At 30.1% G+C, this 57,671-nt stretch carries 57 protein-coding genes and 1 tRNA gene (1 of these 58 running past the window's edge); 38 read left to right on the top strand and 20 right to left on the bottom strand.

The window, feature by feature from the left end; genetic code table 11:
* Positions 1 to 721: 721 nt before the first annotated feature.
* The gene (locus SIB75_RS02775; RefSeq protein ID WP_413683914.1) at positions 722 to 1,012 is read left to right on the top strand and encodes a DUF2811 domain-containing protein; all 291 of its coding nucleotides are present in this window, start codon (positions 722 to 724) and stop codon (positions 1,010 to 1,012) included.
* Positions 1,009 to 1,203 carry a DUF2811 domain-containing protein gene (locus tag SIB75_RS02770; protein WP_413683913.1) on the top strand — a complete coding sequence of 65 codons (195 nt, stop codon included), beginning with the start codon at positions 1,009 to 1,011 and terminating at the stop codon, positions 1,201 to 1,203. Before SIB75_RS02775 ends, SIB75_RS02770 begins: the two co-directional genes overlap by 4 nt.
* 131 nt (positions 1,204 to 1,334) lie before the next feature.
* Here the strand turns inward: SIB75_RS02770 and SIB75_RS02765 are convergent, their stop codons facing one another.
* On the bottom strand, positions 1,335 to 1,739 hold the full coding sequence (locus SIB75_RS02765) for a hypothetical protein (RefSeq protein WP_413683912.1): 405 nt from the start codon (positions 1,737 to 1,739) through the stop codon (positions 1,335 to 1,337).
* Between the two features lie 286 nt (positions 1,740 to 2,025).
* On the opposite strand from SIB75_RS02765, the gene SIB75_RS02760 reads away from it, so the two are divergent.
* Positions 2,026 to 2,238 (top strand): hypothetical protein, encoded by a 213-nt coding sequence (locus tag SIB75_RS02760; protein ID WP_413683911.1) that lies wholly within the window; start codon positions 2,026 to 2,028, stop codon positions 2,236 to 2,238.
* Positions 2,239 to 2,278: 40 nt separating this feature from the next.
* Here SIB75_RS02760 and SIB75_RS02755 read toward each other — a convergent pair whose 3' ends face one another.
* Both SIB75_RS02755 and SIB75_RS02750 read right to left on the bottom strand, forming a co-directional pair.
* Complete coding sequence (locus SIB75_RS02755) at positions 2,279 to 2,644, bottom strand: hypothetical protein (RefSeq protein ID WP_413683910.1); 366 nt, start codon at positions 2,642 to 2,644, stop codon at positions 2,279 to 2,281.
* Positions 2,628 to 2,819, bottom strand: coding sequence for a hypothetical protein (locus tag SIB75_RS02750; RefSeq protein WP_413683908.1), 192 nt, complete (start codon positions 2,817 to 2,819; stop codon positions 2,628 to 2,630). Before SIB75_RS02750 ends, SIB75_RS02755 begins: the two co-directional genes overlap by 17 nt.
* A 751-nt stretch (positions 2,820 to 3,570) precedes the next feature.
* On the opposite strand from SIB75_RS02750, the gene SIB75_RS02745 reads away from it, so the two are divergent.
* The 6 genes from SIB75_RS02745 (at position 3,571) to SIB75_RS02720 (ending at position 11,738) form a co-directional block, all read left to right on the top strand.
* Positions 3,571 to 4,593 carry an NAD-dependent epimerase gene (locus tag SIB75_RS02745; protein ID WP_413683906.1) on the top strand — a complete coding sequence of 341 codons (1,023 nt, stop codon included), beginning with the start codon at positions 3,571 to 3,573 and terminating at the stop codon, positions 4,591 to 4,593.
* Between the two features lie 65 nt (positions 4,594 to 4,658).
* Positions 4,659 to 6,032 (top strand): nucleotide sugar dehydrogenase, encoded by a 1,374-nt coding sequence (locus SIB75_RS02740; protein ID WP_413683905.1) that lies wholly within the window; start codon positions 4,659 to 4,661, stop codon positions 6,030 to 6,032.
* 5 nt (positions 6,033 to 6,037) lie between these two features.
* Complete coding sequence (locus tag SIB75_RS02735) at positions 6,038 to 7,855, top strand: ABC transporter ATP-binding protein (protein ID WP_413683904.1); 1,818 nt, start codon at positions 6,038 to 6,040, stop codon at positions 7,853 to 7,855.
* 233 nt (positions 7,856 to 8,088) lie between these two features.
* Positions 8,089 to 9,426 (top strand): hypothetical protein, encoded by a 1,338-nt coding sequence (locus tag SIB75_RS02730; protein ID WP_413683902.1) that lies wholly within the window; start codon positions 8,089 to 8,091, stop codon positions 9,424 to 9,426.
* Between the two features lie 660 nt (positions 9,427 to 10,086).
* Positions 10,087 to 10,893: a hypothetical protein gene (locus SIB75_RS02725; protein WP_413683900.1), complete on the top strand. Its 807-nt coding sequence runs from the start codon at positions 10,087 to 10,089 to the stop codon at positions 10,891 to 10,893.
* A gap of 77 nt (positions 10,894 to 10,970) precedes the next feature.
* Positions 10,971 to 11,738: a class I SAM-dependent methyltransferase gene (locus SIB75_RS02720; protein WP_413683898.1), complete on the top strand. Its 768-nt coding sequence runs from the start codon at positions 10,971 to 10,973 to the stop codon at positions 11,736 to 11,738.
* A 20-nt stretch (positions 11,739 to 11,758) separates the two neighbouring features.
* On the opposite strand, the gene SIB75_RS02715 is transcribed toward SIB75_RS02720, so the two are convergent.
* Together SIB75_RS02715 and SIB75_RS02710 are read right to left on the bottom strand one after the other, a co-directional pair.
* Positions 11,759 to 12,847: a glycosyltransferase gene (locus tag SIB75_RS02715; RefSeq protein WP_413683897.1), complete on the bottom strand. Its 1,089-nt coding sequence runs from the start codon at positions 12,845 to 12,847 to the stop codon at positions 11,759 to 11,761.
* Positions 12,840 to 13,988, bottom strand: a complete 1,149-nt coding sequence (locus tag SIB75_RS02710) for a glycosyltransferase family 4 protein (RefSeq protein WP_413683895.1) — start codon at positions 13,986 to 13,988, stop codon at positions 12,840 to 12,842. The genes SIB75_RS02715 and SIB75_RS02710 overlap by 8 nt, the downstream gene beginning before the upstream one ends.
* A 321-nt stretch (positions 13,989 to 14,309) precedes the next feature.
* Between SIB75_RS02710 and SIB75_RS02705 the strand changes: the two genes are divergently transcribed.
* The 6 genes from SIB75_RS02705 to SIB75_RS02680 are packed head-to-tail and all read left to right on the top strand — an operon-like array spanning position 14,310 to position 20,509.
* A complete protein-coding gene (locus SIB75_RS02705; RefSeq protein ID WP_413683893.1) occupies positions 14,310 to 15,035 on the top strand; it encodes a methyltransferase domain-containing protein in 726 nt (241 codons plus the stop codon).
* Positions 15,032 to 16,177: an EpsG family protein gene (locus SIB75_RS02700; RefSeq protein ID WP_413683891.1), complete on the top strand. Its 1,146-nt coding sequence runs from the start codon at positions 15,032 to 15,034 to the stop codon at positions 16,175 to 16,177. Before SIB75_RS02705 ends, SIB75_RS02700 begins: the two co-directional genes overlap by 4 nt.
* 57 nt (positions 16,178 to 16,234) lie before the next feature.
* Positions 16,235 to 16,651 carry a hypothetical protein gene (locus SIB75_RS02695; RefSeq protein WP_413683890.1) on the top strand — a complete coding sequence of 139 codons (417 nt, stop codon included), beginning with the start codon at positions 16,235 to 16,237 and terminating at the stop codon, positions 16,649 to 16,651.
* Between the two features lie 2 nt (positions 16,652 to 16,653).
* Positions 16,654 to 17,577 (top strand): glycosyltransferase, encoded by a 924-nt coding sequence (locus SIB75_RS02690; RefSeq protein ID WP_413683888.1) that lies wholly within the window; start codon positions 16,654 to 16,656, stop codon positions 17,575 to 17,577.
* Complete coding sequence (locus tag SIB75_RS02685) at positions 17,578 to 18,558, top strand: NAD-dependent epimerase/dehydratase family protein (RefSeq protein ID WP_413683887.1); 981 nt, start codon at positions 17,578 to 17,580, stop codon at positions 18,556 to 18,558.
* Between the two features lie 55 nt (positions 18,559 to 18,613).
* The gene (locus tag SIB75_RS02680) at positions 18,614 to 20,509 is read left to right on the top strand and encodes a polysaccharide biosynthesis protein (protein ID WP_413683884.1); all 1,896 of its coding nucleotides are present in this window, start codon (positions 18,614 to 18,616) and stop codon (positions 20,507 to 20,509) included.
* Positions 20,510 to 20,567: 58 nt separating this feature from the next.
* Here SIB75_RS02680 and rfbB read toward each other — a convergent pair whose 3' ends face one another.
* From rfbB to rfbC, 3 genes are read right to left on the bottom strand one after another with little or no spacing between them, the layout of a single operon-like run.
* Positions 20,568 to 21,683: a dTDP-glucose 4,6-dehydratase gene (rfbB, locus tag SIB75_RS02675; RefSeq protein WP_413683883.1), complete on the bottom strand. Its 1,116-nt coding sequence runs from the start codon at positions 21,681 to 21,683 to the stop codon at positions 20,568 to 20,570.
* A 24-nt stretch (positions 21,684 to 21,707) separates the two neighbouring features.
* On the bottom strand, positions 21,708 to 22,625 hold the full coding sequence (rfbD, locus tag SIB75_RS02670; protein WP_413683882.1) for a dTDP-4-dehydrorhamnose reductase: 918 nt from the start codon (positions 22,623 to 22,625) through the stop codon (positions 21,708 to 21,710).
* The gene (gene rfbC, locus SIB75_RS02665) at positions 22,625 to 23,212 is read right to left on the bottom strand and encodes a dTDP-4-dehydrorhamnose 3,5-epimerase (RefSeq protein WP_413683881.1); all 588 of its coding nucleotides are present in this window, start codon (positions 23,210 to 23,212) and stop codon (positions 22,625 to 22,627) included. The genes rfbD and rfbC overlap by 1 nt, the downstream gene beginning before the upstream one ends.
* Before the next feature lie 201 nt (positions 23,213 to 23,413).
* Between rfbC and rfbA the strand changes: the two genes are divergently transcribed.
* From rfbA to SIB75_RS02650, 3 genes are all read left to right on the top strand, one after another.
* Positions 23,414 to 24,286, top strand: coding sequence for a glucose-1-phosphate thymidylyltransferase RfbA (gene rfbA / locus SIB75_RS02660; RefSeq protein WP_413683879.1), 873 nt, complete (start codon positions 23,414 to 23,416; stop codon positions 24,284 to 24,286).
* 214 nt (positions 24,287 to 24,500) lie between these two features.
* The gene (locus SIB75_RS02655) at positions 24,501 to 25,061 is read left to right on the top strand and encodes a Wzz/FepE/Etk N-terminal domain-containing protein (RefSeq protein WP_413683877.1); all 561 of its coding nucleotides are present in this window, start codon (positions 24,501 to 24,503) and stop codon (positions 25,059 to 25,061) included.
* A 64-nt stretch (positions 25,062 to 25,125) separates the two neighbouring features.
* A complete protein-coding gene (locus SIB75_RS02650; protein WP_413683876.1) occupies positions 25,126 to 26,208 on the top strand; it encodes a GNVR domain-containing protein in 1,083 nt (360 codons plus the stop codon).
* 29 nt (positions 26,209 to 26,237) lie between these two features.
* Here SIB75_RS02650 and SIB75_RS02645 read toward each other — a convergent pair whose 3' ends face one another.
* Positions 26,238 to 27,131, bottom strand: a complete 894-nt coding sequence (locus tag SIB75_RS02645) for a hypothetical protein (protein WP_413683874.1) — start codon at positions 27,129 to 27,131, stop codon at positions 26,238 to 26,240.
* A gap of 254 nt (positions 27,132 to 27,385) precedes the next feature.
* Here SIB75_RS02645 and SIB75_RS02640 point away from each other — a divergent pair, with 254 nt between their 5' ends.
* The gene (locus tag SIB75_RS02640; protein WP_413683873.1) at positions 27,386 to 29,143 is read left to right on the top strand and encodes an FAD-dependent oxidoreductase; all 1,758 of its coding nucleotides are present in this window, start codon (positions 27,386 to 27,388) and stop codon (positions 29,141 to 29,143) included.
* 139 nt (positions 29,144 to 29,282) lie between these two features.
* On the opposite strand, the gene SIB75_RS02635 is transcribed toward SIB75_RS02640, so the two are convergent.
* Positions 29,283 to 29,429, bottom strand: coding sequence for a hypothetical protein (locus SIB75_RS02635; protein WP_413683872.1), 147 nt, complete (start codon positions 29,427 to 29,429; stop codon positions 29,283 to 29,285).
* A 203-nt stretch (positions 29,430 to 29,632) separates the two neighbouring features.
* Here SIB75_RS02635 and SIB75_RS02630 point away from each other — a divergent pair, with 203 nt between their 5' ends.
* Positions 29,633 to 30,631: an MraY family glycosyltransferase gene (locus SIB75_RS02630; RefSeq protein ID WP_413683871.1), complete on the top strand. Its 999-nt coding sequence runs from the start codon at positions 29,633 to 29,635 to the stop codon at positions 30,629 to 30,631.
* On the opposite strand, the gene SIB75_RS02625 is transcribed toward SIB75_RS02630, so the two are convergent.
* The 3 genes from SIB75_RS02625 to SIB75_RS02615 all read right to left on the bottom strand — a co-directional run bounded on the left by SIB75_RS02625 (position 30,620) and on the right by SIB75_RS02615 (position 33,658).
* Positions 30,620 to 31,309, bottom strand: a complete 690-nt coding sequence (locus SIB75_RS02625; protein WP_413683870.1) for a PIG-L deacetylase family protein — start codon at positions 31,307 to 31,309, stop codon at positions 30,620 to 30,622. The two genes, SIB75_RS02630 and SIB75_RS02625, sit on opposite strands and share 12 nt — an antisense overlap.
* A gap of 69 nt (positions 31,310 to 31,378) precedes the next feature.
* Positions 31,379 to 32,398 carry a hypothetical protein gene (locus SIB75_RS02620; RefSeq protein WP_413683869.1) on the bottom strand — a complete coding sequence of 340 codons (1,020 nt, stop codon included), beginning with the start codon at positions 32,396 to 32,398 and terminating at the stop codon, positions 31,379 to 31,381.
* A 618-nt stretch (positions 32,399 to 33,016) separates the two neighbouring features.
* Positions 33,017 to 33,658: a YdcF family protein gene (locus SIB75_RS02615; RefSeq protein ID WP_413683868.1), complete on the bottom strand. Its 642-nt coding sequence runs from the start codon at positions 33,656 to 33,658 to the stop codon at positions 33,017 to 33,019.
* A gap of 688 nt (positions 33,659 to 34,346) precedes the next feature.
* On the opposite strand from SIB75_RS02615, the gene SIB75_RS02610 reads away from it, so the two are divergent.
* The gene (locus tag SIB75_RS02610) at positions 34,347 to 35,024 is read left to right on the top strand and encodes a glycosyltransferase family 2 protein (protein WP_413683867.1); all 678 of its coding nucleotides are present in this window, start codon (positions 34,347 to 34,349) and stop codon (positions 35,022 to 35,024) included.
* A gap of 1 nt (position 35,025) precedes the next feature.
* Complete coding sequence (locus SIB75_RS02605) at positions 35,026 to 35,373, top strand: DUF2304 family protein (RefSeq protein WP_413683866.1); 348 nt, start codon at positions 35,026 to 35,028, stop codon at positions 35,371 to 35,373.
* Between the two features lie 84 nt (positions 35,374 to 35,457).
* Here SIB75_RS02605 and SIB75_RS02600 read toward each other — a convergent pair whose 3' ends face one another.
* On the bottom strand, positions 35,458 to 36,558 hold the full coding sequence (locus SIB75_RS02600) for a hypothetical protein (RefSeq protein ID WP_413683865.1): 1,101 nt from the start codon (positions 36,556 to 36,558) through the stop codon (positions 35,458 to 35,460).
* Between the two features lie 394 nt (positions 36,559 to 36,952).
* Here SIB75_RS02600 and SIB75_RS02595 point away from each other — a divergent pair, with 394 nt between their 5' ends.
* The 4 genes from SIB75_RS02595 (at position 36,953) to SIB75_RS02580 (ending at position 40,539) form a co-directional block, all read left to right on the top strand.
* Positions 36,953 to 37,114 (top strand): hypothetical protein, encoded by a 162-nt coding sequence (locus tag SIB75_RS02595; protein ID WP_413683864.1) that lies wholly within the window; start codon positions 36,953 to 36,955, stop codon positions 37,112 to 37,114.
* A gap of 135 nt (positions 37,115 to 37,249) precedes the next feature.
* Positions 37,250 to 38,305, top strand: coding sequence for a class I SAM-dependent methyltransferase (locus SIB75_RS02590; RefSeq protein WP_413683863.1), 1,056 nt, complete (start codon positions 37,250 to 37,252; stop codon positions 38,303 to 38,305).
* A 144-nt stretch (positions 38,306 to 38,449) separates the two neighbouring features.
* A complete protein-coding gene (locus tag SIB75_RS02585; protein WP_413683862.1) occupies positions 38,450 to 39,598 on the top strand; it encodes a radical SAM/SPASM domain-containing protein in 1,149 nt (382 codons plus the stop codon).
* Positions 39,599 to 39,600: 2 nt separating this feature from the next.
* Complete coding sequence (locus SIB75_RS02580; RefSeq protein WP_413683861.1) at positions 39,601 to 40,539, top strand: Gfo/Idh/MocA family protein; 939 nt, start codon at positions 39,601 to 39,603, stop codon at positions 40,537 to 40,539.
* Positions 40,540 to 40,653: 114 nt separating this feature from the next.
* Here SIB75_RS02580 and SIB75_RS02575 read toward each other — a convergent pair whose 3' ends face one another.
* The 4 genes from SIB75_RS02575 to SIB75_RS02560 form a co-directional block, all read right to left on the bottom strand.
* Entirely contained in the window at positions 40,654 to 40,965 is a 312-nt protein-coding gene (locus SIB75_RS02575) for a hypothetical protein (protein WP_413683860.1), read from the bottom strand.
* A 2-nt stretch (positions 40,966 to 40,967) separates the two neighbouring features.
* On the bottom strand, positions 40,968 to 42,848 hold the full coding sequence (gene asnB / locus SIB75_RS02570) for an asparagine synthase (glutamine-hydrolyzing) (protein WP_413683859.1): 1,881 nt from the start codon (positions 42,846 to 42,848) through the stop codon (positions 40,968 to 40,970).
* A 164-nt stretch (positions 42,849 to 43,012) separates the two neighbouring features.
* Positions 43,013 to 44,659: a tyrosine-type recombinase/integrase gene (locus SIB75_RS02565; protein ID WP_413684772.1), complete on the bottom strand. Its 1,647-nt coding sequence runs from the start codon at positions 44,657 to 44,659 to the stop codon at positions 43,013 to 43,015.
* A gap of 198 nt (positions 44,660 to 44,857) precedes the next feature.
* Positions 44,858 to 44,930, bottom strand: a tRNA-Ala gene (locus SIB75_RS02560).
* Between the two features lie 97 nt (positions 44,931 to 45,027).
* Between SIB75_RS02560 and SIB75_RS02555 the strand changes: the two genes are divergently transcribed.
* The 6 genes from SIB75_RS02555 to SIB75_RS02530 all read left to right on the top strand — a co-directional run bounded on the left by SIB75_RS02555 (position 45,028) and on the right by SIB75_RS02530 (position 50,116).
* Positions 45,028 to 45,291, top strand: a complete 264-nt coding sequence (locus tag SIB75_RS02555; RefSeq protein ID WP_413683858.1) for a hypothetical protein — start codon at positions 45,028 to 45,030, stop codon at positions 45,289 to 45,291.
* Complete coding sequence (locus tag SIB75_RS02550; protein ID WP_413683857.1) at positions 45,276 to 45,425, top strand: hypothetical protein; 150 nt, start codon at positions 45,276 to 45,278, stop codon at positions 45,423 to 45,425. The genes SIB75_RS02555 and SIB75_RS02550 overlap by 16 nt, the downstream gene beginning before the upstream one ends.
* An 819-nt stretch (positions 45,426 to 46,244) precedes the next feature.
* On the top strand, positions 46,245 to 48,119 hold the full coding sequence (locus SIB75_RS02545; RefSeq protein ID WP_413683856.1) for a carbamoyltransferase: 1,875 nt from the start codon (positions 46,245 to 46,247) through the stop codon (positions 48,117 to 48,119).
* Position 48,120: 1 nt separating this feature from the next.
* Positions 48,121 to 48,513, top strand: coding sequence for an SxtJ family membrane protein (locus tag SIB75_RS02540; RefSeq protein WP_413683855.1), 393 nt, complete (start codon positions 48,121 to 48,123; stop codon positions 48,511 to 48,513).
* Positions 48,514 to 48,516: 3 nt separating this feature from the next.
* Positions 48,517 to 48,678: a DUF5989 family protein gene (locus SIB75_RS02535; RefSeq protein ID WP_413683854.1), complete on the top strand. Its 162-nt coding sequence runs from the start codon at positions 48,517 to 48,519 to the stop codon at positions 48,676 to 48,678.
* A 223-nt stretch (positions 48,679 to 48,901) separates the two neighbouring features.
* Positions 48,902 to 50,116 (top strand): SGNH/GDSL hydrolase family protein, encoded by a 1,215-nt coding sequence (locus SIB75_RS02530; RefSeq protein WP_413683853.1) that lies wholly within the window; start codon positions 48,902 to 48,904, stop codon positions 50,114 to 50,116.
* A 767-nt stretch (positions 50,117 to 50,883) separates the two neighbouring features.
* Here SIB75_RS02530 and SIB75_RS02525 read toward each other — a convergent pair.
* Together SIB75_RS02525 and SIB75_RS02520 are read right to left on the bottom strand one after the other, a co-directional pair.
* Positions 50,884 to 51,183 carry a hypothetical protein gene (locus SIB75_RS02525; RefSeq protein WP_413683852.1) on the bottom strand — a complete coding sequence of 100 codons (300 nt, stop codon included), beginning with the start codon at positions 51,181 to 51,183 and terminating at the stop codon, positions 50,884 to 50,886.
* Positions 51,167 to 51,358 (bottom strand): hypothetical protein, encoded by a 192-nt coding sequence (locus SIB75_RS02520; RefSeq protein WP_413683851.1) that lies wholly within the window; start codon positions 51,356 to 51,358, stop codon positions 51,167 to 51,169. The genes SIB75_RS02525 and SIB75_RS02520 overlap by 17 nt, the downstream gene beginning before the upstream one ends.
* A 916-nt stretch (positions 51,359 to 52,274) precedes the next feature.
* On the opposite strand from SIB75_RS02520, the gene SIB75_RS02515 reads away from it, so the two are divergent.
* The 6 genes in view from SIB75_RS02515 to SIB75_RS02490 are tightly spaced (at most 30 nt apart) and all read left to right on the top strand, a layout consistent with a single transcriptional unit that may run on beyond the window.
* A complete protein-coding gene (locus SIB75_RS02515) occupies positions 52,275 to 53,336 on the top strand; it encodes a nucleotidyltransferase family protein (protein WP_413683850.1) in 1,062 nt (353 codons plus the stop codon).
* Entirely contained in the window at positions 53,329 to 54,330 is a 1,002-nt protein-coding gene (locus SIB75_RS02510) for a Gfo/Idh/MocA family protein (protein WP_413683849.1), read from the top strand. Before SIB75_RS02515 ends, SIB75_RS02510 begins: the two co-directional genes overlap by 8 nt.
* A 6-nt stretch (positions 54,331 to 54,336) precedes the next feature.
* On the top strand, positions 54,337 to 55,029 hold the full coding sequence (locus SIB75_RS02505) for a cytidylyltransferase domain-containing protein (RefSeq protein ID WP_413683848.1): 693 nt from the start codon (positions 54,337 to 54,339) through the stop codon (positions 55,027 to 55,029).
* Between the two features lie 30 nt (positions 55,030 to 55,059).
* Positions 55,060 to 55,830: an oxidoreductase gene (locus SIB75_RS02500; protein ID WP_413683847.1), complete on the top strand. Its 771-nt coding sequence runs from the start codon at positions 55,060 to 55,062 to the stop codon at positions 55,828 to 55,830.
* Positions 55,827 to 56,837 (top strand): NAD-dependent 4,6-dehydratase LegB, encoded by a 1,011-nt coding sequence (locus tag SIB75_RS02495; RefSeq protein ID WP_413683846.1) that lies wholly within the window; start codon positions 55,827 to 55,829, stop codon positions 56,835 to 56,837. Before SIB75_RS02500 ends, SIB75_RS02495 begins: the two co-directional genes overlap by 4 nt.
* Positions 56,834 to 57,671, top strand: partial view of a LegC family aminotransferase gene (locus SIB75_RS02490; RefSeq protein ID WP_413683845.1) — the 5' portion only. Its footprint extends 362 nt past the window's final position; 838 of the gene's 1,200 nt are visible here — the first part of the coding sequence; its start codon is at positions 56,834 to 56,836; the stop codon falls past the right edge of the window. Before SIB75_RS02495 ends, SIB75_RS02490 begins: the two co-directional genes overlap by 4 nt.

Genomic DNA, 57,671 nt, shown 5'->3' with positions numbered 1-57,671 from the left:
CATTAGGCGATGGAATCATTCCTTCGACTTGGTCTGAAAGTGTTTATATTTCATTACTATTCTTTGTATAATTAAATACTTTTCCACAATTGAAGATTTATGAGATTAATTTTTAAATAAATCAAAAACAGGATAAAAGAGATTAAAAACTTGATGTATGAAAATTTGAGAGGTCAATCGCTTAAAGCCATTTGTTAGTTTTTTGATTTTAATTCGACAAGAAAAATATTTTAATTATATTAATTGCTCTGTTTCCTTGAGAATAAGTGCCTCAAACCGATTTAGAGAAAGAATATGCAACAGGAAACCCTTTGACAGGGCTTAAATGTTCCCTGAAAATGAATAAACAAATAAGCCAGCTAATGTGTATTTGTCCTTTTTAAACGCTTTGATGAGTCTTAAAAAGAATCTTATATCAGTCATAAGATAATCTAATCAATCAACTTTTAAGCCCTTTCTTAAGAGTAAATCATGCGTTTTCAACATTTTTTCCACAGAAAAAAAATATTAATGCCTTTGCTGCTGTACTTCAGTGGAAAACCCTCTAATTGATGCTTTATTTCGTAAGAAGATATACAAGATATTATTTATATTTTTTCCCCTATTGACACCCTTCCCTCCCAATGGATCTCTTGATGAGACACCTTAAGATTTTGTTTTTCATGCTCCTTGACTTACGCCTGAGAACCCTGATAAGTATGCGTCAACAAGCAAGTATTTAATGCAAAGTTCAACGGTAGAAGCGATTCAAACAAAAAAAACAGATCGGCAAAACAGTATTTCTATTAATGATCAAAATGAGTCAATAGTTAGTTTCATAGAAGATGTACCTGTCTATCTAAATGACGCAATGAGAAAATATCTAGATGACCATCCAAACTGGGATCAGCATCGATTAATGCAAGCGGCGATCTCTGGTTACCTATTGGAAAAAGGTGTCACATCACTAGATATGAGACGTCTTTACACACAAAGTATGTTGTGCAAAAAATCTATGAGAGGGAACATATGAGCTTAGAGACAGAGATCCCAGAGCTCCTTTTCACGGAGATGAAGGATTTTATTGAATCAAGTTCTGAGCTTGATAGAAAAAATTTTATAAATTCTGCTTTAACCGATTTTTTATTTCAGAATGGATGTCAAGTTAAACATCTTAGAGAAAGCTATTTGAAATATCTTCTTAATCATTCTCCTAAACTTTAATTTTCAAATTCAATCTTAGGTTTTCGTAGCTTATATCCAAACTCAATCAGTTTTTAAACCTAAGCAAATACAGAAGAAGTCACATATACCTCTTGAATCAGTAAAAAATAACTACTTAAGTAGAGACTTAATTATTTTTCTTCTTTAGTATTTTCCTCTTCAACAGGTTTTGTCTCTTCAACAGGCTTCGCCTCTTCAACAGGTTTTGCCTCTTCAACAGGCTTCGCCTCTTCAACAGGTTTTGCCTCTTCAACAGGCTTCGCCTCTTCAACAGGTTTTGCCTCTTCAACAGGCTTCGCCTCTTCAACAGGTTTTGCCTCTTCAACAGGCTTCGCCTCTTCAACAGGTTTTGCCTCTTCAACAGGCTTCGCCTCTTCAACAGGTTTTGCCTCTTCAACAGGCTTCGCCTCTTCAACAGGTTTTGCCTCTTCAACAGGCTTCGCCTCTTCAGCGGAATTAATTTCTTTTAGAAATTCAGAAAGTTTTTGAAAAATCCCCTTTAGGAATTCAATGATTTTCTGTAGGAAGTCTTTCATATGAAAATTCCCTATCGAATATCGAGGGAAATAAAGCTTCATACAAATAAAAACATTTATAAATTACTTTGTCTCTCGCAACTAATACTCAAAAATTGGAGGAAATGAATAAGCCTTTTAACTCTAGAGGAAATACCCGGGCGTTAAGACGGATTTACATCACCTATAAAGATCACTTAAAACAAACTTAAGACGAACAACTTTGAGACTAATTACTTCCAAAGTAATTAAACCTTGTATATCAGAGCGAATCACAAATCTCTCAGCAAAACTCCTAAAAAAAACAATGAAAAAACCAAATTCATCTCCAAAAGATTTTTTTACATCCAATATCACGAACAAAAGGATACTAAATCAAAACAATAAGGAAATAACTGCGACTATAGCGAGAAGAGAACATCTTCTCAGGGAATTAAAAGAAACCAATTTAATATTGCATCACTTAATGAGTCAACTTAAATTAGATGAAGAATTCAAGAAGCTCTACAAGGCTTATTAGCTACTTCTTGATTTACCACCTGCGATATTCCAAACGTACTCTATTGAAAAGTTCTCTTTCCTCTTGAGTTGTATTGAGAGTCAGCAGCTAATCCAGCCAGTGAAATTATTTGTCTAGCGCAGGCAGCAACACCACTTGATTGGTTATGAATAAGTCCTTTCTGCATCCCTTGTTCAAGATTTACGAGTAGTTTTGCCACCATTTGCGGCCGTTCAATATTGATCTCTTCAAAGTCTTGAACAATCAAGTCCATTGCCTTCGCTGTAATTCTTCGTGCTTGTCTTCTGCTTAATTCATATTCTTCGGACACTCGGGTCGTTACTACGGTGCAACTATGACCTTGAGCAAGTAAGTCAGCAGCAAAACCTGCCCTTAATTCCATCTCTTGTTTATTGGCTTTTTTCATATTCCAGCTCGATGCAATGTAGGTTGAGTTCCTTCTGAAGCATGTGAAAACACAATGCCAACTCAGGAACCAAAGAAGGCATTAGATCCCAGGCTTGATTATTTTCTATTGTTGAAAAGGCGGAAGTCATTGCTTCTGCGACAGTTAAAAAATCAGAGTGAATGACTTTAGTCATTTGAGATTTTCTAGGCGTTGCTATTTGGCGTGAACTTATAAATTTATCAATCATATAAGCAACCAAAGTAATAACAAAAGTAGCTTAAAAACATAGTTATTTCAAATAAATTATGCCTGTTACCTAGATTAGATTTTACGACGTGGGCTGCCTTTGGCGGCTCTTATATTTGTTATTTAGTAAAAGTTATTAAAGATAAAAAAGTACTATAATACCAGTAAGAGACTGAAGAGTTTAAATAAATAGCTAATATATCAATTCTGCACCTAAAAATGTCCCACTTAAATATATTTTCCTGAATTTTTCAGTGGCAGATTGTGTTTTCAAACGCAAACTAACTGCCTTCTAAGCAGTGGGCCGCAAGTTCGAATCTTGCAGGGAGCGTACTTAAACTCAACTCATACCAAGCGATTAGATTAGTCCTGAGAAAATCGACTGTTTAGTCTGCTATGGCAGGATATGGTTAATTATTGCTTTTCTGCAAACGAAAACTCCAGATATCGACTAATTGGGAGCCAAATCTGCGAACACTTATAAACAATACTGAAAAAGAGGCTGATTTCTTACCGCGTTGAAGCTCTTGGAGAGTTAATTAAATAAGAGGTAAAACTCAAGTTAATATGAGACTTCCATGGGGGTAAAGTATTATTAAAATATAACCATCTAATAAGCATTAGATGGCAATTTCTAATGTTGCTAGTGGCTCTATAAATGCCTCTAGTCGAGATTCTTTAATTGATTTTAAATATTTATGTCAGTTTTAATAACAGGAGCCGCAGGCTTTATTGGCTTTCATTTAAGTAAAAGGCTTTTAGAAAGGGGGACGTCTGTAATCGGATTTGATAATCTAAACAATTACTATGACCCTATCCTCAAAAAAGCAAGGCTATCTTTACTGGAATCAACTTCTTCAAAAACCGGAGTAAGTTTTAATTTTGTACAAAAAAATATTGAAGACATATCAGCTCTAGAAAACACTTTCAAGGTTTTCAATCCAGATAAAGTAGTTAATCTTGCAGCTCAAGCAGGTGTTAGATATTCAATAGAAAATCCATCTGCTTATATTCAATCAAATATGGTTGGGTTTGGAAATATTTTAGAATGTTGCAGAAAAAATAAAATAAAGCACCTTGTTTATGCAAGTAGTAGCTCAGTTTATGGCGGGAATAAAAAATTACCTTTTTCAGAAAAACATGGAGTTGATCACCCTGTAAGTATTTATGCAGCCAGTAAAAAAGCTAATGAATTAATGGCTCATAGCTATAGTCATTTATATGAATTACCTTCAACAGGTCTTAGGTTTTTTACAGTTTATGGTCCATGGGGAAGACCCGATATGGCACTATTTTTATTTACAAAATCTATTCTCGACGGTAAGCCTATAGAAATCTTTAATAATGGGAATATGGTCAGAGACTTTACCTATATCGACGATATTACTGAGAGTCTCATAAGAGTATTGGATAAATGCGCTCACCCGGATCAAAATTTTGATTCATCAAATCCAAATCCATCCACCAGTTGGGCTCCCCACAGAATATTTAATATTGGTAATTCACAGCCAACTCCACTTATGGAATATGTAAGTGCGATCGAAGATTCCTTGAATATAAAGGCAAACAAGAAATTCCTCCCCATGCAGGCTGGAGATGTAAAAGAAACCTCAGCTGAAACAATCGCCTTAGAATCATGGACTGGATTCAAGCCAAATACACCTATAAAAACTGGGGTTAAGAATTTTGTTGAATGGTATAAAGAGTTTTATAAATATTGATAACTCTTTGTTATGTCTCTATCTATTTGATAGATTAAAAAAAAAATTAAAAAAAGAGTCCAAAATTGAGACAAAAGAATCCATTAAACTATCCAGATATTTTTAATTGTAATATTGTTGTTGTTGGATTGGGATATGTTGGTTTACCACTAGCCGTTGAGTTTGCAAGTGTCAAAAGTTGCATTAAAAGTAAAAAAATTATCAACAGAAAGGTAATAGGTTATGACATTAATCAAAAAAGAATTTTAGATTTAAAAAAAGGTTTTGATGATACAAAAGAAATCTCATTTGATAAACTTAAATCAGCTAGTTCATTAGAATTCACAAATACAGAAGATAGGCTATCGGATGGAGATGTCTTTCTAGTTACTGTTCCGACTCCAATTAATGAAGCAAAGATACCAGATCTATCAATTGTTAAAAAAGCATCAATAGAAATTGGGAAAGCATTAAAGATAAGAAAAGAGAAAAGGGATAAAAATAATAATTATAAAATACCAATCGTTATTTTTGAAAGTACAGTCTACCCAGGAGCTACAGAAGAGTTATGTGTTCCAATTTTAGAACAAGGATCGGGTTTAAAATTTAATGAAGAATTTATGTGTGGATATAGTCCAGAAAGAATCAATCCAGGTGACTCAGAGCATACAATTTCTTCAATTATAAAAGTAACTAGTGGTTGTAACCCTGAAGCAGCAAATTGGATAGACGATTTTTATAGTTCAATTATTAAAGCTGGAACATTTTTAGCACCAAGTATAAAAGTCGCAGAAGCTGCAAAGGTTATTGAAAATACTCAAAGAGATATAAATATTGCATTAGTAAATGAATTTGCCATTATCTTCGAAAAAATGAATATTGATACATTAGATGTTCTAGAGGCAGCATCAACTAAATGGAATTTTTTAGATTTCAAACCTGGTTTGGTTGGAGGTCACTGCATAGGTGTCGACCCATATTATCTAACATATAAAGCGCAAAAGTTAAATTACCATCCTGATATGGTTCTAGCAGGTAGAAGAATTAACGACAGAATGGCGAGTTGGATAATAGAACAAATTGTCCTAGATTTAACCAAAAAAAGATTAACAGTTGGAGGGGAAACGGTTTTAATATTAGGTTTTACATTTAAGGAAAATTGCACAGACATTCGAAATACAAAAGTTATAGATTTAATTAAAACAATAAATAAATATGGGATGAAATCTCATGTTGTTGATCCATTAGCTAGTGCGAAAGAAACAGAGAATGAATATGGAATAACAATACATAAAGATCTTCCAGAAGAAAGAAAATTTATAGCTGCCATATTAGCAGTGCCTCATAAAGAGTTCTTAGCGATTGATTCTTCTAAACTATTAAATAGTATTTATGATGATGGAATATTTTTTGATCTAAAAGGAGTCTTACCAAGAAACAAAAATATCTCTAGAATATAAAAAGGATGCCTGATAGCAAATCAAATATCAAACTAAATAATTCAGGTATATTTTTTCTAATAAAATTTATTTGGAAAATAATTAGACCAAAATTAAAATTGCAATTACTCGTATTAATTCTTCTTATGTTATTGAGTGGGATTAGTGAAGCGATTACAATAGGATCAGTTATTCCTTTTATTTCTATAATTATAAATCCAGATAATCTATGGAATATAGATTTAATTCAAAAGATATCCAAAATATTCTCAATAAACTCCCCGGATGAATTAATTGTCCCAGTCACTATATTATTTCTTTCAACAATCATTTTTGCAGCAATAATAAGATTATTAAATCTATGGCTTGGATACAAATATAGTGCAAATTTAGGGACTGAAATTTGTTTTGAAGCATATAAGAGATCCCTTGGGAGAAGTTACATAACTCATATCACTACTAACAGCAGTGATATTATTAGTAATATTTCTGTTGAAATGAATCTATTAATAGCTTTAATTTCAAAGATATTACTATTAATAAGTTCAACAATTCAAGCCAGCTTCATAATAATTACATTAATAATTATAGATTATAAACTAATCATATTATTATCCACAGTTTTCCTTATTTCATACAAAATAATTGGTATGATAAGTGGTAATAGATTAAAAAGATTAAGCAAAGTAATATCAAAAAGGTTTGCTATTCAAATCAAATTACTTCAAGAAAGCTTAGGAGGCATACGTTATATAATAATGAATAGGATCCAACCTTATTATTTGAATAGTTTTATAATAAATGAAAGTGAGCTGAGGAATTCAAAAGCTAAAAGCAGTTTTTTACAAACATTCTCAAATCTTGCGATCGATCCAATTTATATTATATCTTTTATATTTTATAGTTTATTTATTCTAAAATCTGAAAAAGCCGATCCTACGTCTCTAATACAATCATTAGGTTCTCTTACATTAGGAACCCAAAGATTATTACCTTCTATGAAGCAAATATACACAGCATGGGCAAAGTTAAAGGCTGCTACTGCTTCTACAAATAAAATAGTTGAATTATTAACAGAACCTGAAAAAAATATCGACATTAACGTTAATGATGAAGATAATGTTAATACTATAAACTTCATAAAATCAATAGAGATTTCAAATCTAAATTATAGATATCCAAGTTCTTCTAGAAAGGTTCTTAATAATATTAATATCTCTATAAAGAAAGGAGACCGAATTGGGATTATTGGGAAAACAGGTAGTGGCAAAAGCACATTGATTGATCTGATAATGGGATTAATTAAGCCTAGCTCAGGAGAAATATTAATTGATAATATTAATTTATATAATAATTCAAAATTCCTAAATGGCTGGAGATATTCAATTAGTCATATACCACAAGAAATATTTCTTATAGATAGTACTATTGAGGAGAATATTGCTCTTGGAGTTGAAAAAGATTTTATTAATTATAAAAAACTAAGGAAGGCATCTCATTTAGCAAAAATAGATACCTTTATTGAAAAATTGCCTAAAAAATTCAAAACAACAGTTGGAGAAAGAGGGATAAATTTTTCAGGAGGTCAAAAACAAAGAATTGGAATAGCTAGAGCAATGTACAAAGAAAGTAAAATAATTATTCTTGACGAAGCTACCAGTTCCTTGGATTCTTCTACCGAAAAACAAATAATAGATTCTATTAACAAATTAGATCCAGAAATTACAATGATTATGATATCTCACAGACTTTCTACATTAAAGAAATGCAATAAAATATATAAACTAGACAATGGTGAACTAATAGGAAGATACAGCGTTGATGAAATAAAAAATCTTTCCTAAATATCTAAATATATATATTTTTAGATACTAATTTACACAAATTAGTATCATATTATCATCCTTTATTTTATAAAAATGATCATCGATTTGATCTTCATCCTAGATGGTCAAACAATCCAAAACTAATTTCAATCGATTCAGTTCATCGTTGTTACATAAGCCTATCTATCATTACAAACACAATTATTTAAAGATATAAATATGTTAAAATAATATTATAAATATATTAACAAATGAAAAGGATTATAATTTCTAAGTTGTTAGGTCAAATATTAGGAATAAAATTCATTCCTTTAAATCCTTTCTTAACAGCATTTATACTTTCACTTACTGCAAGACCTTATTATAAAAAATCATTTTTATTTAATAAGAGAAGAAAAAAACTATTTTTCATCCCTAAAACCCTTTTTCTTCCTGACTTAATTAATACTTTCCATGAAGATGATAAAGAATTAGAATTATGGTATATCTCAAGTGAAGCTATAAGGCAAATAGCAAACAGATATCTGCCAAAAGAACTATCTGAATATAATTACAATTCCAACTCAGATGATATAAATAAAAGAAAAATTGAGCTGAAAAATCATTGGATAAAATCTATAAAGATATTTAAATTTATCTTTAGGCCGAAAGCATTTTTAACATGTGCTTTTTACTATCGAGATCAAAGAGAATTAGGAATAGCCTCATTGGAAAACAAAATACCTTTTATAGCCTTGCATAAAGAATGCATAGCAAGTCCAATCACCAGAGAAGCTAGACTTAAAGTTTATAAAGAGAATTCAGGAAAATATACTGGAACATTAATTACCACACAGAACAAAGAAGAGAAAGATACATTGGTTAATGCAGGTTGCGCATTAGATTCACAAGTAGAAGTAGTTGGATGTCCAAGATTTGACCCCATAATTAATAATTCACTAGACCTCTCTCTCATAAATTCATATGACGTAATTTTCTTTTATTTTACAGAATTTGCCTATTTACCTTTTTACCGAGATAAACCAATTTGGCCTGAAAAAGTTGGTTCAATACCAGTAAATCCTTGGACTTGGAAAAAATTACATGAACGATTTAATAACTTTGTCTTTCAATTCACAGAAAGTAATCCATCACTTAATATTGCCCTCAAAATCAAACATGGAGAAAGTTTGGCAAAGCAATTTATAGAAAAACAAATGCCATCTAACTTAACAATTATCTCGACAGGTGAGGGAAGAGAGATGGCCGCGAAAGCGAAAGTAATCTCTGCTTTTAACACAACTACAATTTTAGAGGGATTAGCCGCTAGAACCCCTGTAATTGTTCCTGCTTTTGGGGAAGCTGCTTTAGGAAGTATTCTACAAGAAATTGGTACATTAAATTTAGGTAATGCTGTTTCCTATGCATCTTCTGAAAGTGATTTTAATAGATTAATACTAGACAAGTTAAAAATAAAAAATGATAGATACAGAGACTTTAATGAATCTGAGAAAGTGGCATTAAATAGATACGTGGGTTACAATGATGGTAAATCTGGAAGAAGAGTGAGAAATCTAGTTAATAAAACAATAAACTCTTATAGCAAATAATCTATTTAAAGAAAAGATATATAATTAAATTGAGAAAAAATAAAATAAGATTTTTATCACCTATATTCTTATAAATAATATATATCTAATTAAAACAATTAGTTGTACATAATAAATATAAAACATCTATATAAAGTAGAAAAAAAATCAGTCAATTATTTGCAAGAAGATTAATAAAATCAAAGAAGTCTATTCTTAAGTGAAGAATAAGAATAGAACACATAGTAAAATGATTGAGAGCTACTATCTGATTAAATCATAAGATCTAACATGTATTAGTAATCAATTTTATTAGATACTAATTAATATAAATCATATTAAAACCCTTAATTTTTTTTATGAAGTGAACTATATATATTTTTTAAATGACTTTTTCTAAGTAGCATTAAACCAGATATGTATATGTGAATAATAAAAATATGTTTCTATAAATCATATTCTAGTGTATTATAAATTAAATTGTTAATTAAAAATTGATTTTCGACATTAAATTACAAGAGCTTCAATTCATGCCTGATATATCAAAAGATCATTTCAAAGGCATACCAATTAATTTCTTGCGTGTTGCAAGATTCGTTATAGAGGAGAGCTAATATGAGGATATCTACATTGAGACTAGGTAGTTATTATATACGTTTTTTAGTTTCATTAATTCTTACAATGTTAAGATTAAACAAGTTTATCTATAGAAAATTATATTACTTTTTCAATCTAAAACCTAATTCAAAATATTCAATTCTAACTAATTCTTTAAAAAGGAATGGTTTTGCCATACTTAATAAGCATGATATTAATTGCAATCACGTTTTAAAAGAATGTGATTCAATAATCAAAGAAGATAATGAAGGAAATATTCGCCTAAAGAATATTACTAACAAAGATTATATAAAAACACTAATTAACAAGGATGATTTATCAAAATATCCTAACATAGTTAAATTTGCACTAAACAAAGATCTATTGTCTATTGTCTCATCGTATTTAGGGCATATTCCATGCTTATGTTATATCAATATATGGAAATCACCCGTTTCAATTAAAAGTGAATATAAAGCATCAGGAAGTCAATTATGGCATATTGATCATGAGTCTTTTAGACAAATAAAAGTATTTCTATACTTAAACGATGTAAAAGAAAAATCTGGTCCTATGGAAATATTTAATAGAAATTACACTAAAAACCAACAATTAAAACTTAAATATAGACTAGGTGAAGGTAAAAAGCATTTCAGTAAAGGTCTGGATAGTAAGTATTCAGAAAAATTGATTGGCAATAGAGGTCAAATTATTTTTGCCGATACTAGTTCCTGCTTTCATCGAGGTTCAAACAAAGTACAGAAAGCAAGGTATATTCTTGCATTACAGTTTTTACCTGTAAATGCTTTTAGTAGTAATAAATTCAACCAATATAGATTTTTACAAGAGAAAGGTTTAGTTAATAGTTTTACTCCCTTATTACACTATTAGATAAATATATTATTGATAAATTTAAAAGATTAATATCAAATGTGCTAAAATTTAAGAAACTAAATTATTAGAATCAAATGCTTAAAATAATAAACTACATAAGAAGATTTGGAATTAAAGCAACTTTTGTAAAAACATATTCCAGTTTATTTTTCATTTTTTTCTCAAATTTTATTCTTTCTGAAGATAAATCAAAAGGATTAGACACATTTAAAGATGAAGAATCTAAAAATTTAAAATCATTGGATACGGATTTAATGCCAGCTGATTACGCAAAGTATGTTAAAGGTCAAATAGATACAAGTTTACGTAGATCTATCTACATAAATCCAGCCAGGAAATTAATTCATACAAGAGATAAGCTCATACAACACTTAGTACATTATTCTAAAGATTGGCAAATAAAGACAGATGAGGTTCTTTCTATAGGATGTCGTGATGATCGTGAGCTTGATGGAATTAATTTACTTCTACCAAATTCATCCATTACTGGCTTAGACCTTTTCTCGGCTTCTGATCGGATAATTGCAGGAGATATGCACGCAATGCCATTTGATAATGAAAGATTTGATATATCAGTTTCCATACACAGTATGGAACACTCTTATGATCCTAATAAGAGCTTAAAAGAAATTCACCGTGTAACAAAAGTAGGAGGATTAATTTGTATTGAAGTTCCTATTAGATATTCAGTTACAGAAATTGATAGGCAAAACTTTGAAAGCATAGAAAAATTAATTAGCTTTTTTCCAGAGAATTCTATAGATATTATTTTTTCAGAACTTGAAAGTAGACTCAAGGTAGGTAAAAGCCCAACTCTTAGATGTATACTTAGGAGGGTCTAGTTTTAAATATTTCTTTATATTTAATTATCCTTAGATAAATATTTATCAGTAATTTCAAGTAAACTGTTAATTACATTTTCTTGCCTGAATGTATTTGGTAAAAGATTTTTTTTATAATTAATTTTTTTTGTAATTTTAGATGCTTCTATCATTAGCTGAGGTAATTCTGAGTCTTTTCGAAAAGTAAAACCATTAACACCTTCCTGAATATATTCCTTAGCAGAAGAATCATTATCTCTAATTATGCAAAATACACCTAAATAAAGTGCTTCTAGCATTGATCTTGAAATCCCCTCAGTCAAAGAAGGTAATACCAAAATATTAGATTTGGATAAGATTGGGAATGGATTAATTAAAAAGCCATGAGTAACGATCCTAGTAGAGTCTTTTAAAAAATCTTTATACTTAACTATAGTATTAAATAAAGGACCTTCTCCAACAATATCAAGTTTATATCTATAACCTTTATTTTCTAATTCAACAAAAGCCTTTACAAGAGTAATTGGAGATTTCAAGGTAGTAATACTACCTATAAATATAAATTGTGTCTCTCCGTTTTGGGCTTCATTAGAAAAATATGTTTCAATTCTCTTTTCATCTATAAAATTGGGTAATAAAAAACAAGGCCTATTTGTAAGAGAAGAAATCTTCTTAACCATTACTTTCGTTAATCCTAAACGAACATGAAATCTTCTTAAAAAATTAATATGCAAAAATGAGATTAGAGGTCCTAAATAACCAAACTCAATTTTATAAACTACCGGTAGATCTCCACGAACTGAAGTAATTGTAAATATTTTTGATCGAAAAAAAGAAGTATAAAAATCAGCAGAAAAACAAATTGAAAGGGCAAAAGAAAAAGTATTACAAGAGTTCCTGGAAAATAGGTTTCTAAGGTATAAATATTTTTGAAAAGGGTTTATATTAGAAATATCAATTAATTTACATCTTTTATCAAAAAGAAATTCAGCTTTATTTCCTTTTTTCAAAGCAATAATAGAAACATCATGTTCATCGCAAAGTTTATTAGCGAAAGCAGCAGCTCCAGCGATAGGGCTCAAATTACTAAATGAAGGTATAATTATAAAAACAGTATATTTTTTAGTCATAAAGAGAAAGTAAGTTTTCACCTCTTTTATCCCAAGAATAGTTATTAAGAAAAGAATTTCTGGCATTTATTGATAATTCTTCTCTAAGGTAGTTATTTTTAATTAAAAGGTTTAAAGCATTAGACCACGAATTAATATTATCAGGGGGAACTAATAAAGCATTCTTCCTATCAATTAAAATTTCTTTTAAGACTGAAACATCAGATGAAATTATAGGATTCTTCATTGCCATATATTCAAACATCTTAAGTGGAGACATCCAACGAGAAGTATCCCTCAATAAATTATTAATTAATACTTTATTTTGATAAGGCATCAACAAAATATCAGCACATGATGCAATCAAAAGTGATTCACGATAGTTTCTTCGACCAAGAAAAATCAAATTAGATTTAGCAATATTATCTAAATAAAATAATCTCAAATCTTCGGCTGAACCACCTACAACTAAAAAGAGAACATTTTTGTTAAGCATTGCCAATTCATTTATAATTTCTATACCTCTTCCTTTTTGAATTGCGCCACTATAAACACAAATAAAATTTGAACTATATGATTTATCTCCAATATATTTAAACAATACTTTTCTTTTCTTAAAAGCTGGTACAGGTTCAATAAAGCTTGGTGCCGCATCATGCAATATATTGATTTGACGATTATTTAAACAAAATATGTTTCTAACGTCATTAGCTAAAGATTTTGAGATGCATAATAATTTAACATTCTTATTATTTATTATGAATTTTTGGATTTGACCTCTCACACCATATAGGATTTCATGCATTTCATATATATGATTCTTGGAAGGACTTAAAGATAAAAATAATGAGGCATATAGATTCCTTGAAATTATATATTTACTTCTTGAAAATATTAGTTTAATAATTGAATCAAGAGCGATAAAAAACTCAATGGATCTGTTGGAAATGGAAAAGATTGTAGATAGTTTAATATTATTTGAAAGAGGAAAGTACTTTTCATATAAAGCATTCTCGAAAATCTTTTTTCGAAAAATATTTCGAGCAGCAAAAAGTGTAACCTTATGTCCTTTTTTAGCGATTGCTTGAACTTGATTTAAAACATGTATTGAGTTAGCGCTATCAGAAGGCAAAAAAGAAGGTGATATATAAATTATGTTCATTAGCTAAAGTAAACATTCCATAATGTATCAACTATTACTTATAATGGAATCAGGGGCTATCGCAATAGAATACTTCTAACATGGAAACAAATACAAAAGATAAATTACACTATCAGAAAAGATGGGATAGCTATTCAGGAACTAGAGACGAAGATATTTTATCCCTTGAATATCCAAAATCAAAAGTTTCATTTTTTTATTCCCATTATAATAAATTAATATTAAACCTTTGAAAAGAAAGACTTGGTGAGCTTAATAGCAATATTGATCAATCTGATTTTTGGTTTAGAGTCTTAACATATATGATTTGGAGCTCAAATAGTGACCTCAATAGGTGATGCTATAAAAGCAGAAAATACTTCTTGGTCTTTTGGTGAAGATGTCGCTAAGAATTTCAAAGATCATGTATCTAAATCAGTTCCTTTTTATCTAGAGGGACGTAAACTTATTAGGCAACTACGTGATTTCTTTTTACATCCAGATTCAAGATGCTATGAATTAGGAAGTTCAACTGGTCTCTTATCTCATAAAATTGCAAAAAGACAGGGTACTAATAAATCGTTATTTTTTGGGATCGACTCGTTAGCCGAGATGATTGAACTAGCAAATTCTAAATACGATCAAAGCAATGTGTCTTTTATAAATGCCGATGTTGTATCTTTGGACTACGAAAAATCAATTCTTTTTATAGCTTATTACTTGGTTCAATTTATTAGAACAAGTCTAAGGCAAGTATTATTAGATAAAATTTACAAATTGCCTAATTGGGCAGGTGATTTTTTCTGCTTTGAAAAAACAAGAGCCTCTGATGCAAGATTTCAAGATATAAATACTTCACTTTATACAGAGTATAAATTAGAGCAAGATTATAATCATGTTGAAATAGCAGCAAAGTCAAGAATCTTGAAAAGAGTTCCTGAACCTTTTTCTAAACAGGGGAACATAGATTTATTTAAAACAGCTGGATGTACTGATGTTATATCTATCTTTAAATATCTATTCTTTGAAGGTTTTTTTATGTATAAAGTAGAAATTAAAAATAAATGAATATAATATATATATTTTCAATATTATTGCTTTTAGTTATTTCATTCTCGAAGAAATTACAGGCAAAACTACTAAGCATTAGTATTATATCAACTTTAATAATAATCCTTTCATCTCGAACTAATCTTGATGAATACCAAAGATATTTAGATTTATTAAAAACAAATTATCCCAAGCTGACTGATTATTCGCTCTTCAACGAACCTTTATACGCACTATTAGGTAATTTTGTTAATTCATATACAACTTCACCTTTGTTTTTCTTATATTTAATTTCTTATACTATAATTTTTATTTGTCTTTATAAAAGCTCATATATAATTTCTAAAGATTGGAAAGCAACTAATTTCTCAATTTTATTTTATCTCTGTCATTTCTTTATTTCATATGCATTTTCTGGAATAAGAGGAGGTGTTGCTAATTCGTTATGTGCTCTATCTGCAGTTTTATTTTTTAAAAATAGAAACCTAATTAGTATTCCAATTTCTATCGCAGCAGCCTTGGTTCATCTCCAAACTATAGCATTTTCAATCCTAATGTTTTCAATTCCATTAATAAAAAGAATTGGAATATACACATTAACGATTCTTAGGAAAGTTAAAAAATTAATTTTAACTTTGGGATTAGCAGTTATTATATCAGTTATTATATATTTATCATCATACTTCAGAGAGAGTATAAGTATACTATTAATGAATATCTTTAAATCATCAGGTATTGACATGAAATACATATATTACATCAGTGATGAAATTTATGGTCGTACATTGGATCTTTCATCTACACAATTTCTAGCATCTATTTCATTAACATTTGTATTTATTATACTACTTTTTTCCAAAAAAGAAAAGATGCCTTTATATATAGAGAATCTTACATATCTTTACTCAACCGTACCTATTATAATGATATTATTCTCAGATACAGCATTATACGCTTTCAGATTAGCATCTACTTTTAACACATTACTTATACCTTTAATTTCTTATCTATGGATAAATACTTACCCATATAAAAATCGACTTATTCATAGTTCAAATTATACATACTCAAAAACAAAAATACTTATGATTCTTATAGCTTTTGCAATGCTATACTATAATATATTTTACATGAAACGATTTAATGGATTCAGTTTATAAAGAGATGGATCTAATTAAATATTTATAACCATTTTAATAGCCTAAACAATTTTTTTGATGACCTTTCTTCCTCTAAACTGGGCAACAACTAAAGTTTTCATGCGAGACTATGGGAGTATATTTTTAGCATATATGTTTATAATTATTTTAACTACAGCAGATAACATAGAAAATGTATTCTCATTAATATTAATTTCTACACCATTTTTAGCAGATACTTTTATTTGTTTAGGAAGAAGAGCTTTCTATATGCAAAATATTGTCTGGCCCCATCGGTCACATCTCTATCAAAGACTTCATCAAGCTGGATTGAGCAATAAACTTGTATCTATAATATATTTATTATGGACATTAATACTATCAGTTTCATATTTAACTTTTGGAATAAATTCTCTTGTGTTAACAACAATTTCTTGCTTAGTATTTGGGTATTTGATTGATACAAAGTATGCAATTAACTTTAATTTTTCATAGAAATGCAAATTAACAAAGAAAAAGTAGCAATATTAATGGCTACATATAATGGAGATAAATATATAGAAGAACAAATTTATAGTATATACAATCAAGATGATGTAAGTTCTATATTATACATAAGCGATGATTTATCAACAGATAATACCATTAACATAATAGAAAACTTTCGCCAAAAGAATAAATTTGATATTCAGTTCAGTGTGAATCATAATAAATACTTTAAAAAAAAGTCTTCTGCTAACAACTTCTATAGATTAATAATTGATAGCAATATCCCAAATGATATAAAATGGGTAGCATTCTCTGATCAAGATGATATTTGGTTTAATGATCATTTAAAAAGAGCTATTAATTGTATTAAGGTAAACAAATATTCCGGTTATTCTGCTTCAGTAATAGCTTTTTGGTCAAATAAGAAAAAAATATATATAAAGAAAGATGGCAAACAAAATAAATTTAATTATCTTTTCGAATCAGCCGGGCCAGGATGCACTTATGTATTGCCAAAATCTACTTTCCTGCTATTACAAGAACATTTTAGAAAAAACATAAATATATTATCAAACATAGACTTTCATGATTGGTCAATATATGCTTTTGTATCATCTCAAAATGGTTATTGGTTTATAGATAGTAATCCTGCCTTATATTATAGACAACACAGCTCTAATGTTTTTGGGGCCAAAATAGGCATAAATGGAATTGTTTTAAGACTGAAGTTATTAACTGGCAAATGGTACAGAGGACAGGTGCTTGCAATAGCAGACCTGGTTAACAAAAATGAATTAGAAATAATAAAATTATATACTAGATTTAATTTTATTGATAAATTATATCTAGCATATTATGCTTTTAATATGAGAAGAAACTTACTAGATAGTTTCACCTTATCCTTATCAATACTATTATCAGGTAAAAAGTAAATGATCAAAGAAAGTCATATGAGGGTTATACTAACGGGAGCAAATGGTTTCGTAGGAATTCACCTAAAAGATTATCTTACCCAAAGAGGCCACAAAGTCTTTTGCCTTTCTTCATCAAAATCAAGCAAGTATTCTATTGAATCATTCCTAAAAGGTCAATTAGATAAATATATATCTGAATTCAATCCAAACTCCTGCATTCATTTAGCAGCAATAGCTCACAAGAATAAATTCTATTCCATCGCCAATGAGAACAATATTTTCAAAGTAAATGCTGAATTACCGTTGTATATAGCTAAATATTGTATAAAATTTCGAGTATCAAGATTTATTTATTTGAGTAGTATTGGTGTCCATGGATTACCACGAGAACCAATTAATGAATTAACACCTATTACACCACTAAATCTTTATTCGAGAAGTAAATACTTTGCCGAATGTTCCCTGGTAGAGTTTTTTAAATCCACTATAAAATCATCATTAGTAATCATTCGTCCTCCTCTGATATATGGAGCTAAGGCTAAAGGTAACCTTAGAAAGCTTTATAACTTAGTCAAAACAGGTTTGCCGATACCATTGGGAGAAATCAATAATTATCGAAGCTTAATTGGTATTAACAATCTTTGTTCAGCGATAGAAGTAACTCTAATTAAAGAATTACAAAATATAAGCACATTTGTTATTTCAGATAACGAAACAATATCCACTTTTCAGCTCATAAAAAACATGGAATCCTCAATAAGAAGTCAATCAAGAATTTATTCTATTCCTAAAGAAATATTCAATCTATTAAGGAATATTGGATTCTTTAAAAGAACAATAAGTAGCCTAATTGATAATCATATAATAGACTCGTCACTTTTCAAAGAAACACTAGGGTGGCGACAGCCGTTAACTCAGCATGAAGAAATGTTAATATGCTACCCATCCAAAAAATTAAATCATAAAACCTTTAGAAATAAATCAAATAATTTAAATTAAACATTAAAATGATATAATGAGAAAGAAAAGAGATTTTGAAAATAGAATTTTAAAAATGAATTTATACATTAAAAGATATTTAAATAAAATAGTTAGATTAAATCCTAGAACGAGAAGATTAATTTTATTATTATTAGATGTTTTGCTTCTACCTATAAGCACTTATATAACTCTTTTATTTTTAACTAAAAATGATTTATATCCTATTTATAAAGAATATCTTTTAATTTCAATACCTGCTATCTTTATTGGAATTCCATTATTTCTTCTAAACGGACATTATAAAGGTTTAACAAGACATGTAGGAAGTAAATCCATATATAAAATTGCCCTTAGTAATGCAATACTATCAATTTCAATTTTGATAATAAACTTAGCAATAGCATCACCTCAAATCCCAAATAGAGTATATTTTCTATTTTGGATAATTTCAACTGGAATTTTAGGTTCAACTCGTTTTATTATTAGAGATTTAATAATAGGAATAAATAATAACAATCAAATTAAAACTCGGGTTGCAATATATGGTGCCAATGAAAATGGTGCTCAAGTTGAAGCATCATTAAAGTTAAATAAATCTTTTAAAGTTGTTATGTTTCTTGATAATGATCCTTTGTTAAATGGTAGGAGTATAAATGGAATTGATATTCACTCAATATTTTCTCTTGATGAATTCAAAAAGTATATAGACATAGTTTTAATTCCTTCTAATGATTTATTAAATCAAGAAACCAAAGAATCAATAGGAGAAATATTAAATAAAGGTATTTCAGTTATGCAAGTTCCTCAATTTATGAGGAAAAACGGATTTGGTTTTAGTATTAATAATTTATTACCTATAGAAATAAATGATTTGTTGGGTCGTGAAAGTATTCTTCCAAAAACAGAACTACTTTTAATGAGTATTAAAAATTCAGTCGTATTAGTTACTGGTGGAGGTGGATCTATTGGTTCAGAATTGTGCAAACAAATTATAAAGCTTAATCCATTAAAACTAATTGTATTTGATAATAGTGAACCAAGCTTATATTCTATTTCTACGGAACTCAAAGAGATTGCCAAAAAAGAATTATGTATACATTCAGTTTTAGGAAATGTATGCGATGAGAAATTAGTTAAATCCACGTTAAATGAACATAAAGTTAATTTGATTTTCCATGCTGCTGCTTATAAACATGTACCTTTAGTTGAGGAAAATCCATTTCAAGGAATACTTAATAATATTATTTCTACAAAATCAATTTGTTCCGCAGCAGGGCAATCAAATGTTAGTAAAGTAATGCTTATATCATCAGATAAAGCAGTAAGACCAACAAATGTAATGGGCGCATCAAAACGGATCTCAGAATTAATATTTCAAGATTATGCTAATAAACAAAATTCAATCCAAAGAGAAAAAAATCAATCAAAGATATGTTTTAGTATGGTTCGTTTTGGAAATGTATTAGGCTCTTCTGGTTCTGTAGTTCCTTTATTTAAAAAACAAATTTTATATGGAGGTCCTATAACTTTAACTCATCCAGAGATATATAGATATTTTATGACTATAAAAGAAGCATCTGACTTAGTACTTCAATCTTCTGCAATAGCAGAGGGTGGAGAAGTATTTCTATTAGACATGGGGGAACCGGTTAAAATAATTGACCTAGCGAAACAAATGATCAAACTTAGTGGATTAACCATCAAAACGGATGATAATCCCTCTGGAGATATTGTTTTTAATTTTATTGGTTTAAGACCAGGTGAAAAGTTAAGAGAAGAATTGCTAATTGACTCAAATGCAATCGAGACAAAACATCCTCTTATTTATAAAGCAAACGAAGTCTCATTAGCTTCTGAAGTATTATGGAGAAATTTAGAAGAACTTTTAGATGCTGCTCACAAAAGAAATAAAGAAGATTTATTTAATTCAATTTCCAAAATAGTACCAGAATGGAAACACAATTTTTAACTATAAAAAACAAATTTTAATTTATATACTTTTACTAATCAAGCAACTTAAAAATAATTTAATTAGAAAGATAATTAAAATTTCCTAATCTTTGCGAATTATAACCAGACTTTTTTAATATCATTTTACACCAATCAAGATTATTGATATACCAATATACAGTTTCCTTCAAGCCTTCCGCAAAAGAATACTTAGGCTTCCACCCGAGTTCATTAGAAATCATAGAAGAATCTATAGAATATCTTTTATCATGTCCAGGACGATCAGAAACTAATTTTATCAACCTTGAGTGAAGTCTATCTTCTGGCTTTATATCATCAATTATTGAACAGATTGCCATTACAACTTCATCATTACTTCTTTCACCATGACCACCTATACAATAACTCCGCCCAATTATTCCTTTATTTGCTACAAGTAAAATACCACTAACATGATCTTCAACATGCAACCAATCTCTTATATTCTTTCCATCACCATACAGAGGTATAGATTCGTTTGAAAAAGCTTTTAATATAGTAAGAGGTATCAACTTTTCAGGGAACTGATATGGACCATAATTATTACTACAATTAGTAATAATTATAGGCAAGCCATACGAATAGCACCAGGCCTTTACAAGATGATCACTTGCAGCTTTACTAGCAGAATAAGGGCTTCTTGGATCATATTTAGTATCCTCATTAAATTTATTTTCATCTCCTAATGATCCGAAAACCTCGTCCGTACTAATATGGATAAATTTAAAACAATCTCTTCTTTCCGGGGAAAGATTAATCCAGTGTATTTTAACAGCTTCTAACAAATTAAAGGTACCCAAAATATTACTTTGCATGAAAATCTTTGGATTGTCTAATGATCTATCAACATGAGTTTCTGCTGCAAGATTAATAACAAGGTCTGGATCAGCTTTACAAACAACTGATTTTAATTTTAAATCATCATTTAAGTCTAAATTAATATGCGTATACCTATCTTTAGGAATTGAATGGTTTTGTATTCTTGTAAGATCACTTGAGTATGTTAATTTATCGATATTAAAAACTTTAGTATCAGTCTCATTCAAAAGTCTATTAATTACAAAAGACCCAATAAAACCTGCTCCACCAGTTACAAGTATTCTTTTAAATACTTTCTCATTCTTTATATTTTGCTTGGTTTCTAAATGCATCATTTATTTATTTATTTATTTATTTATTTATTTTAATTTTGTAGAATTTCTTGAGCTCTTGATTTTTTGAAGAATTTCCACCAACATATGTCTCCAATGTGTAGATGAGATATTAAGTAATTTTCTGGCCTTTGACGAATCAAGCAAAGAGTAGGGAGGTCGCTTAGCTGCACGTGGATATTCATTTGTATAGATAGGCAAAATCCTTGCTTTTTTTTTAATTAGTCCTAATTCTAAAGCAATGTCTGCTATTGATATAGCAAGATCATACCAACTAGCTATACCTGCATCACTCCAATGCAAGATTGATGGTAGCTTTGCACCCGAATTATTAATCAAAAACTTATCTACTATTTTCCAACAAACGTTCGATAAAGAAAAGATACTAGTGGGAGATCCGATCTGATCAGAAACAACACGAATTTCATCTTTTATTTCATTAAGCTCAAGCATTGTATCTACAAAATTATTACCATAAGATCCAATCAACCAACTAGTTCTAATAATAGTTGCATCACCGGAGTCATTAAAGATCTTTTGAATTGCCTCCTCAGCTCCAACTTTAGTAGAGCCATAAATATTAACAGGATTTCTTAAACTATTCTCATCATATGCGATATTAGTTTGACCATTAAAAACATAATCAGTACTGATTTGAATCAACTTACCACCTATTTTTAATAATGATTCTGACAATATTTTTGGTGCAACCGAATTAATAGACTTAGCCAATTTAGGTTCTTTCTCTGCTTTATCAACATCTGTATATGCAGCACAATTTATAAGCAAATCTGGGCGATATCTTAATATTATTTCTTCACATTGTTGTTCATTCTCTAAATCTAATTTTTCACGATTAATTTCTATCAAATCTACATTATTAGGTTTTCTAGAAATAATAGCCTTACCAAGCTGCCCTGATGAACCTGTTAAAAGAATTCTCATTAGAAAATATCTCCTTTAATTTTTACTTGATTAAACATTGGTGAAGAAAAGTCTTTAGTACTTATTATTGGTTTAAATGAAGCAATATTTTTAATAGGCCATTCAATTGACAGTTCAGGATCATTCCAATAAATTGATCTTTCAGATGACTTATCCCAAAATCCATTAACTTTATACTGCACTTGTGCAAATTCACTAACAACTAAAAACCCATGAGCGAATCCTGGTGGGATCCAAAGTTGATGATTATTTTCAAAACTAAGTTCAACTCCTATCCACGATCCAAATGTCAAGGATTGTGACCTTAAGTCTACAGCAACGTCAAAAACAGATCCAAAACTACAACTTATTAATTTTCCCTGTGGTTTTGGATTTAATTGATAATGAAGGCCCCTAATTGTATCTTTTTTTGAGAAAGAAATATTATCTTGATGAAAACTGATAGATTCTCCAACATTTTCATTAAATTTTACCTGATTCCAGCTTTCATAAAAAAACCCTCTGTGATCATTAAAGATTTCTGGTTGAATCAATCTTAAACCTTCAACCTCTTGCCCTTCTAAAGTTTTTAAATTAACAATCTTCATTATTATATTATAGCCTAATCAGAAACCAAGTTTACTAAACAATAAAAAATCATAGTTAGTTATTCTTTAAATAATTTTGTCGATTTAGATTTTCAATATACATAAAATATGATTGAAATTCAACCGGTAAAGAATAAGCAAGGAATAAAAAATAAATGTTATCTTTAGGTATAAAATAATTAAATACTCTGCAGCTTTAAAATGAAAAGGAAAGGAATAATTCTTGCAGGTGGAAACGGTACTCGCTTACACCCTCTTACTTTATCTACTAGCAAGCAATTACTTCCAATTTACGATAAACCTATGATCTATTATCCACTATCAACACTAATGTTAGGAGGGATAAAAGATATCTTGATTATTTCAAAACCTAATGACGAGAATTCCTTTAAAAAGCTACTAGGAGATGGGGAAAATTTTGGTATAAATATTTCATACAAAATACAACCTAAACCAGAAGGAATAGCTCAAGCATTTTTACTTGCAGAAAGTTTTCTAGATAATTCTCCTTCAGTATTAATTCTTGGAGACAATCTATTTCATGGCGATTCCCTTGTTTCCTTACTTTCAGAAGCGGATAAAGAGTTTAAAGGTGCAAGCATATTTGCATATGCAGTAAAGGACCCTGAAAGATATGGAGTTATTGAATTTAATGAAGATGGCATAGCAAATAATATAATTGAAAAGCCCAAAAACCCTAAATCTTCATATGCTATAACGGGAATTTATTTCTACGATAACACGGTAGTTAATAAAGTTAAAACTATTAAACCTTCAGAACGTGGTGAACTTGAGATTACAGATATAAATAGAATTTATTTAGATGAAAAAGGATTAAAAGTGAAACAATTAGGAAGGGGAATCACATGGCTTGATACAGGAACATTTGATGCTCTTTATGAAGCATCTGGGTATATAAGGGCACTTGAACAGAGACAGGGTTTAAAAATTGGATGCCCCGAGGAGATCGCTTGGAGAAAAGGCTGGATTAACAACGAAAAGTTAAAGGAAATAGCAAGTAATTCTATAAAAAGTGGATATGGATCCTATTTGTTAAAATTAATTAAAGAATAAATAAAAAATAGATTAATCCTAATAAGGATTAATCTATAATCAAGAAAAAATAAGTTAAAAAGGCTCAAATAAAAATATAATAAGAAATTATATTTTCCAGAGATCTGCATATATGCAGAAAAATTCCTGCTTATAAAAAAACATAAGCCTTAGTAGCAATAATATGAATTAATTGATATTATAAAGCAAGCAGTAGTCGAAATCCCAATCAAATATGGATAATCAAGAAATAATTAATTCAACAACAGATGATGATATTGATTTAAATGAAATAGTAAGCAGTATATATAGGAATAAAAAATTGGTTTTAGCCTTTATTATCTCTGGAATATTCTTAACAAGCTTAATAGCCTTTACTACAAAAAAAACTTGGCAAGGAGGATTTCAAATTGTGATTGGTCAGAGCAAGTCTATGCCTGAAAACCTAGCTGTTAACCCAAGTTTATTACAACTAGCTGGAAGAAGTATTGTAGCAAATAAATTAGAAACAGAAGTTGGAATTCTTGAAAGCCCATATCTATTGATGAACATTTTTAAATTTGTTAAAAAAGAGAAAAATAATAATAAGTTAAGATTTAGTTCCTGGAAAGAATCAAATTTAGAAATAAAGTTGAAAGATAAAACTTCAATTCTTAATGTTAACTACAAAGACAATGAGAAGAGCTTGATAATCCCTGTCCTAGAAAAGATCTCAAAAGCATATCAGGAATATTCAACAGAAAAACAAGAACTTTCAATTAAAGATAGTTCAAAATTTCTAAAAAAAACAAATTAAAATATATAAAGACAAAAGTATTATTTCAAACGATAAATTACAAGAATTTATAATTGATAATGATTTGCCGGCAATTTCCTTAAAAGCTGGTAGTGATATTAATATTGATAATGATTTACCGGCAATTTCCCAAAAGGCTGGTAGTGATATTTATATTGAAAATAGACTTGTAAAGATTAAAAATAAACTTGTATTTCTCGATGACTCTATAGAAAGTATTCAATCAATACCAAAAGAGGCAAAAAATGCAAATGAAACAAATGATATTATTTATCTAGTTAAAAATTTAGATAATAAACATTTAATAGAAAAAGCAGATGAGCTTAGTGAAATGAATAGTAATATAAGTTCTCTAAAAAATGTCTACAGAGAAACCGATAAAATAATTAAGGATGAAAAGAAAAAAATATCAGGACTTTATAAATATATAAGAGAGACAGCATTGAATTACTTATATTTAGAAAAAGATATTAATATAATAAGATTAAAATCTTTTAACAGACCAAAGCCAATTCTAATAAAATACAATCAGCTTATAAGAGACGCTATAAAGAATCAGGATATTTATTATAATTTGGATAATCAATATCGAGTTTTGCAAGTAAATAAAGCTCGTGATTCAAAAAACTGGGATGTAATTACGAAACCAACATTAATCCCCTCTCCTGTAGCTCCCCATAAAAAGAAGATGATCATATATGGTATTTTCGCGGGCTTTATTGGAGGAAGTTTAGCTGGATTAGTTAAAGATAAGATAGAAGATCATGTTCATTCGTTCTCAGATATAACTAAACTGACAAGTTCTCCTGTATTGAATTACTTATCTTTAGATGATGATAAATCATGGGAAGAGAATTTATCTATAATTGCTAAAGGGCCTTTAGCAGAAAGAAGGGGAGTCACTTCAATATTAATTTTAGGGGATTTCGATAAAAACATTTTAGAGGATATACATTATAAATTAAATAAGTATCTTAATGATATTGAATTAATAGTCACAACAGATATTATAAAAGCCGCATCATCATCTAATATAATTTTTGTCATTGGTTTTGGAGTAACAAAAAAGAGTAAAACTATTGAAAGCATGCGTAAACTTAATTTACTAAACAAACATATATTAGGAACCTTGATTATTTCAACTTAAAAACAATTTAACCCTAAAATATGTAAATTTCATTTCAGAAATCTAGTATTAATTCCTAATAACAAATCTGGCTGTTGATTTTCAATAAATCTATCCCAAGCACAATAGTGAAATAGCAATATAAATCGATCCTTACTGGAACGATTATTACTACCCTGATGAATACATAAACCAGTATTTGCTATAAGTGTTGTTCCTGGAACTCCAATATTAGAACCATTTTTTTCTTTAGCATAATATGCAAACTTTTTTTTATCCATGTAAAGTCCTTTCACACCTTTAGCAAGATTATTTCTACGGAAAACTCTTCTTAAAAAAGAGTTCTTTAGAAGCTTGATTGAATGATTAGAAGCAATAACTCTTGTAGGCCCCATTTCCTCAGTGATTTCAGATAAATTAATAAAGACTTTAATAGTTTTTAATGAGTACCTATCAATATGCCATAGCTGGCTTCCTTTTGGAAAATTATCATTAACTGAATTTCCTGGTGATCTATATATCCCACCTCCGATAAAACAAAGTTTACCAAAAACAGACTCTAAATCATCTCTAAGTAAACTGTTACTTCCTATATTTAAGAATTTCTGATAATACTCACTACCTAATTTATCATTGAGAAAATTATAAAAATAAGGTTTACTTCTTCCTAGACTTTCAAATTTATGATCCTCAATCTTTTTTATATAAGGGAGAAATTCTTTATACAAGTCTTCAGAATAAGTATTTACATAACCTTGTTTTTTTAATAGTTTAGCATCTAAATCTATACGAAAATTCATCTTCTTTAGATGTTGTAGAGCTTCAGGCTTGTGAAAAAAATAAGAACAAATATCCTTAAAATATCCAGTTAAATAAGGGCTACAAGTCCATTTCGAAATGAAATCTAATATTCTATCTAAATAACTAAGATACCTGTTAATCATTGAATCTCATCTTTATCATGAGTATAATAGATGTATGAACTTTGAGACATAATACCAAATCTTTCTAATAAAAATAATTTTAAGGATGAAGAAGCAAATAAGTTTACTCTAAGCTCTCATCCCCTGCATGAAAGGAAGGTAAAGACTAACCATTTAAAGTTGATGTTTTTGCTTATCTTAACCCTACAAACATTTTTTTCCAATTACCTTTGTGCTTTCCTAACTCTTCAGCACTATAGTAAAACAAAACTCAATTGACTTTTAATACACATTTAACTCAAATATCAAATGTTCTAGTAATAGGTTGTGGTGGTGCAGGTTTAAGATCAGCCATAGAAGTCAAAAAAGCTGGCCTTGATGTTTGCATACTTGGCAAAAGACCTAGAACAGACTCCCACACAGTCTTAGCTGCCGGTGGAATTAATGCAGCTTTTGGAAATTTAGATACTGAAGACTCATGGCAACAACATTTTGTTGATACATATTTGGAAGGATATGGAATTGGAGATCCTTCAAAAATTGAGATAATGGCAAAAGAGGCACCTTCTTTGGTTAGAGAAATAGATAAATGGGGAGCCAACTTCGCGAAACTAGAAAATGGCAACTTTGACCAAAGATATTTTGGTGCTCATAAATATCGCAGAACATGCTACTCAGGTGATTTCACAGGTTTCTCAATACTAAAAACACTACTTAAAAAGGCTGCTGATTTAAAGATACCTATTTATGACTCGGAGTATGTGACTGAACTTTTGATAAAAAAAAATATTTGCTTTGGAGCAATGTCATTTAATACTTCTTCAGCTGAAAGAACAATACATTTAGCTGATTCAGTGATTATTTGTACAGGTGGACACACAAGGGTATGGAAAAAAAGTTCATCAAGAAAAAATGAAAATACAGGAGATGGGTATTATTTAGCACTTAATGCAGGTTGTAAGTTAGTAGATATGGAAATGGTACAATTTCATCCTTCTGGCATGGTATTTCCGGAAGAGATTGAAGGCACTTTAGTTACAGAAGCTGTGAGAGGAGAAGGAGGAAAGCTATTTAACAATAAGGGGGAAAGATTTATGACTAATTATGATAGTGAGAGAATGGAACTCTCTACTAGAGATAGAGTTGCCGTAGCTAACTATAAAGAAATTATAGAAGGCAGAGGGACAAAAAAAGGAGGTGTCTTCTTAGATATTACTCACAAAAGTAAAGAATTTATTATAGAAAAATTACCAAGTATCTATAGACAATTTCTTGAAGCACAAATGCTTGATATTTCAAAATCACCAATGGAAGTAGCTCCAACTGCTCACTATTCTATGGGGGGGATTTTAGTTAACCCAAAAAATTTATCTACTTCAGTGGAAGGATTATTTGCAGCAGGAGAAGTTGCAGGAGGCCTTCATGGTGCAAATCGCTTAGGTGGAAATTCACTGGCTGAAATACTTATCTTTGGGAAACGAGCAGGCATAGCCAGTGTAGATTATTCAAGAAAATTAAATCAACAAGAAAGGGCAACCAAAGTTATAGACTTAGCACACGAAAATATAAACAAATTTATAAAAAAAGGGAGCGAATTAGTAAGACCTTTACAGTATGAGTTGCGCCAAATAATGTGGAAAAATTGTGGAGTTATAAAAAGCAAAGATTTACTTAATAACGGTCTTGAGAAAATTAGAATTATCCAAACAAAATTAAAAGATATAGATATAAGAATAGATGAACATAGTTGCGAAGACCTGGCTCTGATTTTCGATTTGCAATCTTCATTGATAAGTGCCAAGGCTACAATCCTTTCAGCACTTGAAAGGAACGAAAGCCGAGGCGCTCATCAAAGAAGCGATTTCCAGAAGACAGATCCTTCTTGTGAGTTTAATTGTTTAATACAAATGGATCTAACTTCTCAAGAACTGAAAGTTTCTAAATCACCATTAAAAAAGTTAACTAAACCTCTACGCAACTTTGTAAATGGTGCACGTAGAGAGGTGAATTGCAAAAACAAATTACTTGAATAACCTGTCTAAAAAGTTATCACCTTTTTCGGGCCTAATTTGCATAAATTTCGGTAACAATAAATCCTAAGAGTAGACAGATACTAATTTCTTTCCTTTATACAAGAATTATTGAAAAAGTTACTAGTGAAAACATTTTAAATTAAAAATCCCTCCTAGGTATTAGTTTGTATTGAGAGTTAGCTGCTAATCCAGCTAGTGAAATTATTTGTCTTGCGCAGGAAGCAACGCCACTGGATTGATTATTGATGATTCCTTTTTGCATCTTGAGAAGTAAAACTTCCACCATTAATACTTACCTTGCAGGATTAGAAGTCAATGAAGGCAATAAATGAAGAGAGAGCTAAAGCAGTCGATAAAGATGGTTGAATCAAAAATTAAATTAAAACATTACAGGACAATTTATTATCCTTTACCTTTCAAGTTTTTCGGTAAAATATTAAGACAACAATTCTTTTATTTTATATTTCATAAAACGAACTCAAATTAAGGATGTTTATTAATCTTTTAACGGCAATTCTTTGCTCTTGGCTTCAATTGTATTTAATGCAACCTTTAATGAAAAAACATGGCTTAAACAAACCAAAATTAAATGATGAAAAGCGCTTTAACAAATTAACTATTCAAAATAAAACTTTAAGAAGTGGCGGAATAGCATTTATAAGTTCCACATTAATAGTCTTACTAATCAATAAAACCAATGTTAATATAAACTCCTTTCTTATTATTTTTCTTTGTTGCTTACCTTTAGCTTTTTTAGGTTTAATAGATGACTATTATCATATTCCTAAACCAATAAGATTCTATTTCCAGCTAATAACATCATTAACATTATTGATAATCAGCCCGCTCCCAAAGACTATTATTAGTTTAAACTTTATCATATCAATATCCTTATTAATATTCCTATTAATATCAATTACAGGAATAATCAATTTTATCAATTTCATGGATGGAATGGATGGATTAGTTGCTGGTTGTATGATTATTATTCTATTTTCTGCTGGAATTAAAACATCATTATCATCATATATTTTAGTTGGTGCTTTAATAGGTTTTTTAATTTGGAACTGGAATCCCGCAAAAATATTCATGGGGGATGTCGGTAGTACTTTTCTTGGAGCAATATTTTGCGGGACAATTCTACATTCAAATAGTTGGAATAATTGTTTTGAATTAGTTTTAATTGCTACTCCGTTATTAGCTGATGCATTTTTATGTATTCCTAGGCGATATCTTCATGGTGAGCCGATCTTCAGAGAACCCCATAAATTACATTTATATCAAAGACTTAATCAGGCTGGATGGAGCCATGCAAAAGTTTCTTCAATATATATAGTTGGAACATTTTGTTTATCATTAGCTTACCTTATTGGGAATTCATATACCTTATACTTTATTGCATTATCTGAATTAGCATTTGGATTTTATTTAGATAAATACATAGCCATACCATTTGCTAAAGCAATATCAGAGCAATCACAAGAATGACTCAGGAGCCAAAGTCATTCTTACAATATGAAAACCTTCACCATAACCGAATCCAGCTTGCGATCCTCGAAACAAGGATAATGCTCTAAGGGCTTCAATTGATCTAGGAGCAGGATAAGGATGAACCTGAGATTCGTATAAAGAAAAGGCTGATAATTTAACCTCAATCTGATCAGTAATATCAACCACCCAATTCGGCGTGAAGTTTGGTTCAATATGAGGCGCATTCCAGTGAGTCTCTGACAATGTTTCGTAAGCAGCGACTATTTTTAATTTTTCGCCTATTCCAACTGGCCTAGTGGCGACCATGCAAGCATCAAAAATAACTCTATGGTCTATGTGCCTATCAAAATATGGCATCAAAACAATATCAGGATTACAAACACCCAAAATATCTAATATGTCATTATTTAAAGTAGCTGTATCCTCTTTATCCAATCCCACAGCAGGTTTATTTAAAAATATAGACTCTTTAACACCTATTAAAGAATGCGCTTTCTTAGATTCAGATATTGTTTGATCATGAATAGATTTTGGAAACAAAGGTGGCATATGAGCAGCAATTGTTAAGACTGTCAATTCACCCCCAGCACGAGTAAATCTTGTCATTATGCCACCCGCTCCAAGTACCTCGTCATCTGGATGAGGAGCAATAACGAGCATTTTCAAATTAGTCACTACTTATAAATTTCCAATAATGTGAACGTATTATAGATATTGTAATGATCGATATAAATAATTAAGGATTTAATACACATCATAATCAGAGAATGAAAGATTGATTGATTGCGGATTAAATGCTTTTGAATCATTAAACTCATTAATTATTAAAGGAATTTGCTCTATAACATTAATATCAAGATTAGGTAATTCAAGTTCTAATAATTTAAATAATTCTCTACTAATAAATCTAAAACCAGGCAAGGATTTAGTTTTAATAAAATTAATTAATTCAAAAATCATAGAAATAAAAGCTGAATTGTTTTTCCATTGAATGTCTAAAATATTTAGTTGAGGATCAGTTTTATAAACAGAGAAGAAAGAAATTGCACTATCATTGTAGCAAATATAATAATCTCTATCTTTAAGTATATTTCGCTGGAAAAATCTCCAATTATAATAACTAGATGTTTTTGATATTCTGTAATTATTTGATTCTTCAGCTTTTTCTCTAGAAACTTGAGCTATTTTTTCACAAAAGAATTTAGCTTCATTAGAATCAAATGAATTCAATTCTCTTATTTCTGAAGATGCCTTTGAATTATATCTAGAATGAATTTTGCTAATTTGATATGAATATAATTTAATTGGATCAGGTAAGCTCCAGCCTACTCGCTGATGTCCCCGAATAGCTAATCTATTAGGGAATCCATATGCAAAACTAAAATAATCTGATGAATTATTTAAAGAAAGATGACTTATACGATCAAAAAGCTTATACCTAAAATATTTTTTATTGCAGAATACATTATTACACAACCCTATATCAATTTTATTTTTATTAATTAAACAATTATTTTTCAACATACTATATGCTGAAACAATTATTCCGTCTGAATCCTCTATAATATATGTTTTATTTAATTTAGTTCCTAACATCCAATCAAGACTTTCTTCCATGTCTTGCCTTTGGAATGCTGATTGCCATGCTTTTATGTAATTGGACCTATTTAAATTCCAATTACACATCTCCTTGAAATAAAATTGCTTACCTTTAATTTCGAATTCATCTATAGTGTGGTCAATTTTATTATCCAAAGGAAGCATAAGATAAACGTCTCCATATCATTCTAGCACTGAATAATTTTATTTATAAAAGTGATGAAGACAAGATTGAATTCATTTAATATTTCCATAAAGTTTTAAATGTTCCAGCTTTTTATTTTGTAGAAATTGATGAAAATCATAATTTACATTATGAGGTTAATTGCCATGAAAAAATATTAGTCATCTCAAAAAATAAATTGTTATTACACAGATAATCTAAAAAGAGCTGTGAAAAAATTCATTTAAAATTCAATCTTAAAATATATAGCTTACTAAATAAAAGCAAAAGTCATAATTTTTTAGTAGCTAAAGAAATATTTAAATCAATTAAAATAAAACATCTGAAAAGTATTACACCATTTGCTTTTGCTTTTGCTTTACAAGTTAAAAAATCTTATATCTTTAGATCAAAAAGGATAACTTCCTTAATGCTATAAAGGATAATCTTCGCCTAATTATCTTTAGATGATTAAAACTAATAGAAGTACAATAAATGTGTTTACCTTGAACGCTTTTAAGAGCTATTAGTCTGTATGGAGCCAAGCAGATTCGAACCTTTGAACCTCTGCATGCCATGAAGATGGTGTTCATTCTTGTCAATTATTTTATTTAAAGCTTTTACCAAGATCTATAAATAATTCTTCCTATTAGTTCTCTTAAAGCCTTCGAACTCATATTAAGGCTGGAAGAATTAGGTATCCATTGGTAAGGGCTTTGCCATGGTGAGATCTTAGAAGTTTTAAAATCCACGGGGAAAGGATAAACCACAAAGTTCTGACGCTCAAATAATTTTTTGGCTCGTTTCATATGAACTGCACTAGTCACAAGAAGAATTTTTGATGAAGAGTTTATTTGATTAAAGTTTCTTCTTATTTCTATAGCTTCTTGTGCAGTATTAATTACTTTTTTAGTAACAAATATGGCATCTAATGGAATTCCAAAGCTAATTGCATGTTCTTTGTATAAAGTTCCTTCATCTATTACATCATTATTATAGGGAATCGTCCCGCCCGTAAAGAATAATCTTGGCGCTTTTTTCTTTTGATATAGGCTTATTCCTGCAAAATATCTATCAGGGTCTCCCCATTCAAAAACATTAGCTTTTCCAGGGGGCTTAGATATACCTCCACTGCTTAATACAACAATTGCATCGGCCGTTGGCGCATCACTATCGTCTATTCTTTTCCATGGATATTCAACTATTTTCCATAGCAAGTCTGCTACGAAACCAATACTAAATATCCAAAGAAATATAATCACTCTGAAAATATTTTTCTTCGTTGATTTCTTGAGATTTAAAATCAGAAGAAACAAGCTAACTCCCAGCGGAAGTATTAATAACGGCAACAGTTTACTTAGAAAATAAATTATAAAGAATAGTAATCAATGGTTTTAAAATAACAACATCAAAGCAAAATGCACTAATACTTCACAAAATTTATTTGTGACGAAGTTGAAGACCTTTGAGAATTAAGCTGTAAAACAAGTTATGCAAATACCTTTTGAAATGCAGCCAATCGGACTCGAACCGCTGACCCCCTGCATGCCATGTAGGTACTCAATTAAGCTATAACTAGTGTTTGCAACTGTTTTAGCTAAGCTGGTCGCAGGGCTGATCGCAGGGATAACAAAATTAACAATACCTAACAAAACACCTACTTTTTCTTTTGGTTAAGTGATTTTAAATATCTCTTTCTTTGACCACTATGGACATACCAACCTTGGCCCTGACGCTATTTTAGTTAAGAATAAATAACCAGTCATAAACTATAATTATTTCTAGGGGTTTTTATATGGTTAAAAAGATTAAATTTTTGTTCTATGCCTCGAATAGACCAGCTAAAGCCAAGTTTTGATTTGATTGATTTTCTTGTGATATCAACCCAAGTTAAATTTTTCATTTCTGCAACATATAAAAATCTTTCTTAGAAACTTTAATTCCGACAACATGATTTCAAAGGAAGTTTTAGTTTTGATTCCAGCTTACAATGAGGGAGAATCTATAAAAAATACAATTGAAGATTTAAAAGATACTTTTGAAAATATTTTGGTTGTCAATGATGGCAGCGTTGATAATACTTTAAAAATAATATCATCATTAAATATAGATATCATTAATCACTCTATAAATTGCGGGCAAGGTATGGCTTTAGAGACAGGATTTAAATACTTTATAAGAAATTCAAAATTCAAGTATCTAATAACCTTCGATGCCGATGGTCAACATAATAAAAATGATGCCTTAAAAATGATGAATCATATAAAAGAAAATAATTATTCAGCAGTTATTGGAACTCGTTTCATGAAAAAAGAGACGATTAAAATGATTCCAAAAGCAAAAAGAATCATTCTTAGGTTAGCTTCTATATATGAGAGAATTTTTTACTCAATTAAATTTACAGATGCACATAATGGCTTAAGAGTCATCAAGAGAGAAGTTGTTGAAAATTATTTATTGCCTATAAAAAATTATGATATGAATCATGCTACAGAAATCTCAAAAAAGCTTAGTGATAAAAGACTTATGGTCGTAGAATTTCCAGTAAGCATTAATTATTCCAATATAAAATCTCAATCAATATGGAATGCTATTAATATCATAATTAAAGTAATTTTTTTCAATTAAAATGAATTTTTACTCAAAAATTATATTTTTTCTAATAATCTTTTTAATTTTTAGCTTGACTTATGTTTTTGAAAAAACAAATACCACAAGAGCGATTCAAAAAATATTGATTTTAATTATTTCAATAATTATGTTTTTAACAATAATTTCTCCTCAAACATTTGCGATTGGATTAGCAACCTTTCTGGGAGTAGGGAGAGGAGCTGATGCGGTAATTTATCTATATATAATTACATCACTGGCAATTAATTTAATCCTATTCAAAAAATTATCAGAAAGTGAAAATCGAATTTCACATATTATCCAAAGTTTGGCTTTGAACTCATCACCCTTAAAGAATAAAAAATAAAAACAGATTTAATAACTATTTCTATATTTTTATTAAATCAGATATTAAACAAAATTTTCAAATTATTAATTAAAACCATTCGAATTAAGTGCTATAAGATCTATAGCAGGAAAGTTTGTTAAAACACCAGAAATCCATTCCAGAATAAATCAGAATGGGGATAATAGGTATAGAGTATCGAGAACTGGTAATCAAAGTAGAGGATAATAATAGAGTTATTAAAGATAATAAAAAAATCAGTTTAACTGATGACTTCACACTATCTTTGGGTCTAATTAAAGTTGAGAGAATATTGTAGAATCCAGGTAATGTTAATGAACCTAATAAAATTGTCTTCAAAATACGAGCAGGTCCGTAAAAGCCAAAGTCACCTCCCATTGTTAAACCATCATATTGAAAGCCTATTAGAATACTCAATTTGATCATATAGTTTTGAATCAATATGTTTATTCCTTCAAATTTGAAAGCAAAAAGTGAATGGAAAAGATCAAATAAAGGAACCATTTTCTCTTTTTGGTATAAAGAATCTACTCCAAATGATTTAGAAAGAAAGCCTTTAACATATTCCGTCCAATCAGAATAATAGGTTCCCTCTGCGACAAATAACGAACTTGGGAAAGAAATTGGGGAGGTAGAAAAAAAGTATTTATACGAGAGTAAATAAATCACAAATATACCTATTGAAAAAAAGATATTCTTGATAAATTTATCTGGCTTCAATATGATTAGAACCAAAATATAGGGTACTAAAAAACATATTGATGAAATACGAATCACAATTGCTAAGCCAAAGAAAAAATATCTAATTGGTAGAGATTGAAATGTAAGTCCAATTAGAACAAACATTAAAAAAACTGACATTGGTGAAGAACCAATAGTGTTTAAAACTATAGTTGGATTAATTACTAATAAGAAAGACCATATCAACAAACTATATTTATCTTCAGCTGAAAATAAATATTTTTGAGCAAGCTTATTCATAAGGACAAAATTTGTACAGCCTATGAATATTCCCTGCAAACTAAATATAAATTTGCTTCCAAGCAGTGTTATCGGAAGAAAAAAAAGAGTTGAGTAAATAGGCGAGGGAATCCGTTTCCACTCCTCCAAGGGTAGCTCACACCATTCTCTACATATATTTAAAGATAACTCTGAAGGTTCTATTCCTATTTTTTGAAAGAGCAAAAATGCGTATGAATGGTAAAAATCTAAATCCGAAGTCAAATTAAATATTTGGTAATCGTATTGATTTGATATAAATATTGCTAAAAAAACATAAGGTATTAAATAAGAATATTTTAAAAAACTATAAAATTTATTTAAAAGGAACAACTTCCTACCTCTTTAAAAATAATAAACTGATGGAGCCAAGCGGACTCGAACCGCTGACCCCCTGCATGCCATGCAAGCCAGGGAATGTTTCAAAACCCTTACAATTAATTGAAAAACTGTAGTGATACTGGGCTTTCAAGAAATTCATGCTTAACTTGCTATTGCAAATTAGTGCAATTTAGTGTAGTTGTGCACTATATTCTGCATAACTTAATTCTAGCACTATTGGATTAAAGACGTTCGTAGCATGGTAAAACGTGATTATGGATCAGGTTGGATAATTGAGGAACAGTCTGGAAAGATAAAAATATTAAGACGCATGGCTGATGGAAGAAGGCCTGCTTTTATAACTAACCTTAGCTTTGCTCCTTCTAACTCATCTGCATTAAAAGAAGAGAAAAAGATTTAGTAAAAAAAAGTAATACCTATCAGAAGAATGACATATTAGAGGTTTCATTCCCCACTCAGGATGATGATTCAATTCCAATAATTATGTTGCATAATAGTGTAAACTAACAAATTAATTAATTATTTGAGGTTTAATTTGAAAATTTCATTTAGTAAGTCATTGCTGGATATCTTATCTTTAAAGAAGGGATTTCTGGAAAAAAATGATGAACATTTAAAAGATGCTCTCTTAATTAATCAAAAATATAATCTTCAGGACTTAAGAAAACAATGTAAAAACTGCCAATTGACATTGAAGCAGAATTATTTTGATTTTACTAATCATGGTGTTAACTATAAAATATGTGAAGAATGTGGACATTTGAATGGTGAGAGAGATGATTCAATTGAATTTACTCAATGGTTATATAAGGATGATGGAGGTTCACATTACTCTGAAAATTATTTAGAAGATTACGAAAGTAGAGTATCTAATATTTATTTACCTAAAGCGAAGTATCTCAAAGATTCACTTATGGATTGTTGCGGAGTAAAAACTTTTTCACTAAGTGACTTCGGATGTGGTGGAGGTCATTTTGTTCATTCTCTTAGTTCTTTGGGTGTTAAGGCAAATGGTTTTGATATTTCTGATCAATTAATTAACCTGGCAAGTAAAGTATGGGAAGATTCTAATAAGTTTTCTGTCAAACCTCCCTTTCTTTGTTTGTCTTCTGAGGATGAATTAATCAGAGAAATTATCAGGTCCGAATCTGATGTGATTAGTTTTACTGGTGCACTTGAGCATCTTATGAACCCTAATAATGCATTGCAAGCATTTGTTGATTCAAGTTCTAAATATTTTTACTTTAGTGTCCCTTTATTTTCATTAAGTACTTTTATTGAAAATGTCAGCAGCAATACCTTCCCAAGACATTTAAGTGGAGGACATACTCATTTATATACCCATGAATCAATAGATTATTTCTGTAATAAATATTCTTTTGAGAAAGTTTCAGAATGGCATTTTGGCACTGATGCAATGGATTTGAGACGCTCACTAATTGTAGAAACCGCTAAAAATGGCATGTCTGAATCTGCAAAAGAACTATTAGAAAAGAAATTTCTTAGTCCTTCAATTACGAACGAAATTCAACAGGTCTTAGATAAACATTTTGGAGGAAGTGAGACTCATATGCTTATAAAAAAGAGATAATTTAATTTCCTCTTTTTTACTGGCAAAAACCAACATAGAATTTAGCAAAAGTATCTAACCAAAACCAACGAAGAAGATACATTTTGTATCAAATAAAAAAATAAAAAACAAAAATTTTAAAAAATGCTATTATATCAAAAAAACATGTCTAAGAACAATACCTTAGTTTCGGGTGGAAAAAGTTTAAATATAAATACAAAAACAAGTTCAGAGAAATGTCCTTATAAATTCAAATATAGCATTAATAATATTTCAATTAAGGCTAGAGATTTTTGTGATAATGCTGAATGGTTTTACTTTTTAAAAGCCAAAAAAAAATTTATGGATTCTGAAGAATTATGGTGGCAAGCTTTAACTTTGCAAGAAAAAAAAGTTATAAATGGTCTTGAAGATTTTAAAATCCCAGCTTATCTAGGTTATAGAAATTCGTTTAAAGAGGGTATTAATAGAAAAGATTATAAAAAAAAACCTATATTTACCCTACTAGAGGTAGCTAGTGCATGTAATATTAAATGTCCTTTTTGTTTTCAAAGTGATCCATCTTTTACAACTAAAGAATATATGGGGATTATCGATACGAAACTAGCTTTAAGAGCAGTTGATGAAATTGATGATATGAAGATCAGAGGAATTACTATTGCCAGTAGGGGTGAGCCTCTTTTATATAACGATTTAGAATTATTACTAAACTACATAAAAACAAAGGATAATATTTTAGAAATAAAAGTAAATACTAATGCTACACGTTTAACAGAAAAAAGATTAATAAAATTAATCAATACCCCTATAAATATTTTAGTAATATCAACAGATCATTACGAAAAAGATAAATATGAAAAATTTAGACATGGAGCGAATTATGAAACTTTTATAAAAAATATTACAAAAATTAATGAAGTAAGATCATCTCTTAATAGAGAATTTAATTTATACACAAGGGCTAGCGGCGTTATGGTTGATCCTAATATGAATGTAGAAAAATTTGACGATTTCTACAAACAATATTTTGACGAAAGTGGATCAGTTAATACGATAGAAAGGTGGAATACCTACACTAATGAAAAAGAACGAGGGGAACTAAACCCCTGTGGCTTTCCTTTTGAAAAGATGTATATTTGGCATGATGGAGTAACAAATCCCTGTGATAATGACTATAAATCTCAGCTTTCTCCTGGTAAATTTGGAGAATTAACATTAAAAGAATGTTGGGATAATATGCAAATATTAAGAGAGGAAATGTTAAATAAGAGAAGGCATCTTCATGAACCTTGTGACAGATGTTATGTAAATTAAAGATGAACATCCTTTTTTACGGTTATGGTAATCATGCAAAAAGAATAAAAAAATATTTGGATGAATATCTTACAATTCCTAAAAGCTATTGCTTTATTAAAAAGAGTATTGAAAATATAAATAAAGTTGATTCATTTAATGATATTAGTGAAGCAATTAAGAAATTTAAAGAATTTTCTTGTGTATTTATTGCATCTCCAAATGAATATCACCTGGAACACTTCAAAGATTGCATCAACTTTAAGATTCCCTATATTTATGTTGAGAAACCAGCAATAGGTATAGAAGAATTTTTACAAAAAAACTCTTTAAACAAATCTATTAAATTTTTACAAATTGGATATCACTATAACTACTCCCCAGCAATTAAAAAATTAAAAAATATTATTGAGGCTAACTCTTTTGGATCTTTAATCAGATTAGATATTTTTTTTGGCAAAGGTATTGCCTTTAAAGATAATTTTTTAGAAGGCTGGCGAGCACAAAAACATTCTCAAATATCAGAGACCTTAGGCTCTCATTTATTAAACATTGCCATTTATCTTTTAGGCAGAGAAAATATCACATACAATCAAAGTATAATTAAAAAAAGTGTTGAAAATAGTTTTCATGATACCTATCATTTTTCTGGTTTTACAAAAGATTCTATTATGTTTTCTTTAACTGCAAGCTGGGGCAGTCCATTAAATCAATCGATAAAAGCATACTTTTCAAATTTAATTTGGTCATATGATATGAAAAATATTTCCAAAAAATACCCAAGAGATTGTTTTGACGAATATGGGTTGTTTAAAGTACCACCAGAAACCTTTGAAAATTGCGAAGACCCTGGAATTAATACAAGTATTTCTAGCTTTATTGATAAGGTTTTAAGTGGAAAAGATTATATTTTTGAATTAAACAACTCTGGTTTTACTTATGAACTTTTAAGTAGAAATTAAGTTTTTGTCTTAACTTTAATTTTGGTGTTGTGCATTTTTGAGTAAATTCTATAATTATGGTTAAATCTACACTTTATAAATAATAAACTATCTGAATCAACAATGAAGCAAAATTTATAATTTTTTATATTTTATTTGATCTTGAGCTAAAGAGATCACCCTATTTTTATTATAAGCTCCTCTATTTTCTAAACTCTTTTCACTTAATTCAAGTTGGAATAAATTACAGTTTTTAAAGAAAAGAGAAAAGGGACTTAATTTACCATAAAGCTTATTTCTCTCAATTAGTAAAACATTTTCATTTTTATTTAGATCTGCACCTATCTGAGTAAACTTCTCTATTAGCAAGTTGAATTGGGGACATTTATTTTTAGTCTCAAAGACTTCATTGTGAAGTACTTCTAATTCCTTCTTACTAATACTCATATTTAAAAAAATAATTCATACCATTTTGAAAGACATAACAATTGCCAAATCAAAACGGAATTATTAGGAGTACTTTCTTGATTATAAAAATCATTAATTAATAATTTAATTTGTTTTTTTTCTAATCCTAAGTTTTCAGATAATTTATTTTCATCAATAGTACTTAAGACGAATTCTTTTAAATCTTTAAAAAGCCATTCTCTCTGAGGATCGACTACATGTTTTTTTACTAGTGATGAAGAATGGATTTTTGGGTTCTCTACCATTTTTAAAGCATTCATGAAAAAACCCCTAGGTAAACCATTATGAACTTTATGTTTTGGAATAATACTTCTTGCAAACTTTACTAGAGAAGGAGCAAGAATTGGGACTCTAAGTTCTTTTGAGAATGACATCGAGCAAATATCACATGACCTTAGAACTCTTTGTAATTTATTCATAAATAAATCATCATCTAAAACCTTTTGAAACTCATTAGTTGATTTAGCATTAAAAAAATAATCACTTTCAAAACTATCTTTTTTTTGAATATTTTCCATACTCATTCTGAATTTCTCATTTATGATGCTAGTACCATCTGCAGATGAATTTAAGCCAAATAACTTGCTCTGTGAATTAATAATTAATTTATAAATTTGATTCTTATTTAAATTATTAATTAAAGAGTATTGTTCTACAAATTGATTAAAATCAAAATCAATGTCTTCATTAAGACTATATTTAACAAAAGCTCCTAAAGTATATCTATAACCTCCACCTATTTCATCACCACCTTGGCCCTCTAAAAAGATCCTATTAGATTTAATTGAAGCTTTTTTATACATATTATATTTTGCAATAGTTGGTAAACCAGGGAAAGGTTGCTCTAAAGCAAGTAATATCTCATCAAAATCATTAATAAAATCATTTTTTTGAAGAGTAACTATGTTGTGTTTTAAATTATAAAAACTAGTTATATTATTTATATTTGACAAATCATTATCTAAATGATCTTGATATGAATAACTCCAAGAATTTTCAACATTACTAATTGTTCCACATTTTGCCAAAGTAGAAAGCATAATTCTAGAATCATTTCCACCACTAATTGCAACATTAATAGGTAAATCTGTTTGAGTCTGAATTTTCATTGACTCGGTTAATTTAAATAAAAATTCTCTACTAACTTCTTCAAAAGTATCTTTATTTTCTTCATAACTATAATCGTAATATATAGATTTAAAGGTTGAATTACCCAACTGCGAGATAATCATACCTGGTTGAACTTTATAAATCCCCTCAAAAAACGTTAATTCTGAATGATCATATTTTGATAAACTAATATATTCTATTGATGCTCTATAACTTGGAACAATACTTATTCCAAGTTTTTTACATGTAAATAAGATAGGTTTTATTTCTGAAGAGAATATTAAAAAATCTTTATTTTGGAAATAATAAATAGGTTTTACACCTATAGGATCTCTTATAAGAGATAATTTTTTTTCATTTTTGTTATAGTTGGCAATGGCAAATATGCCTTCAAATTGATTACATACATTATGTCCAAATTTTTCTATTAACTCAGTTACTACCTCAGTATCACAATCAGTTTTAATTTCATATGAAAATTTATTAGCAAGTTTTCTAAAATTATAAATTTCTCCATTAAAACCGATAATATTTTGTTCACTATTTGAATGATATGGCATGTCAGAATCATTTCTCCTGCCCGTGATTTTTAATCTGACAGAAGCTAATTTTATATTGTTATCCTCATACCAGTGACAACCATCTGGACCTCTATGAATTAATAGTTGACTAATTTCTGATTTAAAAAACTTATCCAAAAAAGAAGAATCAGAATCATTTGATTTATTATAAATTCCAAAAAAACCGCACATTTTAAATTAAATAATCTATTTCATAGAAGTGAGTTTTCAATGCCTCCAATCACTTGGTTATATGTCGGTTTTTTTTAAATTGGATTGGCCCTAGAGGTCTTCTAGGTAAGCCCTTGCATCTGTCCTGAAGCTAACTGATACCACTTGATCTGTCTACCTAATCACTAATAATAAGTTGGAGGTTTATCAAGACGAATAACTTTAGTTCCAGCTTTTTCCATATCCGCTAAAACTTCCTTATCTGTTCGAGTGTCGCTTGGATCAACTTCATATCCAACATTTACATCTGTGAAACGGCCATTTTCAACTTCAAACTTTTCCATAACTTCTTCCATATCTTCAAAAGGTTCTGCTGTTCCTTCTAAAAAACAATCAACTACAGATTCTTTTTCTTTAAAAAATGCAGCATCGCAACTGACGCAACCCCAATCTCTAGGTCTTGGAAAATCTGGCATGCAGCCTTGTAGATGATATTTTTTGCTGTAAAAAAGTTCTGGACTTGGATAACCAAAAATAGATTTTCTTACAGATTTCTCACCGCAGTTAGGGCAGATAATTGGCTTTCTTGTGGTCACATACCAATGCTCTTGTGACCCAGTGCATTTAGCGATTTTCATACCAGCACCTTCTTTTCTTTGATGAAGTGCAACCGCTTCTTCTAAGCCAGCCTCATCAGTCCACTTCCCATAGTGAGATGTGTGGACATTTGGGTTATGTCCCATCAATGTAGCGCAAGCTCTAATCGACATTGCCCTATCACCTTCTTGGTGCGCTCTCCATGCGTACCCATGCCGCATGCTGTAAGGACTTAGATCAGGTTCTTTTATCTTTAGTTGTTTCCATGCCCAATACCTATCAAGTAGTTGTCTAAAGGCATCACCAACGTCTTTATAGTCTGGTCTTTCTTTTGCCTTAGATCGTTTTATAGCGTTCTGAATAGCTATTGGAAAACTTACTAATCCTGACTCCAGTTGCTTCACCAGACGCGCTCCTTCATTGGGTAGGGAAGGTACATCTAGGGGTATAACTCTGCGCTGTTCTTTCTTCTTCATTTTCCGATTTCTTTTGACGTTTCCAACAAATAATTTTCCATCCTCAACGCTTAGCACCGCTAGTTCTGCGGGTCTTAAACCAAACAATCCAACAAGACCAACTGCAAGTCTTAATTGAGGTTTGTTGTTCGACTCCAGAGCAGCCATAAGCATCTCAAAGTCATGCGTTTTGATTGGTGGAGTTGGTTTATCTTCAGTACTTTCAAAAGCGTCTCCAACAACCTTCTGAAGCTTCTTTCCAGTAAGAGGTCGCCAATGTTCTTTGGCTCCACATTCTTCAACAGCGAAGTTTAAAAAAGCAGCTACATCATTCAAATTTCTTTTACGTCCAGAGCCACCAATAGGAAGTGATTCATCAAAGTAAATCTCTGCATATCTCTTCATTAGTGATGCGCCGTTTCTTGGTCTAGGAGTCTTATTAAGTACCTGCAAAACTCTATTCATTCTTAATTTGGTATCTCTTAGCGTTGTCTCTCTTAGTCCAGCCTTTTCTTCAGTAAGAAATCTATTAAAAGCTTCTACCCAATTAACCTGAACATTTTGTTGCTGGTCATCGGCTAATGGTTCAGAAGTTAATTTTGCAGCTTCTTTAAGAGAAAGATTATTTGCTTCCATCCTCTCGCGGATGTCATTAACAAAATTCAGAATTTTAGTTTGATTATCTGCGCTCCAATCAAGGGGTAAAGAAACCGAATTTCTAGGGTTATTCATCCCAGCATTTTCATCCACGCGAAGGGTTAGTTGAACCTTTCCGCGCATTGCGCGCACACCCCAACCTTTTCCATGTTCAGATTTAAGTTGCTTCCTTAATAGTTGAAACCACTATTCCCGCATTGGATTACAGAGCTGAAAATGAGCGCATAACTGCGCGCATAATAGCTATATCTTGCTATATCGTATTATTCACGCTTTACCGCAAATTCTCTGAAATCTATTGCTGTGACTGAGAAAACCTAATGGAGCCAAGCGGACTCGAACCGCTGACCCCCTGCATGCCATGCAGGTGCTCTACCAGCTGAGCTATGGCCCCAAATGTGTGAACCGGCAGTAATATCAAGCAGTTTGGAAGATTTATAAAAATCCGCTGGTTTGCTTGATAGCACTTGATAGTGGTTAAATAAGCACTTATGCGCCAAACCATCAAACTCGAAAATGGAGATGGATGGTCAGTTCTTGGCAGAGAAATAAAAGGGATACATAAAACCCAAGCGACTTATCGCTTCCAAGATGGTCTTGGAATGAAAAATCCTAGGTCCGCTGTCTTTAGCCCTTATGACTGGAGCAGCCAAAACCAAAGCAAGATTATCACCGCTGTGGCGGATCTAGAAAGACTTGTTGATGAAAGAAACCTATCTCTAAAAAAGCTGCAAAGTTCATGCTTGAACCTGTGACAAGAGATCAAGCTACAAGCGTTACTATTTGGGAGAACATTACAGAAGCATTTTTTGAAGCGAGAAGAGCTAGAAGAGGGACAACTAAAAAAGTTAATTCAACCTCTACAAAAACTTATAAATGGTGCAAGTAGAGAGTTAAGTATAAAAACACAAATTACTTGAATAATCTTTAAAAAAAATTGTGTTCTATTTATCGCCTAATTTTAAGAAATTGCAATAAAAGTAAAATATAAGACTAGAGATTTACTTGTTTCTTCGATTTATCCAGGAATTATTCAAAAAGTTCATAGTGAAAACATTTTCAATCAAAATTCCTCCTAGGTCTTGAGTTGTATTGAGAATCAAAAGCAAATAATCCAGCTTCTGAATTATTTGCTTTGAATAGACAGCAACCCAGTTGATCGGATATTGCTAAATTTAGTTGTATGATTAAACTTCAATAATAATTTTTCGTGCAAAAGAAAAATTTTAGCTATTTTTGTTTTGATTCCAGTATATAACTATATCTAACTGAATTTATAAAAATACATTTAAACGAGTAAGTGAGACTTTTGCAAATATTTTGGCTATCAAAAATGTGAGTATATATAATTTTTCTAAAACATTAAACTTGACATGCATTGTTGCTTTAGTGTTTTAATTATTTTGCAAATTATCGCCTCTGCTTAAAAAGACTTGGAGATCTAGTTAATTATTGTAAATATTGGATAGTTGTAATACCTATTACATTAATTATGTCTAAAAAGAGTCAATCAAAATAAAAAGAATGATAACATTTTTATTACAATATTTAAACAACTGCTTAAACCTATCAGAATTAAAAATGCGTTTAATATTAAGAGAAAAAATACCCAAGTTAAATCAAAAATTTTCGAGATAAAGCTTAAAGAAATTTTGATTAATATTAAACTTTAAAGTAAACTTATACATAGAATAAGGGAAAGCGATTAATGCTCGACTCAAGAAGAAAAAATATTATTGGTATATCAGCTTACTATCATGACAGTGCGGCTTGTTTAATCGTTAATGGTGAAATAATTTCAGCTGTCCAAGAGGAGAGATTTACACGTAAGAAACATGACTCTGGTTTTCCAAAAAATGCTATTAAGTATTGCCTTGAAAATAGTAATTTAACTCTTAATGATATTGATAATGTAATTTATTATGAGAAACCACTTTTAACATTCGAGAGACTGCTAGAGACATACTTAGGAACAGCACCAAGAGGTTGCAGGTCATTCATAGCTGCGATGCAGGTTTGGCTAAAAGAAAAATTATTTCTAAAGACTGAGATCAAGAATCAACTAAAAAAAATTCAAATAGAACTCACTAACACTAATGAGAAATCATTTGAACTGCCGCCACTTCTTTTCTCAGAGCATCACTTATCGCATGCAGCTTCTGCCTTTTATCCAAGCCCCTTCGAAGAATCTGCAATCTTGTGTATGGATGGAGTAGGGGAATGGGCTACTACTTCAGCGTGGCTGGGGCAAGGCAATAAAATCAAACCTATTTGGGAAATAAGTTTCCCTCATTCTTTAGGTCTTCTTTATTCGGCATTTACATATTATTGCGGATTCAAAGTTAATTCAGGTGAATACAAATTAATGGGATTAGCTCCTTATGGAGAGCCTAAGTATGTAGATCTGATAAAAAATAATCTCATTGACATAAAAGAAGATGGAAGTTTCAGATTAGACATAAGTTTTTTTAAATATCATCGTGGCTTTCGAATGACATCAAGAAAATTTCATAAATTATTTGATCACCCTCCCAGAAAAAGCGAAACAGAGTTAACTCAATTTCATATGGATATAGCGGCATCTATCCAATGCGTAACAGAGGAAGTTACAACTGCCTTAGCCAAATCAATCAGAAAGGAAACTGGTGCTAAAAATCTTTGTTTAGCAGGAGGAGTAGCATTAAACTGTGTATCAAATGGAAAGTTAGTTAAAGAATCTATATTTGATAATATTTGGATTCAGCCTGCTGCTGGAGATGCTGGTACAGCTCTAGGTGCAGGCCTTCTTGCTTTTTATCAATATTATGGAAATGAACGATTCCCAAATCCAACTGATTCAATGAAAGGCTCCTATTTAGGGCCAAGTTTTTCTAATAAATCTATTAGAGACTACTTAGAATTAATAAATGCACCATACGTACACAAAGAAGATAAAGATTTATTCATACAAATAGCGCAATTATTAAAAGAAGGAAATGTAGTTGGATGGTTCAATGGGCCTATGGAATTTGGGCCTAGAGCTCTTGGAGCAAGGTCAATTATTGGTGATCCACGTAATAAGGAGATGCAAAGTGTAATGAATTTAAAGATTAAATATCGCGAGAGTTTTAGACCATTTGCTCCTTCAGTATTAGAGGAAGATATTGCTAAACAATTTGAAATTGATATTAAAAGTCCATATATGCTTTTAGTAGCCAAAGTTAAAAGAGAGCTTTGCAATGAAATGAATGATGAAGAAATGAATCTTTTTGGGATAGAGAAACTAAATATCCCCAAATCTACAATTCCTGCAATTACACATGTTGATTATTCGTCAAGAATTCAAACAGTAAATTCCAAAACTAATTCACGTTATTACAACCTTATTCAAGAATTCAAGAAGGAAACAGGATGCCCAACCCTAATAAATACATCATTTAATGTAAGAGGCGAGCCAATTGTCTGTACTCCTCAAGATGCTTATAGATGTTTCATGAGAACGGAAATGGAAGTTCTTGTGCTGGAAAATCAAATTCTTTATAAAAAAGAGCAGCCCAAAGTAGAGAGAGATGAGACTTGGATGCAATATTTTGAATTGGATTAAAATGAATAACCATATATCCAAGAAAAAACTTAAAGAATTTAGTTATCTAATTGGAATAGGTCTTCCAGTGATCGTGGGTTGGATTTTACCTCTCATGACTGGACATCTATTTAGAAGTTGGACTTTATGGATAAGTATTCCTATATTATTAACTGGAGTATTTTGCCCTTATAAACTTTCAAGAGTTTATGCATGGTGGATGAAACTAGGTCATATACTAGGATGGATCAACAGTAGAATTATTCTAGGCCTAGTTTTTCTATTGGTTTTACAACCAATTGCATTCTTTATGAGATTATTTCAATATGATCCTCTAAGGAAAGGCAAAACAAACCTTTCTTCTTACAAAGAAGATAAGAAAAATTCCAAAGTTGATTTAACAAGGATTTTTTAGTTTATGGAAGCATTTTTAGACCTAGCCAAAGATATATTTGATTTCCTAAAGTTTAGAAAAAAATATTGGCTTGCCCCATTAATAATTACAATCGTTTTAATGGGGGCATTAATTATATTTACACAAGGATCTGCCATAGCACCATTTATTTATACAATTTTTTAATTAATAGAAGCTTTCTTTTACATATCCAAATATCTACATGACTTCCTAAGAGTTAGAGAAAATATTTGCTTTCCCCATTAATAATTAAAATCGTTATAATGGAAATATTAATTAAATTTACACAAGCATCTGTAATAGCAAAATTATTAAGAAAGATTTACACAACTAATTTCATCATATATACTAAAATAGATTTTATAGATTGTATAGATGCATAGCATGTATGAAACTTTATAAAATTATTCTTATTAATTCTTTAGTACTTGGTGTTTTTGTATTAGCTATAGAGATAAGCCTTGGAATAGTTATCGGAATAAGAAGGCTTGCAGGGATTGGTGGAGAAAATCCATATAAATTACAGTTCCAAATTTCTGGAACAACAGGACATAAACATTATTTAATCAATAAAGAATGGGAAACAGGTTATGACCGACAAGAAGAAGATTATGCAATAAAAAATTTTAAAAATAATAGCAATAACAAATCAATCAAGATTATAACTCTAGGAGGTTCTAGTACTGATCCCTATGGCCTTAAATATGCTGCAAAAGGGGGCACGTGGCCTGAATTACTTGGAGAAAGTCTCAAAGCAAAAAATCAAGAATCAAACATTGACATAATTAATTATGGTCAAGGTGGATTTACTTCTTCTCAAGAGTTTTTATCTTTACTAAAGGCTAGTAGTACCTTTCCTGCAAATTACGCGGTAAGTTTAACAGGTATCAACGAAGTATATTTTGTCAGGAATCTAACTAATGGTTATATAAGTGATACTGGCTCTATTTACAAATCAGAATTAACATTAAAAGCAATCAAAAAGAAACAACCTATAATTATTTTCAATAACCAAAGATTTAGAAAATGCGAATGGTTTTGTATAGATTTATTACCGAAGTACAATTCAAACATTAAAAGATTTTTAGATTTTATTAATACAAAAAAACTATCTAAGCAAAAATACACCATTGGGAATGAGAATCTAAAAAAAGATAATATTAAGAACTGGGAAAACGAAAAATTATTTAAATCTGTAGGAGATATATTTAAAAGAAATTTAATTAATTCTTATTTAATAGCAAAAGAAAATGGAATAGAATATATAGCTTTCTTACAACCTACAATGAGAATCAATGACATAAATGAAGTTTATAATAGCGATGCAAAGATAATAGATTATTTGAATGAAAAATATCCGAATGAAGCTACAAACACAAAAAGGAGGTTATCTCATGAAGTGAGTTACTTATATGATATTTCTAAACTTTATTTTGAATTAAAGAAAAGATGTGAAAAACTTGACTTCTGTTATGATATTTCAGAAATTCTTGATAATAACGAAAATCAACTTTATTCAGATCGAAGACACAATAATGAAAAAGGTAATAAAATAATAGCTCAAAAAATTAGTACTATTATTCAATCAAAAATAAAAAAATAATTTTGAATCCATCATCTGAAAAATTTTCAAATATTGAAGAACCTCCGGAAATAATATCTTAAAATATTTATTGTCATTTACTTCCTGAAACAGAAAATCCTTTTTAAGATTGCTTAAAACAAATAATAAAATTTTCCTACTATATATATTTTAGGTGATAGTCATGCCACCAATCATTTACAGAGCATTAGAGAAGCAATTAAGGAAAATAGACTCCCAATCGAAGTCAAAATTTTGATTAACTGGGATTTCATATATTGGTTTCAGAAGAAATAGGTTGATCTAGTAATGATCATTGTTTAGATGAAACTTTAATAAGATATAAATCATTTTTTTTTAAATAATCTAAAAATTAATGATATAAGATTATTCTCCTGGGAAAGTAGTAGAGTCGTTAATAAAAGAAAATTAAATTATCCAATAAATCCCTCAAAATTAAAAACTTCTATTCTAAATGATAGGTTAAATGTTTTGTCTAAAATAGCTAGTAAGAAACAAGAATATATTCTTAGTAGATGACTTGCCATTATATTGTGATCCTGGAGTTGGTTTTGAACATTTTATTAATCGTATGGGGAAGTATGAAATTTTCAAAGTCCCAGAACAAATTTCTTTAAAAGATAGAGAGCCATTGTCAAATATATTTAAATCAATTGCTAGAAAGAAAGGTATTCATTAACTCGATTTTAACTAGTCTCTCTGCAATGATGGATTTTGTACAGTTTTTAACCTGATGCAAATGAAATTTTATATACCGGTAGGAGAGGTCATTTTATTGTGAACAACCCTGCGCCACTTGACTGGTTATTGAGCAATCCTTTTTGCATCCCCTGTTCTGAATCTACGAGTAGTTTTGCTACCATTTGCGGCCGCTCAATATTGATCTCTTCAAAGTCTTGAACAATCAAGTCCATTGCCTTCGCTGTAATTCTTCGTGCTTGTCTTCTGCTTAATTCATATTCTTCGGACACTCGGGTCGTTACTACGGTGCAACTATGACCTTGAGCAAGTAAGTCAGCAGCAAAACCTGCCCTTAATTCCATCTCTTGTTTATTGGCTTTTTTCATATTCCAGCTCGATGCAATGTAGGTTGAGTTCCTTCTGAAGCATGTGAAAACACAATGCCAACTCAGGAACCAAAGAAGGCATTAGATCCCAGGCTTGATTATTTTCTATTGTTGAAAAGGCGGAAGTCATTGCTTCTGCGACAGTTAAAAAATCAGCGTGAATGACTTTAGTCATTTGAGATTTTCTAGGCGTTGCTATTTGGCGTGAGTTTATAAACATGAATAATCATATAAGCAACCAAAGTAATAACAAAAGTAGCTTAAAATATATTAATTTCAATTAAAGTTCACCTCTTAATTTGATTAGTATTTATGATTCAGGCTCCCTTTGGTAGCCCTTTTCTATATTATTTAGTGGTTATTTATTAAAGCCAAAAACTGCTATAATCAAAGGCATAGACTGAACAAACTTAAATAACAAGTTTTTTAGAGTTATGCGGTAAATTGTGCGGTAATTATCTATTACTTAAAGAGAGAACTTAGTGATTGCAATGATTTTTAAGGGTTTGACGCTCTGCAAGCCATGCAGGTGCTCTACCAGCTGAGCTATGGCCCCAAATCGTTAACATGACAGTGATTGCAATCAATCTCAAGCAACGTAACCATTATACTTTACCACTCAAATATACCCAAATATACCCAATGTAAGGTAGATTGTGCGGTAAAACTATGGAAATAGCAACTAGCTATGCCTTAGCGAATCTTGCTGTTCTTGTATTGTTCTTTTATGTCACTTATCGAATGAATAGAAAATCAAAATGCAAGATTTATTTTTGAATAAACTGCTGTTTTATAAGCCAATAGAAATTCAACATTAAAAGCGGGATTATAGATTTATGACTGATCTAAAAAAGAGAATAGAATATTTTAAAAGCCTCTCAAGTGATAAGAGAAAAAATCTTTTTATAGAAAAAGCTAAGAAATGTCATAAGATCACTTTGTATAGAAAGCTTTATAACCAAGTCCATGATAAATTATCTCCCGAATTAACTATTCATTAATAATTATAGACAATTGATGTTAGAGAAACTAAAGTAAAAATGCTAATATTTTATATTATTTATAAAATCTTCATATACTATTAATTTAATATGCGATCTGTTAATAATCTAAGTCAAGTAATTATTAGGGAAGATTTTACGGTTAGAGATATATTAGTGACTCTAAATAACTCTTTAACCGGCATCGTTTTGATCGTCGATCAAAACGAAGTGCTTATCGGAACCCTGACTGATGGAGATATAAGAAGAGGTCTTTTGAAGGGTTTTACATTAGATAGCTTGGCCTCAAGTATTATGAATAAGAATTTTGTTTCAATCACCTCAGAAGAAAATATTTTTAAAGGAATTGAAAAAATTCAAAGATCAGGAGGTAGACAACTACCAATAGTTGATAAACAGGGAAAAATATTAGAGCTTAAGATTATAGATAGTGAATATATCCGCCAATCCCTGCCAAATCCACTTGTTATTATGGCCGGAGGCAAAGGTAAACGGCTTAGACCTTTTACAGAGACATGCCCTAAGCCAATGCTAAGGGTTGGTGACAAATATATGTTGGAAATCATACTTGAACAATGTATTAAGAATGGATTTCGTGAGTTTTTCTTTTCTGTAAACTATTTAAAGGAAAAAATAATAGATTATTTTCAAGATGGTTCAAAGTGGAATATAAGTATTAAATATCTTATAGAAAATAATCCTCTTGGTACAGCAGGATCTTTAACTCTTTTACCGAATACTATTAATGAAACATTTGTAGTTTTAAATTGTGATGTTTTGACTAGATTTAATCCTAGTAAATTATTAAATTTTCATAGAATAAATGAAGGAATGGCTACTATTTGTGTACGTAAACATGATTTCTCTGTACCTTTTGGTGTTGTAGAAAATGATGGTGTAAAATTAAAGTCATTTCTTGAAAAACCTACCTATACAAAATTAGTTAATGCAGGAATTTATGCACTTAATCCAAGCATACTCAGTTATCTAGAAAAAAATACAAAAATTGATATGCCTGATCTATTGATGCTTGCACTTAATCATAATCAAAAAATTATTACATGTCCAATACATGAATACTGGATAGATGTTGGTCGTCCTGAGTCTTTGCAGGAAGCTATTAATTCTTGGTCTAAATCTTCTAATGATTAATTTGAAAAATAGTATTTCAACTAATAGAATATTGATATGCGGTTTAGGTAGTATTGGTTCAAGACATTTGCGTTTGATTAAGGAATTTTATCCGTCTATAAAAATTGGATTATTAAGGTCTGGCAAAGGAAATTATAGACCTGAAAGTTTATTAGCAGATTTTGAATTTAAGGAAATTAACGATTCAATTAAATGGAGACCAAATGGAGTAATTATTTCATCTCCAGCAATTATTCATTTAAAACAGGCATTGTTATTTCTTAAGAATAAAATACCAGTCTTTATTGAGAAACCATTAGGAATTGGTTTAGGAGAAGATAAATTAATAGAGGAAATCAAATCTCTTAGAGAAGAAATACCTGTATTAGTTGGTTATGTTTTTAGGTTTGAAAAGTGTTTGCAAGTTTTAAGGAAATATATTCAAAATAAATCTCTTGGAGTATTAGTTGATGCTGATTTTTATTGCGGATCTTGGCTTCCTTCATGGAGGCAAGATTTTAATTATGAGGGTACTGTTTCTGCTAGAAAAAATCTGGGAGGAGGGGCATTACTAGAATTAAGTCATGAATTAGACATTGCTAATTGGATTTTTGGTAAGTTGAAAATAAGGTCAGCTTATTTGAGTGATTCTAAATTATTAAATATTGATGTTGAGGATAAGGTCTATATAGTAGCTGAGAATGACGAAGGTCTTGTAATCACTATTAGGCTAAATTTTTGTACACAACCTTCTAGAAGAATAATTATTGTTCGCGGGGCTAAAGGAGAAATTATTACTAATTTACTAAAGGGTGAAATCATTTTGAATAGTATTGATAAAACTGAAAGCCTTATCCAAAATAATTATAATTATAATTATAATTATAAATTACAAATAGATAATTTTATTGAATGTATAGAAGGTTTAGCAGAACCTATATGCTCATTTCAGGATGGTGTAAATGTGTTGGAACTAATTGCTAAAGTTAGAGAAAAATCCAATTTAAATTGTTAATCTAAGATGAAGAAAATATATGCTTTTATTTTTGCAAGAGGTGGCTCTAAAGGTGTCATAGGTAAAAATAAAAAGATCTTTGCTGGTATTCCATTGATAGGACATAGCTTAGAATTAGCAAATAATTTAGATGAAGTAGTAAGAGTATTTGTTTCTACCGATTGTGATGAAATAGCTGCTATATCGCGAGAATATGGAGCTGAGATAATTAAAAGGCCTAATTATCTTGCTATGGATAATTCCTCCGAATGGGATGCATGGCAACATGCAATAAATCATGTTAATAATAACTATGAATCTTTTGACCATTTTTTAAGCTTGCCATGTACAGCGCCGCTAAGAATAGATAAAGATGTTTTGAAATGTTTTAAAGCCTTAAAATCAAATGTTGATATTGTTTTAACTATGACTAAAGCTAAGCGAAGTCCTTGGTTTAATATGGTACAAAAAAAAATAAATGGACAATTAAAATTAGTTAATAGTGGTATTCAACTTAACAGAAGGCAGGATGCACCTTATTGCTATGATTTAACAACAGTTGCTTATTTTGCAAAAACTGAATTTATTCTAAAAGCTAGTTCTCTCTGGGACGGCAATGTGTTTGGAGTAGAAATACCAGAGGAAAGAGCAATTGACATTGATACTTTACTTGATTTTGAAATTGCTAGTTTTTTATTGGAACGTAATAAGTTAGATTGATAAAAAGAATATATTGATTATTATTTCTTTATGGATTTACTTAGTCAAAAGGTCTTAATCACTGGAGCTGCTGGACGAATTGGCTCTGCAATCGCTGAGGCGATTTTAAAAAATAGTGGCAATGTAATTCTTTCTGATATAAATAAAGCTAAACTTATTTATTTAAAGGAAAACCTAACAAATCTATATTCAAATGAAATTATCTTAATTGAACAAGATATTTCTACTTCACAAGGAATAGATACTCTTTTTGAGAAAGCTTTAAATATTTCAGGTCGCATTGACAGTGTTGTTCATAGTGCATACCCTAGATCAAAAGGGTGGGGTACAAAATTAGAGGATTTAAAAGATCAATATTTATTTGAAGATCTTAATAATCAACTTGGAGGAGCAATTTTATTATCTAAAAAGGTTTTGGAAATTTTCAATCATCAAGGTTCGGGCCAACTAATTAATATTTCATCAATACAGGGAATACAGGCACCTAAGTTTGATCATTATGAAGGAACAGAAATGAATTCTCCAATAGAGTATTCTGCAATTAAAGCTGGAATTATAGCGATAACGAAATGGTTAGCTAAATATTATTCAAACAAAAATATTAGAGTTAATTGTGTTAGCCCTGGAGGAATATTAGATAATCAAAATGAATCATTTTTGAAAAAGTATAGAAAAAGCTGTACAAATATTGGAATGCTTTCTTCTGCGCATGTTGCAGATGCTGTAGTTTTCTTACTGTCTTCATCCTCAATTGCAATTAATGGTCAGAATTTAATAGTTGATGATGGTTGGTCACTTTGAGCAAATCTAAAAGCAAGGTTTTAGTTACTGGAGCTGATGGATTTATAGGCTCTCATTTAGTGGAGAAACTAGTAGAAAGTGGATATAATGTTAGAGCTTTTTGTTTTTATAACTCAAACGGAAGTTGGGGATGGTTAGATAATTTAAGTAAAGAAGTTCAGGCGCAGATTGATGTGGTTTTAGGAGATATACGCGACCCTCTTTGCGTTAGAGAGGCTATGCGAAGTTGCGATGTAGTTTTTCACTTAGCTGCTTTAATAGCAATTCCTTTTAGTTATCAAGCTCCTAAAAGTTATATTGATACGAATATTTATGGTACTTTAAATGTTATTCAAGCAGCTAGAGAATTAGAAATATCTAAAGTTGTACATACATCTACTTCTGAAACATATGGATCAGCTCAGTATGTGCCTATTGACGAAAAACATCCTGTAGTGGGACAGTCTCCTTATTCAGCAAGCAAAATAGCTGCTGATCAATTAGCGATTAGTTATTGGAGAAGTTTTGGAACACCAATAGCTATTTTAAGACCTTTTAATACTTATGGGCCTAGGCAAAGTGCACGCGCAGTTATCCCTACAATTATCACTCAAGTAGCAGCTGGAAAGAGAAAAATTAATTTGGGATCATTAACTCCCACTCGTGATTTTAATTTTGTAGATGATACATGTAATGCATTTATGGCAGTAGCTTTTAGTGATAAAACTACTGGCAATATTTTAAACTCGGCAAGTAGGTTTGAAATCTCTATAGGAGATACAGCCGCATTAATAGCAAGCATTATGAATGTTAATTTAGAGATTAATACTGATCAAGCTAGGGTTAGACCCAAGACTTCAGAAGTTGATCGTTTATTTGGAGATAATTCATTGATTAATAAATTAACAGGTTGGAGTCCATCTTTTGGAAATATGGATGGCTTTCGCAGAGGTTTAGCTATAACAGTAGATTGGTTTGATAAGAAAGAAAATTTATCTTTTTATAAACAAGGAATTTATTCAATATGATTGCTAATAGAAATTACATCAAGATCTTAGATTTAATTAAGGATTCTATAAATTTAGACAAACATTCATTACCAATCCAACTACATGAACCTGACTTCAATCAAACAAATTCATTGAGTTATTTAAGTGATTGTATTGAAACTGGATGGGTAAGCTCAGCAGGTAAGTGGGTTAACGAATTTGAAAATAAATTATGTGAATTTACTGGGGCTAGATATGCAATAGCTGTAGTAAATGGAACTGCTGCATTACGATTAGCATTGCATTTAGTAGGGGTTCGAGCTGGTGATGAAGTTATTTTACCTCCAATGAGTTTCGTTGCTACTGCAAATGCTATATCGCACTTGGGTGCAGTTCCTCATTTTGTTGATATTGAAAATGAAAGTTTAGGATTGTGCCCACTAGAGGTAAAGGAAAGATTAGATTCAATAGCATTGAAAGTTAATAATCATGTTATAAATAGAGAAACAGGTAGGAAAATATCAGCGATTTTGCCTGTGCATATTTTTGGTACACCATCCAAAATTTTAGAGCTTTTAAATATAAGTGAAGAATGGAATATACCTTTAGTTGAAGATGCAGCAGAGGCATTGGGAAGTTTTAAATATGACAATAAAAAATTAATTCATTGCGGTTTGTTTGGAAAATTAGGTATTTTAAGTTTCAATGGAAATAAAATTTTAACTACTGGTGGTGGTGGTGCTTTAATTACTAATGATCAGAAAATCGCAAAGCTTGCTAGACATTTATCGACAACTGCAAAAAAAAATCATAAGTGGGATTTTTATCATGATTATGTAGGGTGGAATGATAGATTGCCAAATATTAATGCAG

Origin of the sequence: Prochlorococcus sp. MIT 1011, assembly GCF_047305235.1 — a bacterium.
Taxonomy (GTDB): Bacteria; Cyanobacteriota; Cyanobacteriia; order PCC-6307; family Cyanobiaceae; genus Prochlorococcus_B.
Note: the sequence above shows the minus strand (reverse complement) of the source record. Positions and strands in the feature narration are given on the sequence as shown.

Excerpts from the sequence above, each read along its gene's own strand:
- rfbC (WP_413683881.1), bottom strand. The coding sequence starts at position 23,212 with ATGAAGATTGTTAATTTAAAAACTTTAGAAGGGCAAGAGGTTGAAGGT.
- SIB75_RS02610 (WP_413683867.1), top strand. The coding sequence starts at position 34,347 with ATGATTTCAAAGGAAGTTTTAGTTTTGATTCCAGCTTACAATGAGGGA.
- SIB75_RS02525 (WP_413683852.1), bottom strand. The coding sequence starts at position 51,183 with ATGAAAAAAGCCAATAAACAAGAGATGGAATTAAGGGCAGGTTTTGCT.
- SIB75_RS02690 (WP_413683888.1), top strand. The coding sequence starts at position 16,654 with ATGCAAATTAACAAAGAAAAAGTAGCAATATTAATGGCTACATATAAT.
- SIB75_RS02515 (WP_413683850.1), top strand. The coding sequence starts at position 52,275 with ATGCGATCTGTTAATAATCTAAGTCAAGTAATTATTAGGGAAGATTTT.
- SIB75_RS02505 (WP_413683848.1), top strand. The coding sequence starts at position 54,337 with ATGAAGAAAATATATGCTTTTATTTTTGCAAGAGGTGGCTCTAAAGGT.
- SIB75_RS02685 (WP_413683887.1), top strand. The coding sequence starts at position 17,578 with ATGATCAAAGAAAGTCATATGAGGGTTATACTAACGGGAGCAAATGGT.
- SIB75_RS02655 (WP_413683877.1), top strand. The coding sequence starts at position 24,501 with ATGGATAATCAAGAAATAATTAATTCAACAACAGATGATGATATTGAT.
- SIB75_RS02725 (WP_413683900.1), top strand. The coding sequence starts at position 10,087 with ATGTTAAGATTAAACAAGTTTATCTATAGAAAATTATATTACTTTTTC.
- SIB75_RS02680 (WP_413683884.1), top strand. The coding sequence starts at position 18,614 with ATGAATTTATACATTAAAAGATATTTAAATAAAATAGTTAGATTAAAT.
- SIB75_RS02620 (WP_413683869.1), bottom strand. The coding sequence starts at position 32,398 with ATGCTTCCTTTGGATAATAAAATTGACCACACTATAGATGAATTCGAA.
- SIB75_RS02745 (WP_413683906.1), top strand. The coding sequence starts at position 3,571 with ATGTCAGTTTTAATAACAGGAGCCGCAGGCTTTATTGGCTTTCATTTA.
- SIB75_RS02535 (WP_413683854.1), top strand. The coding sequence starts at position 48,517 with ATGGAAGCATTTTTAGACCTAGCCAAAGATATATTTGATTTCCTAAAG.
- SIB75_RS02565 (WP_413684772.1), bottom strand. The coding sequence starts at position 44,659 with ATGCGCGGAAAGGTTCAACTAACCCTTCGCGTGGATGAAAATGCTGGG.
- SIB75_RS02635 (WP_413683872.1), bottom strand. The coding sequence starts at position 29,429 with ATGGTGGAAGTTTTACTTCTCAAGATGCAAAAAGGAATCATCAATAAT.
- SIB75_RS02775 (WP_413683914.1), top strand. The coding sequence starts at position 722 with ATGCAAAGTTCAACGGTAGAAGCGATTCAAACAAAAAAAACAGATCGG.
- SIB75_RS02550 (WP_413683857.1), top strand. The coding sequence starts at position 45,276 with ATGCTTGAACCTGTGACAAGAGATCAAGCTACAAGCGTTACTATTTGG.
- SIB75_RS02750 (WP_413683908.1), bottom strand. The coding sequence starts at position 2,819 with ATGACTAAAGTCATTCACTCTGATTTTTTAACTGTCGCAGAAGCAATG.
- SIB75_RS02500 (WP_413683847.1), top strand. The coding sequence starts at position 55,060 with ATGGATTTACTTAGTCAAAAGGTCTTAATCACTGGAGCTGCTGGACGA.
- SIB75_RS02765 (WP_413683912.1), bottom strand. The coding sequence starts at position 1,739 with ATGAAAGACTTCCTACAGAAAATCATTGAATTCCTAAAGGGGATTTTT.
- SIB75_RS02735 (WP_413683904.1), top strand. The coding sequence starts at position 6,038 with ATGCCTGATAGCAAATCAAATATCAAACTAAATAATTCAGGTATATTT.
- SIB75_RS02755 (WP_413683910.1), bottom strand. The coding sequence starts at position 2,644 with ATGAAAAAAGCCAATAAACAAGAGATGGAATTAAGGGCAGGTTTTGCT.
- SIB75_RS02760 (WP_413683911.1), top strand. The coding sequence starts at position 2,026 with ATGAAAAAACCAAATTCATCTCCAAAAGATTTTTTTACATCCAATATC.
- rfbB (WP_413683883.1), bottom strand. The coding sequence starts at position 21,683 with ATGATGCATTTAGAAACCAAGCAAAATATAAAGAATGAGAAAGTATTT.
- SIB75_RS02630 (WP_413683871.1), top strand. The coding sequence starts at position 29,633 with ATGTTTATTAATCTTTTAACGGCAATTCTTTGCTCTTGGCTTCAATTG.
- asnB (WP_413683859.1), bottom strand. The coding sequence starts at position 42,848 with ATGTGCGGTTTTTTTGGAATTTATAATAAATCAAATGATTCTGATTCT.
- SIB75_RS02700 (WP_413683891.1), top strand. The coding sequence starts at position 15,032 with ATGAATATAATATATATATTTTCAATATTATTGCTTTTAGTTATTTCA.
- SIB75_RS02770 (WP_413683913.1), top strand. The coding sequence starts at position 1,009 with ATGAGCTTAGAGACAGAGATCCCAGAGCTCCTTTTCACGGAGATGAAG.
- SIB75_RS02595 (WP_413683864.1), top strand. The coding sequence starts at position 36,953 with ATGGTAAAACGTGATTATGGATCAGGTTGGATAATTGAGGAACAGTCT.
- SIB75_RS02645 (WP_413683874.1), bottom strand. The coding sequence starts at position 27,131 with ATGATTAACAGGTATCTTAGTTATTTAGATAGAATATTAGATTTCATT.
- SIB75_RS02710 (WP_413683895.1), bottom strand. The coding sequence starts at position 13,988 with ATGAACATAATTTATATATCACCTTCTTTTTTGCCTTCTGATAGCGCT.
- SIB75_RS02720 (WP_413683898.1), top strand. The coding sequence starts at position 10,971 with ATGCTTAAAATAATAAACTACATAAGAAGATTTGGAATTAAAGCAACT.
- rfbD (WP_413683882.1), bottom strand. The coding sequence starts at position 22,625 with ATGAGAATTCTTTTAACAGGTTCATCAGGGCAGCTTGGTAAGGCTATT.
- SIB75_RS02580 (WP_413683861.1), top strand. The coding sequence starts at position 39,601 with ATGAACATCCTTTTTTACGGTTATGGTAATCATGCAAAAAGAATAAAA.
- SIB75_RS02585 (WP_413683862.1), top strand. The coding sequence starts at position 38,450 with ATGTCTAAGAACAATACCTTAGTTTCGGGTGGAAAAAGTTTAAATATA.
- SIB75_RS02715 (WP_413683897.1), bottom strand. The coding sequence starts at position 12,847 with ATGACTAAAAAATATACTGTTTTTATAATTATACCTTCATTTAGTAAT.
- SIB75_RS02555 (WP_413683858.1), top strand. The coding sequence starts at position 45,028 with ATGCGCCAAACCATCAAACTCGAAAATGGAGATGGATGGTCAGTTCTT.
- SIB75_RS02605 (WP_413683866.1), top strand. The coding sequence starts at position 35,026 with ATGAATTTTTACTCAAAAATTATATTTTTTCTAATAATCTTTTTAATT.
- SIB75_RS02695 (WP_413683890.1), top strand. The coding sequence starts at position 16,235 with ATGACCTTTCTTCCTCTAAACTGGGCAACAACTAAAGTTTTCATGCGA.
- SIB75_RS02520 (WP_413683851.1), bottom strand. The coding sequence starts at position 51,358 with ATGACTAAAGTCATTCACGCTGATTTTTTAACTGTCGCAGAAGCAATG.
- SIB75_RS02540 (WP_413683855.1), top strand. The coding sequence starts at position 48,121 with ATGAATAACCATATATCCAAGAAAAAACTTAAAGAATTTAGTTATCTA.
- SIB75_RS02545 (WP_413683856.1), top strand. The coding sequence starts at position 46,245 with ATGCTCGACTCAAGAAGAAAAAATATTATTGGTATATCAGCTTACTAT.
- SIB75_RS02510 (WP_413683849.1), top strand. The coding sequence starts at position 53,329 with ATGATTAATTTGAAAAATAGTATTTCAACTAATAGAATATTGATATGC.
- SIB75_RS02530 (WP_413683853.1), top strand. The coding sequence starts at position 48,902 with ATGAAACTTTATAAAATTATTCTTATTAATTCTTTAGTACTTGGTGTT.
- SIB75_RS02575 (WP_413683860.1), bottom strand. The coding sequence starts at position 40,965 with ATGAGTATTAGTAAGAAGGAATTAGAAGTACTTCACAATGAAGTCTTT.
- SIB75_RS02730 (WP_413683902.1), top strand. The coding sequence starts at position 8,089 with ATGAAAAGGATTATAATTTCTAAGTTGTTAGGTCAAATATTAGGAATA.
- rfbA (WP_413683879.1), top strand. The coding sequence starts at position 23,414 with ATGAAAAGGAAAGGAATAATTCTTGCAGGTGGAAACGGTACTCGCTTA.